Below are 56076 nucleotides of genomic sequence, written 5' to 3' on the forward strand. Positions count from 1 at the left end.
CTGTCCGACTGCATAGCAAAAAATCCGCACAAGGCGGGTTTTTTGGATGATGCTGGACATCTTAAAACGATTCATTGGTGGAGGCGGCGGGAATCGAACCCGCGTCCGCAAATCCTCTACAGACAGTTCTACATACTTAGTGTTGTCATTTGATTTAACCCAGCCGCCGCGGACACACACGCTACGTTCAGGCGAGTCACCTAAATTTAACTTTTAGCCAGGTAACCCGACTCAAAGCGATTCCCTGTAAATGACTCTACTGCTGTTTTACCAGCCCACCCCAGGGACGAGATGGTGTAGAGCAAGCCGGTTATTAAGCGGCTTGTGCGTACGAGTTATCGTTTGCAGTTAGATATTTTCTGGTTGTATTTACGAGGTGACCAGCCCTCGGTATGCCCTGCACTGCTTTGTAACCCACGTCGAAACCAGGTCGCCCCCAAGCAAGGAGCCATTCTAGCGCAATTCTGTTGCCTGTGGTAGATGCGAGCCTTTTGCGAGCCTCATCATTTCATGCAACTTTTACCCCGGTAGTGCCTGAAGTGGTGGAATGCATGCTGATGAATGTCAAATGCGTACTTTTGAGATTGAAGCAGAGATTGAAGCAGAGGGTGAAGCCGGGCCGCGTTTGATAAAGAAATACGAAGCACAATGCGCGCTTTTTTTAGTCCAGTACGTTATTCTTTGTCCTGCTTAAGAGACGGTATGCGCTGCATACTGTCTGATGTAGCTCGCATAATCGTTTATACGGCGTTACGCCCGCCTGGCCGTACATTCTGCGTCGTAGCGATCTGGTCTAAACAATGATGCGGATTTGCTTACCTCACGTAACTCCTGACAATAATTGTAAATAATAATGACGCGCTATATTTTCCCTGTACTCATCGCTCTCGCATTAACTGGATGCGGATCATCTACATCTGGGCCATCCGAAAAGGTGGTCAGGGTCCAAAGCGATCCGGTGCCGACAGCTAACATAACCATTCCTAAACCTGTCGAGAAGATGCCTGGCGATAAGCAGGGCAGTGTCGGTTTCGGAACATTAGTCATTTCTCGCGATCCGACGCATCCCGATCCGGGCTGCATGATGGGCGTGTATCTCAACAAGCAATTGGTGTATCAATTTGACGCTGATCAGAGGGCGACATTTATTTTGCCTGCGGGGGATCAGATTGTCGCTGTGGATAACTCTGACGGGCGTAGTTCGTGCAAGTCAGTACCGGGCGAAAAGCGTCAATTAGTGCTCACGATTAATGCTGGCGATGTGAAAAATGTGCGCACGCAATTGTTGCCGGATAAAGGGGCGACAATTGCGGTGACTGAGCGTTGATGCGGGCCTGAATCAATCAGGTGACAGGCCGGTTCTAATCCGGCTCCCTATCGCAGCGCAAAATCAACGCGATTCGGCGCGCCTTTGTCTTTGATGCCATCTGCTGTGAGCTTGGGCGCGATAAGAAAAATCCGTTCCAGCGGAATCTTGCTCTGCGTCTCAAGATAGCTGCGTACTGCTTGTGCGCGCTGATCTGCCAATGCGCGTAAATCATCCGGGGTTACCTTGGTATTGGTCAGAATCAATTGCGCCATTTCCGGCACCGGCAACGATTTGGCGAAGCCGATAGCGTTGCGTGGCTTGTCGAACTTTTCGCTTTTGTAGACTTTGTCCATGAACTGCGCTTTATCGGCGTCGGTGAGTGCGGTTTCTTTTGGCGACGATGCGTCTGTGTCGGCCTCGGTATCCTCGGTTTTTGCTGCGCTACTTTTTTGTTTGAATGCACTTAGCTTGCGGTTCAGTGTTTCTTCACGCAGGCCTGCGCTATCAGCGACTGGATCGACGCGGCCCATGATGTCGAGCTTCAATGCTGGGCGGTCTAGCAGCGCCTTGGTGAGCGTGTCGAGTTTGGCCTTGGTCTGGGTGGTCAAGATGGCTGAGCCGGGCTTGAATTCTGCATAGCCGAGTTCTTCACCGCCGCCGAATGCTGAGCTGAGCAGGGCGAATGGTGAGGTCACCGCTTTGACGATGAGGTTGACGAAGACGCGCACGATGATGCCGCCTACGGAAAATTGTGGGTCCGAGAGTGAGCCGGAAATTGGCAGATTGATATCGATCTGGCCATTGCGGTCTTTGAGCAGTGCAACGGCTAAACGTACCGGTAGCTTGGTGGCGTCAGGGCTATCGATTTTGTCGCCGAACGTTAGTTGGTCTATGCGCAGATGATTTTGCGCGGTCAGCAATTGCTCTTCAACCTTATAGTTCACATCCATCGATAGCTTGCCTTTGACGATTGCATAGCCTGCATATTTGGCGGCGTAGGGCGTCAAGCTGGGCAGTTCAACACCGTTGGCGCTGGCTTTGATGTCCACAAACATGGGCTTAAATAATGGATTAAGGGATCCGGAAATGGTCACTGGCGCGTCATTATCGATTTTGCCATTGAGGTCGATGGGTGCGGGTGCAGGTTTGTCTGACGCAATCGCACCGATGCTGCCATTCATGCTCGTCATGTTGGCGGTGTAGTTGGGTTTGACGAAGTTGTCGGTGAAATTGATGTTGCCGTTTTTTAATACAACTTGCGCTATCCGAATAATTGGCGCGTTGGTTTTGGGTGGGGGTGGCGGTAGCGGTATTGCCGTTGTATCGCCTTTGATCATTTTGCCTTCGCCAGCTTGCGCTCCCGCTGCACTGTCGTCACTCTTTTTAGGACCGGATGTGGTTGCGGGCTCTGTGACGACGGCTGTTTTTCCAGCTGTGGATACGATGATGTTTTGTAAATTCAGCTTGCCTTCCGGCGACAGAATAGCGCGTGCGTAAAGGTCGTCAAGGCTGATTTTGCCGAGGTTGATGTTCTGCCGAGGGCCGTCGATGCTGGCGTTGATGCTGCTGACATCGAGCGTTCTCCATTTCAAGAAGTCCGCGCCATTTTCTTTATCGATCACGTGGAAGTTAGTCAGGCGTAGCGTGCCGTTGTAACGGGCAATCAAGTCTTTTTTGCCCGCTGGCGGCGTGAGCTGGAGTTTGCCTTTGGCGTTGGCCTGACCTGTGCTGAGCGTGACATTTAACAGTTCGGTGAAGTAGGGTTGCAGCGCTGCAATCGGTAGTCTCTGAGCATCAATGGCAAGATCAAGCGTCTTGAACTGAGGTGCGGCGCTGCCATTGAGCGTTAATTTTCCGCTTTTGTTGAGCGTGGTCAGTAGCGCAATGTTGACGGTTTTGTCGGACTTGCTGGAAACGTGCTCGATTTTCAGGTTAAGCGCATCGGCACGCAGATTCACTGCTGGCGTCACTGCTTTGTCGTTAAAGGCGATGGCGCTATCGGTGACTGTCACACTATCCAGGGTGGCGATCCATTCTGGCGCTGGCGCAGTTTTTAAAGGTGTTTTTTCCTGTTTGCCAGCAGGAGCTGCACTGTTGATGAATTGCTGAAGATTGATATTCCCTTTGGCATCGCGGCGCACGTCGGCCTGCATGCCTGCGAGGTGCAGGGTGGCGGCGTTGAAGGTGCGGGCCTGGGTATCGACGTTAGCGTTGTCTAGCGTGATTTGTTTAATGTGTACGCTACCGTTGGCGCCTGTTTTTGCTGCAAGTCTGGCGTTGTTGATCTCTACTGCGATTTGATTTAACGCTACTTTACCGTCACTAATGGCGATCAATGTTTTGAGGGAAAGCTTGCCAGAAAGGTCGGCTGCCAGTGCTTTATTCAGATAGGGCTGATACTGCGCGAGCGAGACTTCGGCCAGGCTTGCTTCGCCATTGACAGTGAGCGGTGCTGGTGTGATCTTGCCGGCAAATTTGATTTCCTGTGTGCCATTGGTGCCTGTACTCAACGAAACGATGGCCGGTTGAGCGGTGGCTGCGAGTGAAAATTGCTTCACGTCTAGCGTCAGATTTTTGAGTTGGGTGTTGAAAGCAGGTGCGGCGTTGGCGGCGTCAGACCAGTTGATTGTGCCATCTTGAATCGTGAATTGGTCGAGAGTCAATTGTGGTGCCGGGTTATCGGTTTTTATGACGGGTGTACTTGATTCGTGTTGATTAGGGGATGCATCCGATGCGGTCGTCGATGCACCAAGGGCACTCCAATTGAGGTTGCCGTTTGCATCCAATGCAGCCCACACTTCTGGTGCCTCAATAGCGATTTTCCCGATGGCGGCATTGACGGTAAGGAGGTTAAATTTGTTGATGTGTGCGTCTATTTTTTGCGCTTTAAATAATGGTGCAGCATCCTTGTCGGCAAGTGCGATATCGCTGAGTTTGACATCGCCGGAGAGATTGATTTCCGGCTGGTTTTTTTCCGCAATATTGCGCATGAAAGTCAGGTCCAGATCGGTCGATAGCTTAGCGCTCTGGATGGCGATGGGCAACGGCACGGGTGAAAAGCCGACATAGCTGGCAACGTCGAGTTGGTCGATGTTGATCGCCAGCGCGGTTTCTTGACTGTTGGAGAACGGTTTGGAACGTCCTTTGAGTGCAAATGGCGCGCCGTTGACGGTCATTGACAGGTGTGGCTGCACAAATACATTGACTGCATTGGCGAAGTTAGAGATGTACGGCACACCGATGTTCAGGGCGGCAATATTGACATGCTTGTCGGTGACTTTGTCGTCAAAGATGATGGTCCCATTTTCCAGTTGAATATTGGAGACTGAAAAATGCGTTTCTTCTTTGCTCTTGGGCTTAGCCAGAATGCGGTCGATGACGTCGGAAAAATTATAGCGACCAATCCCTTCGGCGCTGGTGCGAATAATGTGTACGTTGGGTCCGGATAAGGTCACTTGCTGTAGTACCGGGGCGAGGTGAAAGATGGACGTGACGGAGGCGTCGACCAGTAGCTTTTTAGCAGAAAAAGCCGGCGTGATCTGGTCGGGCTCATAGAGTGTGAAATCGGTGGCGATGAGCGTGAGTGTCAGCGGATTAAAGCTGATTTTGCCTATCGTGGCCTTGCGCCCGAGTTGCTGCGCTATCTGCTGCTCTGCCAGATGTTTTGTCAGTGGGGGAATACCAAGCCAGCTGATGCCAGCCAATATAGCTAACCCTATCGTAGTAAAGCGCATCCAACGCAAAGTACGGGCTAGCCAGAGTGGGCGAGGGGAGTTTTTCATGTTGTTATTCCTTGCTGGGCGACAACATCAATATACTGCGAGCGAATGTTAATAGCCATTGGAATAGCCACGGTACGCCAGAATATGCGGACGTTATCCAGCGACCTCGTGCATATGCTGCAACTGATATTGTGTACTGCTAAACGTGATGTTGCGTGGATTTATTGCGTCATGGCGCGCTGTATCAGGCCGATGAGTTCAGCAGGTGTATTTGCCAAGGCATCCGCTTCCCATGTAGTGGGTTCGGCGTGGCCGCAATAGCCCCATGCGGCAGCGACTGTCGGCATTCCTGCGGCGCGACCAGCCTGAATGTCGCGCAGATCGTCCCCGACGTACCAGCACTCGTGCGCTTGTAAGTGCAGACGCCGGGCGGCCTCTAATAACGGTGCCGGATGTGGCTTTGGGTGGGCTGTGGTGTCGCCGGAAATAACGCATCCGGCATGTTGCAGCCCGATTTGCGGGACGAGCAGATCGGTGAACCGTGCGGCTTTGTTGGTGACAATGCCCCATGCCAGACCGCGCTGATGCAAGTCTTGAAGCAGGGCAGGTACGTCATCGAAAAGACGACTTTTTACCGCTAATGCTGCTGCGTAATTATCCAAAAACGCGATGCGCAATTCTTCATAACCATCCTCACCAGGTTTGATGCCGAAAGCAGCGCCGATCAGACCGCGTGCGCCAGCAGAGGCGAAGGGGCGCAACGCAGCATAGGCAGTGGCGGGCAGTCCGCGTTCATGTTGAATGCGGTTCATTGCTGCCGCCAAATCCGGTGCGGTATCGGCAAGTGTCCCGTCAAGGTCAAAGAGAATCGCGCGCGGTATTGGCAGAGGCATAATCAAAAATAGGTTGTTAAATGGATGAGGAGGAAGAGGACGTTAAGCCCTCTTTGTATCGTTACACTGGTCGGGTGCAGGCAATCATATAGTTGACGCTGACATCCTGATTGAGCGAATAAACCCGGGTAACGGGGTTATAGCTCATCCCTTTGATGCCATCAGTGATCAGCCCGGCGTTGCGGGAAAATTGTGACAGCTCGGCCGGTGTAATGAATTTTGCATAGTCGTGCGTACCTTTTGGCAACATACGCAGCAGATATTCAGCGCCGAGTATCGCAAACAAATACGCTTTCGGATTGCGGTTGAGGGTGGAGAAAAATACTTTTCCGCCCGGCTTTACCAGCGTGGCGCAAGCCCGGACGATGGAGGCAGGATCGGGGACGTGCTCAAGCATTTCCATGCAGGTAACGACGTCAAACTGACCGGCTTCCCGAGTGGCAAGGTCTTCCGCAGCAATTTTTTCGTAGCGCACCTGGACGCCTGATTCAAGACCGTGCAAATCAGCGACTTTCAGCGCTTTTTCTGATAAATCGACGCCTGTGACGTTAGCCCCTTTTTTTGCCATCGATTCGGCCAGGATGCCGCCACCACAGCCAATATCGACCACATTTTTACCAGCTAAGGCGGCGCGCGCACTAATCCATTCGAGGCGTAGGGGATTGATTTCATGCAAGGGGCGGAATTCAGCATCCGGATCCCACCATCGGTGTGCGAGATCACTGAATTTTTGGAGTTCTGAGGGGTCAACGTTCATGTGCGTAATGATAGCTGTAAACTACGGCTTTGCGGATATCCTTAAGCCAGAAAGAAACGTAAACTGAGACGAAAAAAAACCCCGCCGAAGCAGGGTTCTTTGATCGAGACTGAATCGATTACTTGGTTGTACCAACCACTTCGATTTCAACGCGACGGTTTTTAGCGCGGCCAGCAGCGGTCTTGTTATCAGCGACCGGTTGTGACTTGCCTTTACCTTCAGTGTAGACGCGGTTTTGTTCAATACCTTTGTGAACCAAATAAGCTTTGACAGCTTCTGCACGACGGATCGACAGTTTTTGGTTGTAGGCAACAGTACCGACCGAGTCAGTATGACCAACAGCGATGATGACTTCCAGGTTCAAATCACCCAGTTTAGAAGTCAGGTCATCCAGCTTTGCTTTGCCTTCTGGCTTCAGGACAGCTTTGTCGAAGTCGAAGAATGCATCAGCAGCAAAAGTAACTTTTTGCGAAGTTGGTGCAGCAATGACAACTGGAGCAGCTGGAGCAGGAGGGGCTACAGCAGGAGGTGCAGCTTGCGCTATTTCACCATCACAACCTGGAACTGAGTCAGCAGGTGTCCAGTATCCAGTGTGCCAGCACAGACCGTACGGATCACGGGCAATAGTGCCACGCGCATCTTGCAAGTAAGCGCTAGTTGGGGTTTTGGCTTGGATATCTTTTATTTCCTGCGCAGAGGCAGTCAGTGCGACGACTGCGGACGCAGCGAAGACGAGTTTTGCTAATTTATTCATGTTTCTCCTCTCGGTTGAGATATCCGCAGATTAACTGCGCAACTAATACACGACATCAAAAATTGGATAATACCACGTGATTCACGCCCTTTACATGTGAAATTATCTACACGCAATGAACTTGGCATCATTCTGCCACAGCCTTCTATTGCTAGCGAAGGATGGACAAATAGCTATGGTACGTTTCTCATTTTTTGTTGTTTTCATGCAACATCATATTGTGAGAAGATTATTTCTTTTAAGGACATCATATAGCGGATTTTTAAATTAAATGAATTATTTATAACATTTTTATAATATTTTCTAATTTATTAATTTAATCACCGTAGAAGTTTTCGTGGACACATTTATATGTCCGACATTAGTGGCCCCTAGTGATTCTTGGTATGCATAATTGTTGGGATAGTTTTGGCTATCCTTGACGTGCGCAGAAAAGCCGAATAGAGGGCGCCTCGTGCTAAAATCACGCGTCCTAATGTCTACCTTTGGCCGCATTTTCGATCAGGATCGATGATCCAAGGTACAACTATCCTTGTCATCCCTCGTTGTTGAAGCAGAATGTCCGGCCTTGGGTCAGCTTTATCCGTGATCTATCAACCTAAGTAAAGACGCACCGACTCGCTAATGGATCAATTCGCTAAAGAAACAATACCGATTTCCCTCGAAGAAGAAATGCGCAAGAGTTACCTCGATTACGCCATGAGCGTCATCGTCGGTCGTGCGCTGCCGGATGTGCGCGATGGTCTCAAGCCTGTGCATCGCCGGGTCTTGTTCGCCATGCACGAAATGAATAATGTCTGGAATCGCCCTTACGTCAAATGTGCGCGTGTAGTTGGGGAAGTCATGGGTAAGTACCACCCTCACGGCGATCAATCGATTTACGATACTTTGGTGCGGATGGCGCAGAACTTTTCGTTGCGCTACATGCTCGTCGATGGTCAGGGTAACTTTGGTTCGATTGATGGCGACGGCGCAGCTGCTATGCGTTACACCGAGTGCCGCCTGGATAAAATCGCCAGTGAAATCCTCGCCGATATCGATAAAGATACCGTGGATTTCGTGCCTAACTATGATGGCAAGGAAAAAGAGCCGTCGGTTTTGCCTACGCGTATCCCCAACCTGCTCATCAATGGCTCGTCTGGTATTGCGGTCGGTATGGCAACCAATATTCCCCCGCACAACATCACGGAAGTCATTAACGGCGCGCTGCACGTATTGCGCAATCCGGGTGTAACGATCGATGAGCTGATCGAAATTATTCCAGCGCCGGATTTCCCGACTGCCGGGATTATTTATGGCGTCTCCGGCGTACGGGACGGTTATCGCACCGGCCGTGGCCGGGTCGTGATGCGCGCTAAGACACATTTCGAAGAATATGGCCGTGAAGGTCGCACCGCGATCATCATTGATGAGTTGCCTTATCAAGTGAATAAGAAGGCGCTGCTGGAACGGATCGCCGAATTGGTGCGCGACAAAAAGCTCGAAGGTATTTCCGATCTGCGCGATGAGTCTGACAAATCGGGCATGCGCGTCGTGATCGAACTCAAGCGCGGCGAAGTGGCTGAAGTTGTACTTAATAACCTGTACAAGCAAACGCAATTGCAAGACACCTTCGGCATGAACATGGTGGCGTTGGTGGATGGTCAGCCTAAATTGCTGAATCTGAAGCAAATGCTTGAATGCTTTCTGTCGCATCGGCGCGAAGTTGTTACACGCCGTACCGTCTTTGAGTTGCGCAAGGCGCGTGAACGCGGTCATGTACTTGAAGGTTTGGCGGTTGCGTTAGCTAATATTGACGATTTCATTGCCATCATCAAAGCAGCGCCGACGCCGCCTGTGGCGAAAGCGGGCTTGATGGAGCGGTCATGGGATTCGTCCGTTGTGCGCGATATGCTGCAACGTACCGGTGCTGAAAATACCGGCGGCATCAATGCTTTCCGTCCGGAAAATCTGCCGCTACATTACGGTATCCAAACCGATGGTTTGTATAAATTGTCGGACGATCAGGCGCAAGAAATTCTGCAAATGCGTTTGCAACGCCTGACCGGTCTGGAGCAGGACAAGATTGTCAACGAGTACAAAGACGTGATGGTGACCATCGCTGACTTACTTGATATTTTGGCGAACCCAGAGCGCGTTACCGTCATCATCACCGACGAAATGAACGCCGCTAAAAACGAATACGGCATCGGTAATAAAGATGAGCGTCGTTCGCAGATTGAATTGAATCCAACTGATCTCGGCACGGAAGATTTGATCACGCCGCAAGACATGGTGGTGACCTTGTCGCACACCGGCTATATGAAATCGCAGCCAGTGTCTGAGTACCGCGCGCAAAAGCGTGGCGGGCGCGGCAAGCAGGCGATGGCAACCAAAGAAGACGATTGGATTGATCAGTTGTTCGTCGGCAATACGCACGACTACATCTTGTGTTTCAGTAATCGCGGTCGTCTGTACTGGCTGAAAATCTGGGAAGTCCCACAAGGTTCGCGCAATTCACGCGGTAAACCGATTGTGAATATGTTCCCGTTGCAAGACGGCGAAAAAATCACGGTCGTCTTGCCATTGTCAGGCGACAACCGTAGCTTCCCGGAAGACCGTTACATCTTTATGTCGACCAGTCTTGGTACGGTCAAAAAGACCCCTTTATCGGACTTTAGTAATCCGCGTAAAGCCGGGATTATTGCCGTTGATCTCGATGAGGGCGATTTCCTGATTGGTGCTGCGCTGACCGACGGACAGCATGATGTCATGCTGTTCTCCGACTCTGGCAAGGCTGTGCGCTTTGACGAAAACGATGTCCGTCCAATGGGCCGTACTGCACGCGGTGTGCGCGGTATGAACCTGGAAGACGGTCAGCAAGTCATCGCTTTGCTGGTTGCCGAAAACGAACAGCAATCGGTTTTGACCGCGACTGAAAACGGTTACGGGAAACGTACTCCGATCACTGAGTACACCCGTCATGGCCGCGGTACAAAAGGAATGATCGCGATTCAAACCAGTGAGCGTAACGGCAAGGTTGTTGCCGCCACGCTGGTTGATCCTAGCGATGAAATTATCCTTATCACTACCGGCGGCGTATTGATACGCACGCGTGTTGCTGAGATTCGCGAGATGGGGCGGGCCACACAAGGCGTGACGCTGATCGCGGTGGAAGATGGCACTAAGCTGAGCGGTCTGCAGCGCGTGATGGAAAGTGACGTTGAAGAAGTGGTCGAAGATAGTGCAGAAGTCCCGGCGGCCGATGCTAATACAGATGGTGTTGGTGAAGATGACAGCGCCGCCGGTAAAGAAGGCGGTCCTGCTGACGCCGAGTAATCGTATGTCAGCGCGTGTACATAAAACTGCGCTCGTAAAAACCGGTTGAGCAGGATTCTCCTGCTTGACCGGTTTATCGTTTGGTTCGCAACGTGACATGAATACATCTTCTGTTTTAAGTAGTTTTCCAAAAAATCTCGCTGTCCCCAGCTTTCATTGCCGAGTGCCAATATGACGATTTTTAATTTTTCCGCTGGTCCTGCCGTATTGCCCAAAGAAGTGCTGCAACAAGCTGCTGCTGAAATGCTGGATTGGCATGGTAGCGGGATGTCGGTGATGGAAATGAGTCATCGCGGCAATGAATTTATGTCAATACTAGAAAACGCCCAGCGCGATTTTCGTGAGTTATTGGACATTCCAGCTAACTATAAAGTGTTATTTTTGCAAGGCGGAGCGATTGCCGAGAATGCCATTATTCCGATGAATCTGGCGTCCCGTCTGAGTGCCGACAAGTCGCTCCCCGGTATCGCCGATTATGTGAACACAGGCACTTGGTCAAGCAAGTCGATTAAAGAAGCCCAGCGCTATTGCAAGGTCAATATCGCCGCCTCGTCAGAGCCGCAACAATTTGCGCAGATTCCACCGCGCGCGCGCTGGCAGTTGTCGATGGATGCCGCTTACGTCCATATTTGTACCAACGAAACCATCGACGGCGTCGAATATCAATTTACGCCCGAAGTCGCTATCGACACCAATGGCGCGCCCATCGTGGCTGATATGTCCTCACACATTTTGTCGCGCCCGGTGGACGTCTCTCAATACGGCGTCATCTATGGCGGCGCACAAAAAAATATTGGCCCGGCTGGCCTGACTATCGTTGTGGTGCGAGAAGATTTACTGGGCCACGCCATGCCAGCTTGCCCGTCGGCCTTCGACTGGAAAAACGTGGCCGATAACGACTCCATGTACAACACGCCGCCGACTTACGCGATCTATATCGCTGGACTAGTCTTTCAGTGGCTCAAGCGGCAAGGCGGTGTGGCGGTGATGGAACAAAAGAATATCGCCAAGGCCGCGTTGCTGTACGACTATCTGGATTCCACGGCCTTTTATCAAACCAAAGTGGCGGCAGACTGCCGCTCGCGCATGAACGTCCCGTTCTTTTTGCGCGACGAGTCACAGAATCAGGATTTCTTGAGCGGTGCCAAAGAACACGGTTTGTTGCAGCTAAAAGGGCATAAGTCGGTCGGTGGTATGCGCGCATCCATTTACAACGCGATGCCCATGGCCGGTGTCGAGGCGCTGGTGGCCTATTTGAAAGAGTTTGAAAAGCGGCATGGCTAACCTTGGCTAACGGTGAACAGGGCTGTTATTAAGCCCTTCACCACAGTCATCTTGGGCTGCATGCATTAACGCAATAGCGTAATAAAAAAGCGACGCAACCACACTCATCATGATCCAGGAAAAACTTCTTCCGTTACGCCAGAAAATCGACGACATTGACGCGCAAATTCTGGTCTTGCTTAATCGTCGCGCTCAGTTAGCGCAAGAAGTGGGGCATGTAAAAGCCCAGACAAATGCCCCGGTGTTCCGACCGGAGCGCGAGGCGCAAGTCCTGCGTAGCGTCGCAGATCGCAATCCGGGGCCGTTGCAATCGGGCGATGTGCAAACGATTTTCCGAGAAGTGATGTCTGCTTGCCGGGCGCTGGAGAAGCGCGTTACCGTCGCCTATCTCGGCCCTACGGGCACCTTTAGCGAACAGGCCGTGTATCAGCAATTCGGTCATGCGGTAGACGGTCTGGCATGTGTATCGATTGACGAAGTGTTTCGTGCCGCAGAAGCCGGAACCGCCGATTTCGGCGTAGTGCCGATTGAGAATTCATCTGAAGGCGTCATCAATCGCACGCTGGATTTGCTGCTGCAAACGACATTGCGCATTAGCGGCGAAGTGGCGATTCCGGTGCATCACAGCCTGATGACCAAAGACGGAACGACGGATCGCGTGACGCGCATTTGCGCGCATTCACAAGCATTGGCGCAATGTAATGCCTGGCTCAATCAGCATTATCCCAATATCGAACGACTGGCGGTGGCCTCCAACGCCGAAGCTGCGCGCATGGCGAGCGAAGATCCGACCGTTGCCGGTATCGCAGGCGAGCTTGCCGCGCAAACTTATGGCTTGCAAATTGTCAGTGCACATATTCAGGATGACCCGCACAACCGCACCCGTTTTGCGGTGGTGGGTCGCTTGCAGACTACGCCTAGCGGTAAGGATCAGACCTCATTGGTGCTGTCGGTGCCGAACAAAGCGGGCGCGGTCTACAGTTTGTTGTCGCCACTGGCCACGCACGGTGTGTCGATGAGCCGTTTTGAATCGCGGCCAGCGCGCATGGGCGCTTGGGAATATTATTTTTACGTCGATGTCGAAGGCCACGAGCAGGATGAAAAGGTTGCCAAGGCGTTGGCTGAACTGAAGCAAAATGCGGCGTTTTTCAAGTTGCTGGGGTCATACCCGCTGAGTCTTTAATATGCATAATTCACCTACACTTTTCTTATCATTTCTATAGAAAGCCCACGATGTCGATTCAACTTGGTCCAGAGTATGTTCGTGCCATCGCCCCGTATCAAGGCGGCAAACCGATCGCTGAAGTAGCGCGTGAATTCGGTCTCGATGAAGCGAAGATTATTAAACTTGCCTCGAATGAAAATCCGCTAGGCATGCCGGAGTCCGCCAGATTAGCGATGCAAGCCGCGGTCGCCGATATCGGCCGCTATCCAGACGCCAACGGGTTCGATCTGAAGGCCGCGATCATGGCCAAATACGATGTTCCTGCGGATTGGATTACGCTGGGCAACGGCAGCAATGACATTCTGGAACTGGCCACGCACGCCTTTGTGCAGCAGGGGCAAGCCACGATGTATGCCGAGTATTCATTTCTGGTCTATGCGTTAGCGACACAGGCGGTTGGCGCACGCGCAATCGTGGTGCCGGCCAAAGACTTCGGTCATGATTTGCAGGCGATGGCGGCGGCGATTACGGATGACACACGGCTCATTTTTATCGCTAATCCGAATAATCCGACCGGCACTTTTATTCCTGCTGCTGAAATTGATGCTTTCTTGCAGCGTGTGCCGTCGAACGTTGTCGTGGTGCTTGATGAGGCCTATAACGAATATCTGCCGCCTGAGCTGCAATTTGATGCCATTGCCTGGGTGCGTCGCTATCCGAATTTGCTGGTGTCGCGCACGATGTCGAAAGCCTATGGATTGGCTGGTTTGCGGATCGGCTTCTGTATCGCGCAGCCTGCGATCACGGATTTGCTTAACCGTATTCGTCAGCCATTCAATGTTAATTCGTTAGCGCAAGCAGCTGCAGTTGCCGCGCTCAATGATCAGCCATTCTTGCAACATAGCGCCCAAGTTAATACCGACGGTTATGCGCAGTTGACGGCGGCGTTCGATGCGTTGAAGCTGACTTACGTGCCGTCGTTCGGTAACTTCGTCATGGTCAAGGTTGGTGAAGATGAGGGCGCGGGCGCGCGGGTCAATCTGGCGTTGTTGAAGCAGGGAATTATTGTGCGCCCGGTCGGAAATTACGGCTTGCCGCAATGGCTGCGCATCACGATAGGGCTGCCGCATGAAAATGCTGCCTTTATCGCCGCGTTGCAAGCCTTGATGGCTTGATGGTGTTGCGTCGTCATCACTAAAATCTAACCTTTCACTCACCCTCTGCTCAATCCTTCATCGTGTTTAAGAAAATTGCTATTTTTGGCGTTGGCCTCATAGGAGGATCGTTTGCGTTGGCGCTCAAACAGGCCGGTGCGGTTGCGCAAGTTGTGGGTGCGGGACGCAGTCTGGCATCGTTACAACGTGCGCTGGAACTCGGTATGATTGACGCCATCGCGACCTCGCCTGCGGACGCTGTAGCGGACGCCGATCTGGTGTTGATTGCTGCGCCAGTGGCCCAAACCGGCGCAATACTCGCCAGTATTGCGCCGTATTTGCAAGCCCGAACCATCGTCACCGATGCCGGAAGTACCAAAGGCGATGTTGAAGCGTCTGCCCGCTTGGCGCTAAGCGAAAAAATTAGTCAGTTTGTACCCGGTCACCCGATTGCCGGGCGCGAAAGTAATGGTCCTGATGCAGCGATCGTGAGTTTATATATCGGCAAAAAAGTCGTGCTCACGCCATTGCCTGAAAACAGCGCCGAAAACATACAGCGCGTTGCCGATGCATGGCAACTGTGCGGCGCGCACATACACTGTCTTTCAGCCGCGCAGCACGATCTGGTGTTTGCCTCGGTGAGTCATTTGCCGCATCTTTTGGCCTACGCGCTGGTCGACGATATTGCCAATAAACCGCATGCCGATGTGCTGTTTCAGTATGCCGCCAGCGGATTTCGCGACTTCACCCGTATCGCTGGATCATCGCCGGAAATGTGGCGCGATATTTCACTGGCGAATCAGGATGCGCTGCTGCAAGAGCTGGACGCTTATCAGGTCAAGCTGACGCAGTTGCGCGGCTTGCTGGCAGCGCGGGATGGTGCAGGTCTGGAGGCGATTTATCGGAACGCGCAACAAGCGCGCCAACATTGGATTAGCGCCATAGAAGCGGCGGAAAAACAGAATAAGGAAGGTGGAGATTAATGGATAAGAAAATGAAACAAGCCAAGCACTACCCGGAATATATCGATGTACATCCGGTTGCAAAATGCCAGGGCACGGTGAAATTACCCGGCTCAAAAAGTATTTCTAATCGTACTTTGTTGTTGGCAGCCCTCGCCAACGGCACGACAGAGATTCTCGACTTGCTGGCGTCCGACGACACGCTGGTGATGCTGATGGCGTTGAAGCAATTGGGCGTCAACTGGGAGCAGGACGAGGATACGCAACGCTATACCGTGCAAGGTTGCGCCGGACGTTTTCCTACGCATCAGGCCGACTTGTTTATGGGCAATGCCGGGACTGCGATTCGTCCTTTAACTGCGGCATTGGCGGCGATGGGCGGCGACTATACGTTGCACGGCGTGGCGCGTATGCACGAGCGGCCTATCGGTGATCTGGTCGATGCCTTGAATGCCATCGGTACGCGGATTGCCTATACCGGTGTTCCCGGCTATCCGCCATTGCACATCCAACGTGGTCAGTTGCATGCGCACCGGATGTCGGTACGCGGCAATGTATCGAGCCAATTTTTAACCGCATTATTGATGGCCGCACCGCTGATCGCGAAAGATCAGGCGGTCACGATCGATGTCATTGGCGAGTTGATTTCTAAGCCGTATATTGAAATTACCCTCAATCTGATGCAGCGTTTTGGTGTCACTGTTGCACGCGACGACTGGCAATCATTCACTGTGGCTGCCGGACAGCAATATCAAAGTCCGGCCACGATTCATGTCGAGGGGGACGCTTCATCGGCTTCTTACTTTCTGGCAGCTGGCGCGATCACTGGTGGCCCGGTCAGGGTTGAGGGCGTTGGTAAAAATAGTATTCAGGGCGATGTGCGTTTTGTTGAAGCGCTGCAACAGATGGGCGCAGACATCACGATGGGCGATAACTGGATCGAAGTCTCTTCAACGGGCGTATTGAAAGCGATTGACGCTGACTTTAATCACATTCCTGATGCGGCAATGACCATCGCAGTGGCGGCGTTATATGCCGATGGTCCTAGTACTTTACGTAACATAGCCAGCTGGCGCGTGAAGGAAACCGACCGCTTGAGCGCGATGGCGACTGAACTACGCAAGCTCGGCGCGATAGTCGAAGAGGGCGAGGATTATTTGCGCGTGACGCCGCCGACTGTGATGCAACCGGCCACGATAGCAACCTACGACGATCATCGTATGGCGATGTGCTTCTCTTTGGCGGCGCTCGATGGCGCTGCGCTGCGCGGTACGACAGTACGTATTGATGATCCGAAATGTGTAGCAAAAACGTTCCCTGATTATTTTGATGTTTTTGCCAAGCTCGCTGAGCAAACTTTACTGTAAGGCGACATGCTCAATACTCCTTTTTCGATCGAAGATGTCTTTGAATTAGCCACGCTTGCAACCATTGAACGCGCTCAGGAATATGTCAGGCAGCAGCGGGTAATCAGCATTGTTGTGCAGGAAGAGACACTGCTCGGACGTGTTCTGGGAAGTGGCAAAAGCATGTACCACCAGTGCATTGAGTTGGCCGATGATGATGGGAATGTCTATTTAGAAGGCGGCTGCAGTTGTCCCGTTGGCTATAACTGCAAGCATGTCGTTGCAGTCCTCATTCAATATTTAGAAGATGAGGGTATTCCAACTGAGGTTTCATTCACTCGGGCAGAAAATCAAGCGCATCCATCCGTCGCGCTATTGCCGCGCCTCATCGGTAACTGGTTGCAGCGCGTAGAGGATGAATTGGTCGTCAAGCCGATGGCAATGGCGATGCAATCCGTTCCTGCTCCTGTTGCTTCGGCGCATCGGCTTGTTTTTGCATTGGTTCCGGTTCAAAACGGCAAGCAGGTTTTACTTTCTTTGTGTAAAGCGCGGCTGCGTAAAGATGGTCGTTTTAGTTCGGTCAAACCGCTGAGTGATAGTTATAATTTTTTTACCGCCATGCGCGAGTTTGAAAAAGAGATCGATCAGGATGCGGTGAGTTTGTTCCTTGCCTTGCTCAATCGTAAGCAGCAAAGTGCGCCGTATTATCAATCCCAAAGTCAGCAAAATAACTGTGAGTTAAGCGGCAAGCTGGGCGCGCAATTATTGCGTCTGTTACTCGAGAAAAATAACCTGCTATGGGCGAACTCCCCTGTTGATCTCAGCAAAGGGCAAGCACATTTTCTGTCGTTGTCGCCCCCGCGCACTGCGACCTTGGAGTGGGATGAACAGCGACAAGAAGAATCCTTAGACGAGCCGCGCGATGCGCCGCATATGAAATGGGCCCGACCTGCCGGCAAAGCGGCGAAATCGCCGGAGATGCCGCGTGAGGTCTCGAAACTGGTCTGGAAATTTGCGTCCGATTCTACGTCTGCCACCGATATCGGTACCGACTTGCCGTCGGAGCGCGGGGAGACGATTGATTATGTTTTGCCGACTGTACCGCCTTGGTATATCAATAATTTGTCTTGCGGCGAACTGACGTTGCCGTCGATTTTTCAAAAAATTGCGCAAGATGCGTTGATCAATTTGGTGGCGCAAGCGCCCTTGCTTGATGCCGGTAATAAGCTGCAAGTCGCGCAGTTATTGCTTGCGCAGGGCGTGAGCGATGTGATCCCGTTGCCTGTTGAGGTGCCATTTTCTATTCTGGAATCGATTACGCCGCAACCGAGATTGGTTTTGGGTAACCTGCCGTTCGATAAAGGTGTGCGGGGGGACTTTGCGCAACTATCTTTTGTCTACGACAGAATGATTGTTTCTGCCCAATTTAGTCCTTCATTTCAGCGCAATGGCGCGTCAGGGATTGAGCGAATTATCCGCAATCAGGCCCTGGAAAATGCGGCTCACCAACTATTGCTGGATCACCATTTTCACGCAGTACAAGATAGCGAGCATTTTTCCGGACCGCGACAAGATGCCTTCCTGATGACTGAAGAGGCCGCATGGTTACGCTTTGCGAAACACGGTATCCCCGCTTTGAGCGCGGCGGGGTGGCGGATCGATAAAACAGCCGATTATCGTTTTGATTTGACCGATATCGACGATTGGTATGCCGACATTCAGGAGGCCAGCGCCGATCAGCAGGGTAATCCCTGGTTCGATCTGGCGTTAGGGATCGTCATTAATAACGAGCGCGTTTCTTTGCTGCCGTTATTGATTGATCTGATTCGTCAGGCTCCGGATGACTTTAATCAGCGGGCCTTGGCACAGCGTGATGACAGTGACGAGTTTCTGGTGGAGCTGGAAAGCGGACAGCGCGTGGCGTTGCCGTGGGGGCGAATTAAGCCGATTTTGACGACGCTGGGGGAGCTATATTTCACCGATAAACTCGGCGATTCAGTGCGGCTTTCCGTGCTGGATGCGGCGCGGCTTGCTGAGTTGGAGGGGAGTGCTGAACTGCGCTGGATGGGTGGTGAGCGCTTGCGCCAATTGGGACAGAAGCTCAATAGCTTCGGAGGCGTTCAACAAGTTGCTGTGCCCGACGGATTGCAGGCAAGCTTGCGCGACTATCAGCGCGAGGGTTTGTCCTGGATGCAGTTTCTGCGTGAATATGATTTTGCCGGGATTTTGGCTGACGATATGGGGCTGGGAAAAACCATTCAGGCGTTGGCGCATATTTTGATCGAAAAGAATGCGGGACGTTTGACCTCCCCGGCGTTGATCGTCGCGCCGACGAGTTTGATGGCGAACTGGCGGGAAGAGGCGGAGCGCTTTGCTCCGTCACTGAAAGTATTGGTGCTGCAGGGCAAAGAGCGGCTCGCTTATTTTGATCACATCGGCGACTACGACGTGGTGTTGACGACCTATGCGCTCTTGCCGCGCGACGAAGAGCGGTTGCGTGCGCACGATTATCATTTGTTGATTCTGGATGAAGCGCATTACATTAAAAATGCGCGCTCAAAGGCGGCCCAAAGCGCAGCCTTAATTAAAGCCCGACATCGCTTGTGTCTGACGGGAACCCCGCTCGAAAATCACTTAGGTGAATTATGGTCGCAGTTTCATTTCTTGCTGCCGGGGTTATTGGGCTCAGAAAAAGACTTCAATCGGGACTTCCGCACGCCGATAGAAAAGTACGCCGACGATGACCGCAGAGCCTTGCTGGTGCGCCGCATTAAGCCTTTTTTATTGCGTAGAACCAAGGATGCCGTGGCTAGTGAATTACCGCCCAAAACGGAAATGGTGCGCCATGTAGAGCTTTCTGGTGCGCAGCGGGATTTATATGAAACAGTGCGTCTGGCGATGGATAAAAAAGTCCGTGCTGCGATTGAGAGTAAAGGCGTGGCGCGTAGTCAGATCATTATTTTGGAAGCATTGCTGAAATTGCGGCAGGCATGTTGCGATCCACGATTGGTGAAAACGACGAAGGTGGAGGATGGTCGTACATCGACTGTGCCTTCGGCCAAGTTGTTGGAATTAATGGAAATGGTGGTGGAGTTGCGTGAGGAAGACCGACGTATTTTGATCTTCTCGCAGTTCACCAGCATGCTCGCCTTGATTGCCGAAGCACTTACCGCCGTCGATATTAGTTACGCATTACTGACGGGCGAAACGAAAGATCGCGCAGCAGTAGTGCGTTCATTTCAGAGCGGGGAAGTACCGGTATTTTTGATTAGTCTTAAAGCTGGTGGCGTCGGCTTGAATCTGACCGCTGCCGACACCGTGATTCATTACGATCCCTGGTGGAATCCTGCTGCGGAATTGCAAGCTACCGACCGCGCCTGGCGAATTGGTCAGGATAAGCCGGTGTTTGTGTACAAGCTCATCGCTAAAGGCACGGTCGAAGAAAAAATTCAGGCTTTGCAAGGTAAGAAGGCGGCGCTGGCTAACGCTATATTGGGCACTAGCGGGGAGGCGTTGAGTTTGAAGCTGACTGCGGAAGATTTGCAGGCTATTTTTGCACCGTTGGATTAAGAACATTGGGTTGAAAGACCGCTTTTTCATGCAATATTTTTGCATTAAGTGTGAAAAAGCCGGTGTATGCGAGACAATCGGTCTGCGGTCTCTGATCTCGAAAAATCAGGCTGATTTTATAATTTGTTAATAATTGAGTATTCATGTCTACTATTTACACCCCCGTCATTGCCATCGACGGACCAACCGCTTCGGGTAAGGGCACCGTCGCTCAAAAAGTCGCCCAGCGCCTGGGTTTTCACTACCTTGATTCGGGGGCGTTGTATCGACTCACAGCGTTATCTGCACTGCGGCGCAATACGGCACTCGACGATGAACATGCGCTTGCTAAAGTGGCTGAGCATTTGCATTGCCAATTCGATGGCGCTCACATATTTCTGTCGAAAGAAGACGTTAGTGAGGCGATTCGCGCTGAGAATGTTGGTAATGTTGCATCTAAAATTGCGACATTGATGCCGGTCAGACAGGCGCTTTACGGGCTGCAACTGGGTTTTCATCGTGCACCGGGCTTAGTCGCAGATGGCCGTGATATGGGAACGGTGATTTTTCCTCACGCCGTACTGAAGGTATTTCTGACAGCAAGTGTTGCCGCCAGGGCGCAAAGGCGTTACAAGCAATTGATTGACAAAGGGATTTCTGCTACAATTCAAGACCTCACAAAGGATTTGAGTGAGCGCGATGATCGCGATACGCATCGCAGTTCTGCTCCACTGAAAGCTGCCGAAGGGGCATTTCTTCTGGATACTTCGGAACTCACCGCAGAGCAAGCGGTTGAACAAGTACTCAATTGGTATGCCGTAGCAAAGCAGTAATATCCGATATTTGTTGTTTATTTTGTTGTCCCTAGCTGTTCGGTCTGGCGCAAAGCTGGATCGAACGTTTAAAAACCTAACCCTTTATTGATCGTATTCTGGTTGTTGTGCTTATTTAAGAATCTTTATATAGCACGTTTGAATGCGTCGCAATACTGGCAAACTAGTCCAATCCTATGTCCATCACTGTTCTCTCCTCTACCTCTGGCGAATCTGATCTATTTGCCGCAATGTTTGAAGAATCGCTGTCACGTCAAGACATGCGTTCTGGTGAAGTGATTTCTGCTGAAGTCGTTCGTCTTGACCATAACTTCGTTATCGTCAACGCCGGCCTGAAGTCAGAAGCCTTCATTCCAATTGAAGAATTTAAAAATGACCTCGGCGAACTTGAAGTAGCGGTTGGAGATTTCATCTCCGTTGCTATTGAATCGCTGGAAAACGGTTTTGGCGACACGATCCTGTCGCGTGACAAAGCTAAACGTCTGGCATCGTGGCTCTCGCTTGAAAAAGCGATGGAGTCTGGCGAGATCGTCACTGGTACTGTCAATGGTAAGGTTAAGGGCGGTCTGACTGTTCTGACCAACGGCATTCGTGCTTTCTTGCCAGGTTCACTAGTCGATACGCGTCCTGTTAAAGACACTACGCCGTTCGAAGGCAAGACGATGGAGTTCAAGGTCATCAAGCTTGATCGCAAGCGTAATAACGTTGTGTTGTCACGTCGCGCTGTGATCGAAGCATCGATGGGCGAAGAGCGTCAGAAATTGATGGAAACGCTGAAAGAAGGCACCATCGTTAATGGCGTGGTCAAGAACATCACTGACTATGGCGCATTTGTGGATCTGGGCGGTATCGATGGTCTGTTGCACATCACCGATCTGGCATGGCGTCGTGTGCGTCACCCATCGGAAGTGTTGACAGTCGGTCAAGAGATCACTGCCAAGGTCCTGAAGTACGATCAAGAGAAAAACCGTGTTTCACTGGGCGTCAAGCAATTGGGCGACGATCCTTGGACAGGTTTGTCACGTCGTTATCCACAACATACCCGTCTGTTCGGTAAAGTTACCAATCTGACTGACTATGGCGCATTCGTTGAAGTCGAGCAAGGTATCGAAGGTCTGGTTCACGTCTCAGAAATGGACTGGACTAACAAGAACGTGGCACCAAACAAAGTCGTTCAATTGGGCGATGAAGTTGAAGTCATGGTTCTGGAAATCGACGAAGACCGTCGTCGTATCAGCCTGGGTATGAAGCAATGTAAAGCTAACCCTTGGGATGATTTTGCGATTACCCACAAAAAGGGCGATAAAGTCCGTGGCGCAATCAAGTCGATTACTGACTTTGGCGTGTTTATCGGCCTGGCCGGTAACATCGATGGTCTGGTCCATCTGTCGGATCTGTCATGGACAGAAACTGGCGAAGAAGCAGTCCGTCGCTTCAAAAAGGGTGATGAACTGGAAGCCATCGTATTGGCTATCGATGTTGAGCGCGAGCGTGTTTCTCTGGGCGTTAAGCAACTTGAAGGCGATCCATTCAATAACTTCGCAGCAATGAACGACAAAGGTTCATTAGTTACTGGAACTGTTAAGTCGGTTGAGCCTAAGGGTGCTGTAGTGCAATTGTCTGAAGAAGTTGAAGGCTACCTGCGCGCTTCCGAAATCTCACGCGATCGCGTTGAAGATGCCGGTACTCACCTGAAAGTCGGAGATGTTCTGGAATTGATGGTCATCAACGTTGATCGTAAAGCACGCGGTATTCAGCTTTCGATCAAGGCTAAAGACAATGTTGAGACACAAGAAGCAATGCAAAAGATGTCTTCGGACTCTAACGCTGCTTCCGGTACAACTAGTCTGGGCGCGTTGTTGAAAGCTAAATTCGACAACAAGTAAGCAAGAGTTAAGCGAGCACGTTAATGACAAAGTCGGAGTTGATTGCCCGCTTGGCCGAGCGTTATCCGCAGTTGGTTGCTAAGGATGCGGATTACGCGGTCAAAACTATACTTGATGCGATGGCCGATGCTTTATCGACCGGTCAGCGCATAGAGATTCGTGGTTTCGGCAGTTTTGCGCTAAACCGCAGACCGCCGAGAATTGGTCGTAACCCGAAATCTGGGGACAAAGTGATGGTGTCGGAAAAGCGTGTGCCACACTTCAAGCCAGGTAAGGAGTTACGTGAGCGGGTCGATGCGATGGTAGGGCAACCGATCAACGAAGACTGAGTTGTGCGTACAAAATAAAAACGGCATCTTCGGATGCCGTTTTTTTTCACGTACAATTTCATCTTTTAAGGTCGTATAAATAAGGCCGTATAAATGATTATCCGGACTTAGTTATATTGCTTCATGTAAGTTTTTGGAGATGTGGACTGCTCTGATGTTTTTTGAGCGTTGTGCAGTGGTCCGATAAGTTTGTCTGATACCGTAGAAATTGCAAGTTGACCTAGCGCAAACTGCGCTGCTTTATATTCCAATCAGGAACCGATTATGAAACTCATTTCCCGAGCTATTGCGATTTTACTATTTCTGGTGTTCTTTGGTTTTGCATTAAAGAATACGCAGGAAGTCACGCTCGATTTTTTCCTTAATCACCAAATTCGCGGGCCGTTAGTCTTAGTTTTGCTTGGTTTTTTTGCTTCAGGCGCTATTCTGGGCGTCTTGGCGATGACGCCTGCGGTATTTCGTTATCGTCGTAATGCATCTAAAGCCCAAAAAGCGTTGATATCAATACAACGTGAGCAAGAAGCACAGCGACTAGCAAGCACTGAACCGCCACAACCGGATAGCGTCCGAAATACATGATGCCTGCAGTAGCAGCGTCCGCCTCATAATGTGGGGGGGCGTAGTAGTTTTTTGGCTACACCTGAATCCAAACATGTCACAAACACGCTAGCTATCGGAATATCGAAGAGAATAATAAGCGGTCTCTCGTACGTTAGTCTGGCACCAGGCATCCATCCATCAATTGTCACACTTTATGCGAATAACAAGTCTGTATGGAATTTGAAACCTGGTGGTTATTAGGTATCCCGATCTTTTTTGGTCTGGGTTGGATCGCCGCACGCGTGGATATCAATCAATTGATTTCTGAGTCGCGTAGTTTGCCCCGTGGTTATTTTAAAGGGCTTAATTTTTTACTCAACGAACAGCCCGATAAAGCGATTGATGCTTTCATCGAAATTGTAAAACTTGATCCAGAAACAGCTGAACTTCATTTCGCCCTGGGAAATTTGTTTCGTCGCCGTGGTGAGACTGAGCGCGCGATTCGGGTTCATCAGAATTTGTTGGCGCGGCCCGATCTGGAGCAGGAACATCGACTGCACGCACAGTTTGAATTAGGACAGGATTATCTGAAGGCGGGATTGTTGGATCGCGCAGAAGAAAGTTTTAATCTGCTCATCGGCACTTCATACGGTGCGCAAGCGGGGCGTGCATTGCTAGAAATTTATCAGCGTGAAAAAGAATGGCAGCGCGCCATTGAGGCGGCCCAGGCATTACAGGATGCCGGTGCTGGTGGTCGCCAGAAAGAGATTGCCCAGTTTTACTGCGAATTGGCTCAGGATGCATTGGTTGATGGTCATCCTGACGCTGCCATGATGTTGCTGGAAAAAGCGCTGGTGAACGACCGTAACAGCGTCCGGGCGACGATGCTATCGGGCGATGTGTATCTGGCGAAAGATGATGCCGAGGCAGCATTAGTTGCATGGCGTAGGGTTGAGCAGCAAAGCGTACCGCATGTCGCGTTGGTTGCGCAGCGGTTGATGGCTGGTTATCGTGCAGTCGGCCGGCCGCATGAGGGCGTGAATTTATTGCGCTCATATTTGGCCGAAGCATCCTCTATCGATTTGCTGGAAGTCGTATTCAAGGCAGTATTGGAACTCGACGGGGTTGATGCGACCAATCATTTGGTGAGTGATGAACTGCGCCGTACACCGACCTTACTTGGGCTCGATAAGTTGTTGGAAGCCCGGTTAATGATTGCTGCGCCAGAAATGCATTCGGAACTTTCGGTGGTAAAAAATCTGGTGCATGGTTATACCCAAAAACTAGCGCGCTACCAATGTAGCCATTGCGGTTTTAAGGCGCGCCAATTTTATTGGCAATGTCCAGGGTGTAGTCGCTGGGAAACCTATCCGCCGCGTCGGACAGAAGAGTTGAATGTGATGAATTAATGAGTTCACTCATTAAAGTAGGACTTACGCAAAATTGTTCCAGCAGAGCAGACCTTTGAAGCCAGTATTTCAGTACGACTAGGCGGGCGTAACGGCGCTGGGGCGATTTTGCGTAAGTCCTATAAAGTAGAGATTCAGTGTGACAAAACACTAAACGGAAGAACATGAAAATAACAATTATAGGTACTGGCTATGTCGGCTTAGTCACAGGCGCTTGTCTGGCTGAGTTGGGCAACGATGTCTTTTGTCTGGATGTCGATGAGAACAAAATAGCCATTCTTAATGGCGGCGGCATTCCGATACACGAACCCGGCTTGGCTGAGATCGTTGGCCGCAATCGCGCCAATGGCCGCTTGCGGTTTTCGACCGATATTGCAGCGAGCGTTGCACACGGCCAAATTCAGTTTATTGCAGTGGGTACGCCACCGGATGAGGATGGATCGGCTGATCTGCAGTACGTTCTCGCAGCAGCGCGCAATATCGGTAAATATATGACTGATTTTAAGGTCATTGTCGATAAATCGACGGTTCCGGTAGGTACAGCAGACAGAGTTAGTGCCGCAGTTCGGGCTGAGTTAGCGAGCCGCACACCGTGCGATGAAATGACAAAGTTCTCAGTCGTATCGAATCCAGAGTTTCTCAAAGAAGGCGCCGCCGTTGAAGATTTCATGCGTCCCGACCGTATCGTGATCGGCTGCGACGATGGACACGAAGGTCTGCATGCACGCGCCTTGATGACGCAACTGTACGCCCCGTTTAATCGTAATCACGAGCGCACCTATTGGATGGATGTGCGTTCTGCCGAATTCACTAAATATGCCGCTAACGCGATGCTGGCAACGCGGATTTCATTCATGAATGAATTGGCCAATCTGGCCGATAAGGTCGGGGCTGATATCGAAGCGGTCCGTCACGGTATTGGCTCGGACCCCCGCATCGGCTATAGTTTTTTGTACGCTGGTTGCGGTTACGGCGGTTCGTGTTTTCCTAAAGACGTTCAGGCGCTGGAGCGTACTGCGCGTGGTTATGATCAGGAGTTGTTGATTCTGCGTGCGGTCGAGCAGGTTAATAATAATCAGAAATATGTGCTGGGTAATAAAATTGTGGAACGCTTTGGTAGCGATTTAAGCGGTAAGCATTTTGCGCTATGGGGCTTGGCGTTCAAACCCAATACTGACGATATGCGGGAAGCCTCGTCGCGGGTGTTATTACGCGAATTGCTCGACCGTGGTGCCTCGGTAGCAGTGCATGATCCGGTCGCAATGGTCGAGGCTAAACGTGTGCTGGATTTGGATTTTGCGACGACGCCAGAATTATTGGCGCGCCTGCATTTCTGTGAGAGTCAAATGGCAGCCTTGCAGGACGCCGATGCACTCGTCATCGTGACCGAATGGAAAACTTACCGTAGTCCGGATTTTGAGCAGGTTCGCACTCATCTGAAGCAGCCGGTTATTTTTGATGGTCGTAATTTATATGATCCTGCGGTGATGAGCGAAATCGGTTTCGAGTACTACGGCATTGGCCGTTCAGTATTGACGCGTAAGTGAGGTTGAGAAAAAATGAAAGCCGATAATGCAGTGAAAGTAGCCCGGCAACATCCCGCTTCGTTTGAAAACGTTCAGATTCTGGTGGTTGGCGATGTGATGCTAGACCGTTACTGGTTCGGCGAAGTCAATCGTATTTCACCAGAGGCACCGGTCCCGGTAGTACGTATCGAAAAACGTGAAGAGCGTCTGGGCGGTGCGGCCAACGTTGCGCGCAATATTGCAACGCTGGGCGGTGGTGCCGGTTTGTTGGGCGTGGTGGGCGAGGATGAAGCTGGGGACGCAGTAGATAGCTTACTAACGGAATTGGGGATCAACAGTTTTTTGACCCGCGACCCGGCAATCTCCACCATCATCAAGTTGCGCATCATTGGCCGTCAACAACAATTATTGCGGATAGATTTTGAAGAGCCGCCAACGGATATCGTGTTGCGCGATAAGTTGACCCGCTACAACACCTTGTTGCCGCAATATAACGTGATCGTTTTGTCGGATTATGCCAAAGGCAGTCTGGTTAATGTTGCCGATATGATTGCTACTGCTAAACAGGCCGGGAAATGTATCTTAGTCGACCCGAAAGGCGATGATTTTTCACGTTATACAGGGGCCACGATACTGACGCCCAACAAATCGGAATTGATACGCATCGTTGGTAGCTGGAAGAGTGAGGAAGAATTAGAGATTAAAGCGCAGAATTTACGAAAGTCACTCGCTCTGGAGGCGCTGTTGGTGACCCGCTCAGAAGAGGGAATGAGCTTGTTCACCGCGCAGGAAGTGATGCATTTTCCGGCGATGGCGCGTGAGGTGTTTGATGTTTCTGGTGCCGGAGACACGGTCATTGCGACTATGGCGGTCATGCTGGGAGCGGGTTTTCCGATTGCTGAAGCGGTGGCAATGGCAAATCGAGCTGGTGGCATCGTCGTTGGTAAGTTGGGTACGGCAACTGTCACCCACAAAGAACTGTTTCCATAAGCCAAGTCCTATAGTGTCAGGGTTATGGCGATTCTTATTGAATCTCTCTATTTATAATGATCAAGGCGCATTCGCGTCTTGGTCATTTTTTGTATTTTCTCTACATCGCTATTCAATTAACGTCATTCGCATGGTGTTGTCCATAAATTAGGGCAAGAGCATATGGCTTGCTGAAAGCGTTTTGAGGAAATCCGGATTTTGATGACTCTCACACTCAACATAAAAGGACAGTATGCTTAAAAAGTTACTACAAATAATGACAATGTTTATTGCAACTATGGGCCTGGTATTTGCACAAGTTGATGTCAACAAGGCCGATAGGGCCGCCTTGGATGGTGTAAAGGGCATTGGGCCAGTTACTTCAAAACGTATTCTTGATGAACGGGCTAAAGGCGGTAATTTTAAGGATTGGCATGATTTTGAAGAGCGCGTTAAGGGCATCGGTGAAAAAAATGCTTTGAAGTTATCAACGGCGGGTTTACAGGTGAACGGACAGGCTAAATCAGTCGTAGCAATCAATCCTAAAGCGCAGCCTAAAAAAGAAGTCTCCGTTAAAAAATAAAAAAGATAGTTTGCCTGCTCTCTATAAAAGCTCCTTCGCAAAAAGGGGCTTTTTGATGTTCAGATAAACATAAAGCAATATGCCAGCCATGTTTTAAGACTGCTTCACGCGTATTTTTTCCAAGATCGACTATCCCGCATACGCATAATAAAGTCTCATATTAGAATGACTTATTTACCTCCTATGTAAGCGTAAACCATGCCATATTTGACTATTGAAGACACGATTGGAAATACCCCGTTAGTACAGCTAAAACGGATTTCGGCAGAAGCTGGGCTACGAAACAATATTATTCTGGGTAAATTAGAAGGCAATAACCCTGCCGGTTCAGTCAAGGACAGGCCGGCACTGTCGATGATTAAACGTGCTGAAGCACGCGGGGATATCAAGCCTGGCGATACCTTGATTGAAGCAACCAGCGGCAATACCGGTATCGCGTTAGCAATGGTTGCCGCCATGCGCGGTTATAAGATGGTGTTGCTGATGCCAGAAAATCTAAGTGAAGAACGACGTCAAAGTATGGCCGCTTACGGCGCCAAAATTATTCTCACGCCAAAGACGGGCGGGATGGAGTACGCACGCGATCTCGCGCAAAAAATGGAAAAAGATGGCGAGGGTTTGATTCTTGACCAATTTGCCAATCCGGATAATTCGTTGTCGCATTACGAAACAACAGGGCCTGAAATCTGGCGCGACACAGACGGACGCGTTACGCACTTCGTCAGTGCGATGGGAACCACCGGCACTATCATGGGCGTGTCGCGATTTCTCAAAGAAAAAAATCAGGCAATACACATCATCGGTGCACAGCCTGAGGAAGGCTCACAAATTCCTGGCATTAGAAAATGGCCAGAAGCGTATATGCCGAAAATTTATGATGGTTCGCGAGTTGATCAGATTGAGTCAGTCAGTCAGGCGGCGTCCGAGCATATGGCGCGCAGACTGGCAAGTGAGGAGGGGATTTTTTGCGGGATATCTGCTGCAGGTGCTTGCGAGATAGCGCTTCGAATTTCTCAGCAGGTAGAGAATGCAACGATAGTTTTTATCGTCTGCGATCGCGGCGATCGTTACTTATCTACGGGTGTTTTCCCTGCATAACCGTTGATAACAATCTGTTTAATCCGCCTGCAGCTTTTGCAAGCGGATTAAATAAAACCAGATAACGGCAGCAGGGAGATCATCGACATACGATGTTTACTTCTGTAGTTCTGCCTCGATTTTGTCTTTCGGCTTAAATTGTTTATCGCTGATACGAAACTTCTCACGACGATCGCCCATTAATTCACGCAGTTCACCGATAGTGAGTTTGCTCACTTCATGCATACGGATGAGTAATGAAGCGCCAACCGGCAAGCGATGATGTCTAATTTTGCTAATCACTGGCGGCGCTACTTCTAAGGCGCGTGATAATGCTGCGTCATTTTTTAAATGCAGCTTATCGATGAGTGAATCAAGCAGGTGATTTGGGTCGTAGGACACTTGTTCGTCCAGTTTGTTGCCCTTTGGTGTTTCAATTGAGGTATTCATATTCGTGAAATTCCATTCATTCTGATGTTGAATAGGGAAGGTCTGCGCGGCATTTTTGTAACATTTGCGCTGTAGTAACCTTCGGCTTATTGGCGAAGTTGCAAGTGATGTCATTTTATACCGATAAAGCGTGTTTTTTTATCATAAAGAAACATTTTGAAACAATTCTATATGGAAAGTATTAAAAAAACAACAACATTATATTTTTATCAACTTAACTTTCGACTCTAACAACTTCTGTCACTTGGATGATTAATTCTAGTAAAAAGTTGCAAAAGCTCAATTTAAATTTTATTGCCTACTCCGCCAGTAGTTTTCAGACAGTTAGTAGTCACTTTATTCTTGTTGATTGCAATTTACAACTGGCGCTCAGATGGCTTCATTGCGCTTGATTATCCTCTGTGATTGTGGCTAATAAAGCAAGTTTTTTCCAACCATCATTCCCTAAATTTTTTAAAGTTTGGATATTTTTTTCAAAGATATCCTCGGCCTCCGGAAAAGCTTCTACGGCCCGGTCCATGCTGTCTTCACGCAATAAATGCAACGTCGGATAGGGCGAGCGATTGGTGTAGTTGGTGATGTCATCAATATCGGTGCCAGCAAATTGATAGTCGGGATGAAAACTTGCTATCTGAATATCGCCCTCCAGATCGAACTCTTCGAGCAGAGCGTCAGCGTCATCGAGGAAGTCGTTGTAATCCAGAAAGTCCCGCAAGACCCAAGGGTGTATTAGCAAAGTAGTATCAATTAAAGCCGGATCAGCATCCTGTAATAAATCCAGTTCTGAGCGCAGTTCTGCGACCAGGTCTACCCTGGTTCGGGCATTGCTGACAACAAAGCGAATCTGGTTTTTGATATACACCGCCTTGGCGAAAGGGCATAAGTTGAGCCCGATCACGGCGCTTTCCAGCCAGCGTTTGGTGTCGATGATGACTTGTTCGGAAGAGTTAGGCATTGTGTGCATTGCATTCGTTAGGAAAGTGTAGAAATTGTAGGCGCTGGAGGTCGGGCCTGCTACATATGTTGTCCGCATAAAAACAAAAGCGGGTTATTCTTCCGGTCGCGTGCGCACCCCTCGTGCGTTCGGATTAAACCATTCACACCTAATAAAGCTCAGCATCATGGCCCTAAAAGCAACTATTTTTAAAGTCGATCTGCAAATTGCAGATATGGACCGTCAATATTATCAAGAGCATGCACTCACTATCGCCCGGCATCCCTCAGAAACGGATGAGCGCATGATGGTGCGGGTGTTGGCCTTTGCCCGTCATGCATCCGAAGCACTAGTGTTTAGCAAGGGATTGTGGGACGTTGATGAGCCTGACTTGTGGGAGAAGGATCTGACCGGTGCAATCAATCTATGGGTAGAGGTCGGGCAGCCGGACGAAAAACGCATACTCAAAGCATGCGGTCGCGCCGCGCAAGTCGTGGTGTATTGCTACAGCAGCACCAGCCATATCTGGTGGGCACAAGTCAGTAACAAAATCGCCCGTGCCCGCAACCTGACAGTGATCAATCTTCCCTCCATCACCAGTCTGGCCTTAAGCAAGCAAGCGCAGCGCAATATGCAATTGCAATGCACGATACAGGATGGTCAAATCTGGATGACCGCCAATGATGAAACCGTTCAGGTCGATTTGACCACCCTCCAGGAGTAATCCCGGAGGGCCGAGGTCAGTAATCTTAGTTCTTCTCGCGTGCTGCACGCACTTCGCGTCCCAAATCAACCACCGACATTGCATAAAAAAAGCTGCGGTTATATTTGGTAATGGCGAAGAAGTTATCGGTGCCTAGCCAATGCTCAGTCGGCGCTGTGCCATTTTGCAAATCGACCAGACCAAACATCTTGTTACCGTCAGCCGAACCAAGGCCTGCTGTCGGTACCACGCCAGCGGCAACTAACTCATTAAGCGAAAATTTCGCCTCCAAACCTTGACCGATAAATGCTTGCCAGCGATTTTCGCTGCTGGTGTCGGTGGCCACGGTTGCCGGAAAAACGATAGGTTCGCCAGCTTTCCAACCGTGTACTTTTAAATAGTGCGCGACACTGCCAATGGCGTCGATCGGCGAGTTGCGCAAGTCGACTTTGCCATCGCCGTCAAAATCTACGGCGTATTGACGAATACTGCCGGGCATAAATTGCGGCCAGCCTATCGCTCCAGCATAAGAGCCACGCAGCGAAAATGGATCGATATGCGACTCGCGGGCAAATAGTAATGTGTTTTCCAGCTCGCCACGGAAGAACGTCATGCGCGCTTCTCGAGTTGGCGTATTCGGATAATCGAAGGCCAGCGTGGTAATCACATCCATCACGCGGAAATTGCCGGTATTGCGGCCATAGACCGTTTCAACCCCGATGATGCCAACAATGATTTCAGCTGGCACGCCATAGGTGGCCTCGGCACGGGCCAGTGCATCAGCATAGGTATTCCAGAATTGAACTCCTGCCTTGATGCGGACCGGATCGATGAAACGCGCACGATAGGCGACCCAGTTCTTCGGTTTGCCCGGCGGCGCGGGCTTCATTAACTGGATCGTCTTATCGACGTAGCGGGTCTTGTTGAATACCGCTTCCAGTTCGGCGCGGGTGAAGCCGTTCTTTTCCACCATCTGATCGATGAAAGCAGAAACGGTTTTCCATTGCCCAAAATTAGCGAACTCACTCTCGTCGCCGCTAGCGGGGGCAATACCTGAATCCACCAAGCGTGGTGGCGGCACAACTGCATTCACCGGGGCTACCGCCGTTACTGCGCTGGCCTTAGGAGGCGGCGCAGACGGCGCAACTGCCGGAGTAACGGCGCAAGCAGCGCTCAACATGGCAATCGCCAATGCTGCGCACAGCCGCGTGCGTGGCAATGAAAGAGTCGGCAGTGTGGTGCGAGGATTAAGTTTTATCGACATGGGGATAACAAAGGTTTGAGTTTGTTGAATTGGCTTTTTAATGCAGCCAGCGACACCGTTTTATGGTCAGCGCCATTAATCGGGCCGTAGCGTAACGTTTCATAAGTCTGTAAAAAATCTGCAATCGCACTTTTAGCCTCTGGCGTAAGTGTCGAATCGGTCGCGCACAATCGTTGCCGATAAGCGCTCGCGCCTTCATGTATCTGCCTGGTCATATGCAGTCTCGCCATGCGTTTGCAGAAGGCGGAGTATACCTTATCGAGGGGCGCGATTTTGTTGCGTACAACCAGCAATGGCAGGGAAACAAGTGCCAGTCCGAGCGATCCCAATGCGATCATGAGCGCTGTCAACATGCGCCAATCCAGTTGTCCAATCCCGAGAGATTCCAGCAAACTTTTCTGCCGCTCTGGCGTGTAATTGAGCACCCATTGATTCCAGCTGTTATTGATCGCATCCCAATTGACCCGCACGATTTGCAACGTGCCCAGCCAGCCATCGGGCGACGCAGGCAGATTAATCAAGCCCCCCAACGCCGGCCGCGGCAAGATGCGGCTTAACGATTTGTTGATACGTTCAGGTGCCACCGCAGCGGTAGGGTCCACGCGCACCCAACCGTACTGCGACAGCCACACTTCAGCCCACGCGTGCGCATCCGATTGTCGTACCGTCATAAAATGATCCACAGGATTCATCTCGCCGCCCAGATAGCCGGTCACCACTCTGGCCGGAATATGCGCCGAGCGCATCAACACCACAAACGCGCCTGCATAGTGTTCGCAAAAGCCAGCCTGCGTGGAAAATAAAAATTCATCCACGCTATTCCTGCTCAGTACATCTAGCAACGGCGGCTCCAACGTATAGCTAAAATTTTCAGTGCGAAAAAAATGCAATACCTTATCCACGACCTCGGCATCGGACGACGCTTGTGAGCGCAATGTCATTGCCAATGCCGCTGCACGGGGATTAGACCCGGCCGGTAAGGTGAGCGCCTGCTGCAAGACCGGTACAGTTTCGCTGGCTTGCGCATATAGCCCATGGGTATCGATCACAGAAATCACGTCATAACGGATACGCTCCCCGACAGGCCGATCTGAGAGCAGCTCACGGTCACTATTAATATGACTTTGGCTGGGCGGATTAGTGGTTAATGTGGGCGCTAGTTGCGGTGTTTCTAACGCAAACAACCAGCGTTGTCCGCTCGCTTCCATCGTGATTTGCTGGCGAATCAGCGTGCCTGATTTCAGGCTAGCCAAGTGCGTATTACTAGCCAGGGTGGACTGCATGGACGCTGGTTTGCGCGTCCATGTGCGGCCATCGAAATTGGTCAGCACCGCGCCGCGCCAGTAGCGTTGCAAGGACGCTGGCACCGGATCAATAAACTTGATCCGAAACGCAATATCATCGGATTGCGCAAGCTGTGAAATCGTCCCCGGTGCCATGCTGTCAGACATCCCGGTTTGTGCGCCCAGGGTCTGGTCCGGCACCCCCCACAGCGGCCCCTGAATCCGTGGAAACAACAAAAACAGCACCAACGTCAGTGGTGCAGCAAGCGCCAGAATCAGCGCCCCCATACGCAAGCGTCTCCGTAATGGCGGGATAGCACCGGTGAACTGAAACGACAGTTGCGCAGTCAGCAGCGCAATCACGGTGGCGATAATGAAGAGCGCCGTCGGAATCGTTTGCGAATAAAAGAACGTCGTGAGGACTAAAAAGAAGCTCAGAAACAGCACCACAAACACATCGCGACGCGCATGCATTTCCAATAATTTCAATGTCAGCAATAACGCCAACATAGTCACGCCCGCTTCCCGTCCCAATAAAGTGTGAGCCGTGGCATACACCCCAAAGAACGTCAGCAGCGCCAACGATAGCAATATCCCCAGCGGAGGCAGCCGATCCCCGCGCCACGTAATCACGCCGCGCCATGCTAATAGCAATCCACAAGTTATCGAAGTCCAGACCGGCAAGTGCGCAACATGCGGCAGCAAGACCATCACGCAGGCAATCAGCAGTAGTAAGGTATCGCTTTTATCGCGCGGTAACACCGGTAGCCTCGGTAACCAAGCGCGGGAGGTCATACGCCGCCCTCATACAAGGCCAGCGCCTCTAAACATGCTTGCTGATGCGCGGGGCCGATTGCCGTCGGATAGTCGATACCACCGATCTGAAACGCATACGGCAAGCCCAACATTTCGGCGGTCATGATCCAGCGTGTCATGCGGGATAATTTTGCCTCCACATCCATTGCATGCGGCAATGTTGCATAGTCAATCACCAAATCGCTGGCGACGCCGCCGTCAAAATGTTTCGTCATCAGCGTGGTATCGCCATCGCTATTACGCTTAGCCATTTGTCGCCACGCCAGATGCTTGAGCGCGTCTCCGGTCCGATACGCGCGCACGCCAGCAAAATCTTCGTGACCCGCATCGGCATGACCGGAACTGTTTGCCAGACCGCTCATGGGCAAGGGTGGGCTCGCTGCCATGGACTCCGGTTGCGGGTACACCAACACCACGCCATCGGGCTGCCAATAACACCATGCGCGCAAAAATCCCAGCGGGAAACGGGTGTGCAAACGCACCCGTGGAGCGCTCAGCCAGCCACGTTCTTGCGTGGCCGTACTGAGCACCGCATTGCAAACATCCATAGCCGCCAGGTCCACCGCTTGCGCCCTGTCAGCCAAATCCACGCCGATGAAATCGAGCCAGATGGCATAGCGCTGATGTTTGCGACGATTCATTACGCGCACCGCGAACGACGCCTCCTGACCGGCAAATACGGCAGCGTTATGGCCGGAGGATAAATATAAAAATGCCAGATTACGAAAAGTCAGATGCATGTCGATCAGCGCGCAGGCAGCCAGTACAAACGTGAGCGCAAAGCCCAGACTGAGGTTGTAATTGATCGCGCCGATAAACAGCATCACCAGCATCACCACAAACGCACAACCGGCACCGGTCGGCATGATGTAGACGCGGCGCTGGCCAATAAAAACTTCCCCGATTTCCGGCTCTCCTTTGCGCGGTCGGAACGGAAACTCCAGGCGCAATGGCAGCCTGAATGTATTTTTGAATTTCATGCCGACGTTCATTGTTCAGACCGGCACAGATTTCAACAACTGCAACACCAAATCGCGACTCCCCAAGACCGTCCCGCTGCCATTGCGCGATTTCAAAGGGCGTAATCGATGTGCGACAACCGGGGTCAGCACCGCCTGTATATCTTCCGGAATAACGTGATTGCGTCCCTCCAGCGCCGCCCATGCTCTGGCCGCTTGCAGTAGCGCGATTGCCGCACGCGGGCTCATCCCCTCGGCAAACAAGCCATCCTGGCGCGACGCTTGCGCCAATGCCTGCACATAGTCAATCAAGGCCGGAGAAGTATGTATCTGGCGCAAACTCAGCCGCGCATCAATCAGTTCAGCCGGGTCCATCACCTTTCGCAATGACTTCAGCAAGACGCGCCGGTCTTCTCCCATCAACAACGCCCGTTCCGCCGCTGCATCGGGATAGCCGAGCGAGAGGCACATCAAAAATCGATCAAGCTGGGATTCTGGGAGTGGAAAGGTGCCCACCTGATGTGAGGGATTTTGTGTCGCAATCACAAAAAACGGCTCAGGCAAGTCCCGCGTGCGACCTTCCGCCGTCACCTGGCGTTCTTCCATCGCCTCCAATAACGCCGATTGAGTTTTCGGCGTTGCCCGATTGATTTCGTCAGCCAATAAAACCTGCGTGAAAACCGGGCCAGGGTGAAACACAAAACTGTTTTTTTCCCGATCAAACACTGAAATGCCGACGATATCGGCCGGCAGTAAATCACTGGTGAACTGCAGCCGGTTAAAGCGCAGCCCGAGCGAGATTGCCAGCGCGTGCGCCAACGTTGTTTTCCCTACGCCGGGAACGTCTTCGATCAGTAAATGGCCGCCAGCCAACAAACAGACCAGGGCCTGGCGAATCTGGATTTCCTTACCGACGACGATGTGATTGACTTGTTGTGCGACTGCATGAATTTTTGCGAACATTGAGGCCTTCGGAGAGTGCTGAAAGGAGTGGGAGTCGTGCAAGGACGGAGCATCGAGAGTAGCGCGAATCAAGCCTGTATTGGGGGCAATGCAGGGATTACGAATAAACTTAGTAAAAGTGTGGTTAATGCGTTTATTCTGGTGGGATTATCCCGATTGCGAATAATGTAAGTATTTTGGGGATTCAGTATGCAATCTGATTGCTTTCAATCGGATTGCATTCAATACAGCTAGCCCCACATTCTAAGCGCGCAATTCTGCCATCCAATATCTGGAAAAATACAATGACAACCGCCTTTTACACGCATCCCGACTGCAAATTGCATGAAATGGGTGCATGGCATCCAGAGTCGCCAAAGCGGCTGCAAGCGATTGAAGACCAATTGATTGCAAGCCGCATCAGTCAATTGCTCGACTATCGGCAAGCCCCGGCTGCCGACGAAGCCAGTCTGGTGGCCGCGATTGCGCGTGTACACAGCCCTGAAGCGATTGCCTTGGTGCGCGACAACGCATTGGCCTTGATGGACAGCGATGTTGCCTACTATCCGATCGACGCTGACACTTTTCTCAATAAATATAGTTGGCGAGCGGCATTGCAGGCTGTCAATGCCGCGCTTGCGGCCACGGATGCCGTCATTAAAGGAGAATTGGAGAACGCCTTTTGCTCTATACGCCCCCCTGGCCATCACGCCACCCATGACGCCCCCATGGGATTTTGCATGTTTAACAACATCGCCATTGCCGCCCGCTACGCGCTTGAGGTGCATGGTCTGGAGCGGGTGGCGATTGTGGATTTTGACGTTCACCACGGCAATGGGACAGAGCAAGCCTTCCTGCAAGATCCACGGGTGCTGATGGTCAGTTTTTTCCAGCATCCGTTTTATCCGTTTAGTGGGGCCGAAGAAGTCCCGGCACACATCATCAACGTCCCCGTACCCGCGTATTCCGGCGGCGACGTAGTACGTCAGTTGGTGACCGAAAAATGGCTGCCCGCATTGCACGCGCATCGCCCTCAAATGGTATTCATTTCAGCCGGATTTGACGCCCATCGTGAAGATGACATGGCCCAGATGTCCTTGGTCGAGGCTGACTATGCATGGATCACGCAGCAAGTCATGCAAGTCGCGCATCAATATGCGCAAGGACGCATCGTCAGTTGTCTGGAAGGCGGCTACGATTTATCAGCGCTGGGACGCAGCGTGGTTGCGCATGTGAAAGTATTGGCGGAATTGGAATAAAGAAGACGCCAACATTTGCAATGTTTGTATCCCTATAATCATAAAAAACAATGAAATACGGCCTGTTTCGGCGCTTTTAGGGTTGATTTCGCCTAAGTCCGACAGCCCACCCGCCTAAGTCCGTACAATAGCGGTTTATTTTCGTCAGACAAGAAAACGCATGTCCATACAATGGTTCCCCGGCCACATGAACGCCGCCCGCAAAAAGGCGGCCGAAGCCATGGAAAAGGTCGATATGATCATCGAAGTGCTGGATGCCCGCATTCCGCAAGCCAGCTGCAATCCGATGATCGAGCAACTACGGCTGTTTCGCCAGCGTCCTTGCCTCAAAATTCTCAACAAAAGCGATCTGGCCGATCCGGTTGCTACGCAAGCGTGGATCGCCTATTACAACGCCCAAAAAGGTGTGAACGCCGTCGCGCTAAGTTGCAAAAAGCCTTCCGACGTTCTCAAAGTACCCGGTCTGGCGCTGGCACTGGCCCCGCATCGCGGCACGCCGCTTAAACCCTTACGCATGATGATCATGGGTATTCCCAACGTCGGTAAATCGACTTTGATGAACGCCTTGCTGAAAAAGCGCGTCGCCGCCGTCGGTGATGAGCCTGCCGTCACTAAAGTGCAGCAGCGTTTGTACATGAACAAAAACATGGTCCTGATCGACACGCCCGGTATGTTGTGGCCGAAGATCGCCTTGCCGAGCGACGGCATGATGCTCGCCGCCAGCCATGCAGTCGGCGTCAATGCGTTGATTGAAGAAGAAGTCGCGACCTATCTGGCTGACGTGTTGTTGCAGCGCTATCCGCAATTGGTCTCGGCCCGCTTCGGGATGGAAGTCACTGACAGCACCGATGGCGTTGATGTGGTTGAAGGCGTGGCTATTCGTCGCGGTTATCGTCTTAAAGGCGGCGGCTTTGATATTGAAAAAGCTGCCAACACGCTGCTGCAAGATTTCCGTACTGGCGCAATCGGCCGAATCTCACTGGAAACCCCGCAAAGCCGTGCAATCAGTCTGGCCGAATATCAGCAAGAATTACTAGAGAAGCAGCAAGCCAAGGATGAGATTATTGCCGCCGCCGAAGCCGAAGAGCGTTTTTATAATCCGCCAAGGGATGAGGCTGATAGCTGATGTTTTGAGGGTTGCAACTGTGCAGGTGCAATAGAAATAAAAAAGCCAATCTTTTCAGATTGGCTTTTTACATATTATTTTGATTTAACTCCCACAACTTACCAAGATGTAATCACCGAGTTTTTGTAGTGGTCGGTAACAAACTGCTTCACTTCTGCGCTGTGGTAAGCCTTGAGCAGTTTGGCGACCCACGGCTTGTCTTTATCTTCAGTACGCACGGCAATAATATTGGCGTAAGGACCGCGTGCAGCTTCGATGGCGATGGCGTCTTTGGTCGGGCTCAGGCCAGCTTTTTCTGCGTAATTGCCGTTGATGGCGGCGGCATCCAGGTCGTCAAGTGAGCGCGGCAATTGCGCTGCATCGATTTCGACGATTTTCAATTTTTTCGGATTCTCAGCAATATCCAAAGGTGTCGCTTGTAGCCCGACACCGGGTTTGAGCTTCAACAGTCCTTGCGCTTGCAGCAGCAGCAAGCCCCGACCGCCATTGGTCGGGTCGTTAGGGACCCCGATACGCGCACCGGCTTTCAGGTCATTAGGCGACTTTACTTTTTTCGAATACAGGCCCATCGGGAAGGTGATGGTAGAGCCAACATTGGTCAGCTTATAGCCGCGATCGTTGATCTGCGCTTCCAGATACGGCAGATGCTGATAGCTGTTGGCGTCCAAATCGCGCGCGGCTAATGCGGCGTTCGGCTGCACGTAGTCGCTGAACTCAACGATTTGAATATTCAAGCCGTCTTTGGCCGCGATTTTTTTGACTACTTCCATAATTTCTGCGTGCGGACCACCAGTGACACCGATCTTGATCGGTTTTTCCTGCGCTAAAACGGGGGCGGAAATCACGCTGGCGACGAGACTGATACCAGCAAAAAATTGGACTAATTGACGACGATTCATTTTCTTCCTTTTTAAAAGTGGGCCATAGCGGCCCACATGGTCCTACATTATTTGTGACTTTATTTATGACTTAAGCGGCGCACCAGAATATCGCCCAAGGTTTGTACTAACTGTACAAAGACAATCAAAATCAATACGACAGCGAGCATGACTTCGGGCAAAAAGCGCTGATAGCCATAGCGAATACCCAAGTCACCCAAACCGCCGCCGCCAATCGCGCCGGCCATCGCTGAGTAGCCGACCAGACTGACAAAAGTGATAGTCAATCCGGCGATAATCCCGGCGAAGGCTTCGGGCACCAGCACTTTATAGACGATTTGCCAGGTCGATGCGCCCATCGCCTGCGCCGCTTCGATCAGCCCGCGATCAACCTCGCGCAATGCGGTTTCGACTAATCGTGCAACGAACGGTGCCGACGCAATCGTCAGCGGCACAATCGCCGCCGCCGTACCGATTGAGGTGCCGACAAAAAAGCGCGTAAAGGGAATCACGGCCACCAGCAAAATGATGAAGGGTGTTGAGCGTACCGCGTTAACAACCAATCCGGCAATCCGGTTAAATGCAAGACCAGGCAGCACGCCATCGCGTCCCGTCAGATGCAATGCAATCCCCAGCGGGATGCCGAGCAGCGCGCCCAGAATGCCGGAAATACCGACCATCATCAGGGTCTCGCCGAAAGAGGAGAGGAACAGATCGAGCATTTCAGATGACATGATTTAATTCCTCCACGGTCACGCCTTGGGCGCTTAAATAAGTCATGGCCGCGGCGATATCGGCGCTCTCGCCATTGGCTAAAATGGCCAGCGAACCAAACGCCTGACCTTGGATTTCATCGATTTGACCGTGCAAAATGCTGAAGTCGAGATTGAATTTGCGCACGACTTCGGACAGCAGCGGCTGATTCACGCTATCGCCGGTAAATGCCAGACGAAACAAATGGTCGCTTCCTGCGCCAGCGTCGCTGAGCGCCAGTCGGGACCGCAAGCGTTGCAGCACACCGGCTGGCAGATCTTGCGCAATCACGTCGCCGATCATGGCGCGGGTGACGGGATGTTTCGGGGCGCGGAAGATATCGATGACTTGGCCATACTCAATGACCTCGCCAGCCTCCATCACCGCCATCCGGTCGCAAATCATTTTGATGACTTCCATTTGATGCGTGATAAGAACGATCGTCACGCCAAGTTCTTGATTGATTTTGCGCAATAGCTCCAGAATCGAACGCGTTGTTTCAGGATCAAGCGCTGAAGTGGCCTCATCCGATAGCAAGACTTTAGGCGCGTTAGCCAAGGCGCGTGCAATCCCTACGCGTTGCTTCTGGCCCCCGCTGATCTGCGCCGGATAGCGATCTTTCAATTCCGTCAGACCAACTAGCTCAAGCAAGGGCGTGACTTTTTTGTTGATCTCGTCTTTGGTTAATCCGGCAAGTTCCAGCGGCAGCGCGATGTTGCCATAGACAGTGCGCGACGACAGCAAATTAAAGTGCTGAAAAATCATCCCGATTTCACGCCGTGCTGCACGTAGCTGATCAGCATTAAGCGCCGTCAAATCGTTGCCATCGACAATGATCTTGCCGGAGGTTGGCCGATTAAGCAGATTAAGCGTACGCACCAAGGTACTTTTTCCAGCCCCGCTGCGCCCGATAATGCCGAAAATCTCGCCCTTATTAATCGTCAAATCAACATTGCGCACCGCATCCACCGGCCCGTTAGCGCCCGCAAATCGCTGTGTAACTGCTTGAATTTTTATCATTTCAGAATAAAAAAAGGCAGCCGATTGTCTCTGCAACCGACAATCCGCCGCCAATATAATGTTTGGTAAGGGCTGATTTTATAAGGATTTGGGAGTGCAGCAAAGTAACTTTTCAGCATAGGTTTATAACCCTGATCTATATAAGAATATTCTCATAACCCCAAACGCAAGGAAGCCCGCATAAAGCGGGCTTCCTAAGAACTAACCAAGTCATCTAAAAAATGAAAGAAGATGCCTAAGCGAACTTTGTGTGATCGCGGCGAACCGTAGCATCAGCTAACGCTGACTTGCGCAAGATTGCGCCGCGCCCTCGTCATTGAACGACTATTACGATCCAAAATGCAAAAAAGCCCGCATAAAGCGGGCTTCCTAATAAGTAAACTGAGGACCCTCAAAAAATGAAAGAAGATGCCCGAGCGAACTCTGTGTGATCGTTGAGAACCGTAGCGAGCGACGTAAGATTGTGGCCGAGAAGCGCAGCCGTACGCATGTACGGTGAGCATCGCAGGCCGCAAGATTGCGCCGCGCAGTAGGTTATCAACGATCAATCTCACTTACATCATGCCGTCCATGCCTCCCATGCCGCCCATACCACCCATGCCGCCGCCCATACCGCCACCAGCTTTGCCATCTTCTGGCAACTCAGCAATCATGGCGTCAGTAGTCAGGATCAAGCCAGCAACCGAAGCAGCATTTTGCAAAGCCGAACGGGTAACTTTAGCCGGATCAAGAACACCAAGCTCGACCAAGTCACCGTAAGTACCGTCAGCAGCGTTGTAACCGTAGTTACCCGTACCAGCCAATACTGTATTGATCACAACCGAAGGCTCGTCGCCTGCGTTGAATACGATTTGACGTAGTGGCTCTTCAATCGCGCGCAGCACGATCTTGATACCGGCTTCTTGATCGGCGTTGTCGCCTTTGAGGTTTTTGACGTTAGCACGTGCGCGCAGGAAAGCTACGCCGCCGCCTGGAACCACGCCTTCTTCGACTGCAGCGCGGGTAGCGTGCAATGCATCTTCAACGCGTGCTTTTTTCTCTTTCATTTCAACTTCGGTAGCTGCACCGACTTTGATCAAGGCAACGCCGCCGGCTAACTTGGCAACGCGCTCTTGCAGCTTCTCACGGTCGTAGTCAGAGCTTGCTTCTTCGATTTGGGCGCGGATTTGTTTAACGCGACCTTCGATAGCGATTGCTTCGCCTGCGCCATCGATGATGATGGTGTTTTCTTTGCTGATTTCGATACGTTGTGCTTGACCGAGTTCTGCCAATGTCACTTTTTCCAGTGTCAGGCCGACTTCTTCCGCGATCACTTGACCACCGGTCAGGATAGCGATGTCTTCCAACATGGCTTTACGACGATCGCCAAAGCCTGGTGCTTTAACAGCAGCAGTTTTCAGGATGCCGCGGATGTTGTTGACAACCAAGGTTGCCAGTGCTTCGCCTTCGACGTCTTCTGCAATGATCAGCAGTGGACGGCCCGACTTAGCGACTTGTTCCAATACCGGAAGAAGGTCACGGATGTTGGAGATTTTTTTGTCGAACAACAGAACATAAGGCTGTTCCAACGCAACAACTTGTTTTTCCTGGTTGTTGATGAAGTATGGTGACAAATAGCCACGGTCGAATTGCATACCTTCGACGATGTCCAGTTCGTTTTCCAGTGACTTACCATCTTCAACTGTGATCACGCCTTCTTTGCCGACTTTGTCCATTGCCTTGGCAATGATTTCACCGATATCGGTGTCGGAGTTAGCAGAGATCGAACCAACTTGCGCGATTTCTTTGCTAGTGGTGGTTGGTTTGGACAGGTTTTTGATTTCGGCAACGATGGCGACAACAGCTTTGTCGATACCGCGCTTCAGGTCAGTCGGATTGAAACCGGCTGCAACATATTTAAAGCCTTCGCGCACAATTGCTTGTGCCAGTACTGTTGCGGTAGTTGTACCGTCACCAGCATTGTCGGAAGTCTTGGAAGCAACTTCTTTAACCAGTTGCGCGCCCATGTTTTCCAGCTTGTCTTTCAGTTCGATTTCTTTCGCAACTGAAACACCATCTTTAGTAACGGTAGGGGCACCGAAGCTACGCTCCAGAACCACGTTACGGCCTTTAGGGCCCAGAGTGACTTTAACTGCATTAGCCAGAATGTTGACGCCATTAACGATCTTAGCGCGTGCGTCATCACCAAAAATTACTTGCTTTGCTGCCATGTTTATTCTCCTGAATACGGTTGAATATGATGTGTAGAAGAGAATGAAGCGGTATCAAAACGCGCTTCGATCTGCCTCAACAATGGAATTACTTGCTTTCGACGACTGCGAAGATGTCTTCTTCGCGCAAAATCAACAGCTCTTCGCCATCGACCTTGACAGTTTGACCGGCATATTTGCCGAACAAAACGCGCTCGCCGACTTTGACACCCATAGGGCGTACTTTGCCGTCTTCCAGAATCTTGCCGTTACCAATTGCCAACACTTCGCCTTGATCAGGCTTTTCAGCAGATGCTTCCGGAAGGACGATACCGGAAGCAGTTTTAGTTTCTACATCGAGACGCTTAACAACGAGGCGATCTTGCAAAGGACGAAGATTTGAGGCCATGTGTAACTCCTATTCAAGTGATGATTTTTGCAGCAACATCGCAGCAAACTGGACTGCACAAATTAGCTTGGCTTGACGACGTGCCGCACAGAAAAAGTGACTATGCCGGGGAGACTGTTAGCACTCTCACCCGGCGAGTGCTAAGTATAGGGGCGGAGGGGTGATATTTCAAGAGAGGATATTTTACTTTGCGTGATGTTACTGCCACGCGCATAATGCATTACATATGCAATGCAAACGGAGGCCCCATGAAAACTGCATCAATGCCGCCACTGCGAGTCGATCCGGCCCTACGCAGTGCTGCCGAAGCCGTCTTGTATCAAGGCGAAACCCTGTCGAGTTTTATGGAGCAGTCCCTGCGGGCGAACATCGAACATCGTCAGGTACAGCAAGCTTTTCATACGCGAGGTATCGCAGCGCGTGATGAAGCGGCACTCAACGGCGAATATTTTGCCGCTGAGGATGTTTTGCAGGAGCTCGACGACATGCTCAGCAATGCCCAGGCCAAGGTGCATCGTTGAGCTATCGGATTCGCTACACCAAGGCGGCACGAGAGGATCTGCATCAACTCTATGCATTTTTGTTAGAGCGTGACATCGCCTTAGCCAGCCGCGCGCGCGACGCCATCGCCAAGAGCATCGGACTTCTGCAAGACTTTCCCTTTACCTGCCGAAAAGCAGCCGCCGATACGCCATTCCTGCGTGAGCTGTTAATCTCGTTTGGCGTGACCGGTTACGTTGCCTTGTTTGAGATCGAGAACTCTGAAACGGTCACAATCCTCGCAATTCGTCATCAACGTGAAGATGACTATTACTGATTTAAGGAATCCCCGCATGCACATCCGCAGTCTCAGAAATCTGCTTTTCCACACCCATCCCCGTCTGGTCATCGCATGCCTGTTCGCCCTCGTGATTTGGGCCGTGCAGCCCAATACCTCGGCCATTACGCGAGGATTAATCAGCTGGAACGCAGGCGTGTGGGGTTATCTGATGGCTATCTGGTCGATGATGGTCAGAGCCGGGTCGGCGCAAGTCAAGCAACGCGCCGCGATGGAGGATGAGAACGACGTCATGATTCTGGTCTTGATTTGCGTGGCGGCCACTTCCAGCATAGGTGCGGTTGTATTCGGCTTGTCGCAGGCCAAAGATTTTTTGCCGGGGCCGAAAGAAGTGCGTTATTTGTTCACCGGCTTAACCGTGCTGGGGTCCTGGTTTTTAGTCGGCACCATGTTTACGTTGCATTACGCACGCCTGTTTTATAGCGCGGGCGAGGGCAAGTTGCCTTTGCGTTTTCCTGACGAGGAAAAAAATCCCGATTACTGGGATTTTCTCTATTTTTCGTTCACGATGGCTGTTGCCGTCCAAACCTCAGATGTCAGTGTGATGACCCGTTCGATGCGCAAGACGGTGTTAGTGCAATCGGTGCTGACGTTTATCTTTAATTCGGCGATTTTGGGGTTGTCGATTAATATTGCTGCGGGTTTGATTTCTTGATACACACGATAAAAAAACGGACAGCGCAAGCTGTCCGTTTTCGGTTGTCATCTCAATGAACGTTCAAGCTTTACTGCCAGCCATACCGCTTAGCGTACCAACCCTTCATCATCTGCGTCAGCACTGCATACGAGATCAAAATCAGTATCAGCCAAGGGAAATAAATCAGCGGCAGCGCTTGCAGCTTGAAGTAGTGCGCCAGCGGTGACATCGGCAGCAGGATACCAATGGCCATGATGATGATGGTCATGCCGATCAACGGCCATGATGCGCGACTTTGGAAAAATGGAATCTTGCGGGTCCGAATCATATGCACGATCAGGGTTTGCGAGAGCAGGCCTTCGATAAACCAGCCCGACTGAAACAAGGTTTGATGCTCAAGGGTATTGGCGCTAAAAACGTACCATAGCAATGCAAATGTCGCGATATCAAAGATGGAGCTGATCGGCCCGAAAAAGATCATGAAGCGGCCGATTTCTTTCGGATCCCAGCGCTGCGGCTTTTCCAGAAATTCCTTGTCCACGTTGTCGAAAGGGATCGTAATTTGTGAAATGTCGTACAGCAAATTTTGCACCAAAAGATGCAACGGCAGCATCGGCAAAAACGGCAAAAACGCGCTGGCAACCAACACCGAAAAGACATTCCCAAAGTTCGAGCTGGCGGTCATTTTGATGTACTTCAGCATGTTGGCAAAGGTCTTGCGACCTTCAATGACGCCTTCTTCGAGCACCATCAAACTCTTTTCCAGCAGAATGATATCGGCGGCTTCCTTGGCGATATCAACCGCCGTATCGACCGAAATTCCAATATCGGCGGCGCGGATGGCTGGCGCGTCGTTGATGCCATCGCCCATAAAGCCGACGACGTGACCGTTGTCGTGTAGCCTGCGCACAATGCGCTCTTTATGGTCGGGGCTGAGTTTGGCAAATACGGTGGTTTTTTCGACCGCCACGGCTAGCTCCGCATCGCTCATGCTTTCAACATCTGAGCCGAGCAGCATGCCATCGACGGCCAAGCCAACCTGACGGCAAACTTTAGCCGTCACCAGTTGATTGTCGCCTGTCAGAATTTTGACGGTGACGCCGTGTTTCTTTAGCGCATCCAGCGCTGGCTTGGTCGATTCTTTCGGTGGATCGAGGAAGGCGATGTAACCAATCAGCACCAGATCGGACTCATCGGCCACGCCATAAACTTCTTTAGTCGGTGGCAAATCCTTGGCCGCAACGGCAACCACGCGCAGACCTTCTGCATTCAGGCTAGCGGTAGTGTCGTGAATTTCTTTGAGCAGTTCCGCCGTAAAAGGAACGACCACGCCGTTGTGGCGTGCATGCGTGCAGACCGAGACGATTTCTTCCACCGCGCCTTTGCAAATCAACTCATGGTGATCTTCACGCTCGCTGACAACCACCGACATACGGCGACGCTGGAAGTCAAACGGGATTTCATCGACCTTGCGATAGGCCGACGCCAGCGCCATTTCACGTTGCAGTTCTGCGTGATCCAGAACCGCCACGTCCAAGAGGTTTTTGAGGCCGGTTTGATAGTGACTATTGAGATAGGCATATTCGAGAACCAAATCGCTTTGCTTGCCGAGTATGTCGGTATGGCGTTCCAGAAAAATTTTGTCTTGCGTGAGCGTGCCGGTTTTATCCGTACACAACACATCCATCGCGCCAAAATTTTGAATCGCATCGAGCCGTTTGACGATCACCTTTTTGCGTGACAGCGCAACGGCTCCTTTAGCCAAGGTAGAGGTCACAATCATCGGCAGCATTTCCGGCGTCAGCCCGACCGCAACCGACAGCCCGAACAGAAATGCCTCAACCCAATCGCCCTTAGTAAAGCCGTTGAGAAAAAACACGATAGGCGTCATCACCATCATGAAACGAATCAACAACCAGCTCACTTTGTTGACACCAAGCTGAAATGCAGTCGGGCTGCGGTCTGTTGCGGTGACGCGTTCTGCCAGCGCACCGAAATAGGTTTGATTACCGGTGGTGACGACCACGGCGGTGGCAGACCCGCTGATGACGTTGGTCCCCATGAAACACAGATTATCTAACTCCAGCGGGTTGCCAGCATCGACGCCGCGATGGACGATAAATTTTTCCACCGGAAGCGATTCGCCGGTCATCGCGGCCTGGCTGATAAACAAATCTTTGGCCGTCAACAACCGCAGATCGGCTGGAATCATGTCGCCAGCAGAAAGTTGGACGACGTCGCCGGGGACGAGTTTTTTGATCGCCAATTCGATCTGTCGAGCGCCTTTTGAATGCGGCGTAACGTCAGCGTAGTGCAGTGTATGATCGGCATTCTCAGCGGAGAAATCAGCAGTCAGATTCCTGGAAATATCGGTACTTGATGCAGCTAACTCATACCGCAATACGGTAGCCGTATTGCTCACCATTTCCTTGAGCTTATCGGCGGCGCTATTGGAGCGCGACTCTTGTATAAAACGCATCAGCGTCGATAGCACCACCATCGTGCCGATGACGACGGTCGCCTTCATATCTTCCGTCGCAAACGAGACCGCAGCCAGCACGGTGAGCAGCAAGTTGAACGGATTTTTATAGCATTGCCAGAGATGCGCTTGCCACGGCAGCGGTTTTTCGTGATCAACTTCGTTCGGGCCGACTTGCAGTCGAATGGCGTCGGCTTCTTCTTCGCTCAAGCCATCGGGGCGGCTATGTAACTGCGTAAGCAATTCAGGGAGATCGGCACGCGCAGCTTTGAGCAAATGTTGCGCCAGTGACGCAGGCGCTACATTCTGGGTCGGGGTGCTGCTAAACATGTCGCTGCCAAAACGGCGGAAATGCCGATCCATGCCATGCGCATGGACAAACCTGACGAAGGTATCTTTTAAGAGATTCAGATTCATGATGTTGGTCTTTTTTCTATGTATTCCTGGCCGTCGCTGGCCTGATCTGCTGGTGCAGTCGGGGGCTTAAGGTGGCTTAAGGCCAGATGCAAGGTCGCAATCTGTCACGAAGTTGCATGATCATCCGTAATGATCATGCGTGCTCATGCAGCTTTAGGGCAACAATTTTCAGCGTTCTTTAAGCTATGCAACCAAACAGCTATGTTTGAGGGGCGAGGGCGTAAAAAAAGCGCTTTAAAAGCTACCGCGTATATATCTGATATCAGGGAATGGAAATCTATGTTCTCACCACACCGGTCGGGTGTGGTGAACATCGGGATACCATCATTCGCCAGCGGCGAGATGACGGCAGGGGAAACCTGCGTTATCTTGCCGAGACGCGGCCAGACTGGGTCTGGCAACAACTGTCACTCGAACAAGTGCCCATGAAAGGGGCTCCATAAAATGAAAACAAGCGGATGGTAATACTGACGCAAACGACGGTCAAGAAAAAACTGTATGTGACACTAAGAGAAATCTGCGCATAGCCTGATGTGAAGGCGAACAACTTATTTTTAGTTCTTTTATGGCAAGTCTGGTCATCGTATTTATATAAAAAAATAGCATTTCTAATTGATTCCATTATGCGTTAGATGGAATTTGATCTTGTAACTTGCCAATTGGAAACTATACTTAATGTATAAATAAAAGACGGAGATTAATATGCGACATCTAATCGTTACGAACCTGCTTTTTTTTATCCCGATGGCGCTGTGCGGATTGGTACTCTTTGCCGAAGTGCCCGTGCACTCCAAAGTTGCTCACGGCGGTTTATGTACGGTTGGTTTAGTTGTCGGTGCAATGCTGGCAATGCTACTGCTTGAAGTGATTGCTGTAATGATTTGAGGATAAAACTGGACTTACGTCTTAATATTTCTATTTTTGAGCGCATCACCGTCAAACAAGCCTGATTTACATCTGAATTTAACAGCCCGTCTTGCGGGCTGCTGGTTTCACAATAAATCCTGATCGTTCAATCTGGACATTTGGTGCCTAAGCTCTTTTAAATGTGAGTGATTCATGCAGTGACCGATGCCGGTCTTCCTCAAGCTCATTAGTGAGCAATCCGAAACTATCCGTGAACCCGTCAATTATTTAATCGATTGATGTACTTCGTCGTGTTGAGCGCAGTGGACAATATGCCATCCACAATGGATAAAACGTCTTGTTTCCAACAGGATGGTAGTTGTGATAATTAGGAAAATGGCACTAATCACCATGTCAAAGGCGCGATATTCATATCCTGAAATTGCCTGAAAAAGATATATTAATGTTATATTTTTTGCATCCTTAGATAGCTTCAGCGACGATTATTTTATGAAACAGATGAATGCTGATGCGACGTACCTCCTTTCCGCCGACCATTTGCCCGAACGCAAGAGATTTCAATTCTGGGAAGATGTATTTAATAAATCCAAAAACCCCATCGCTATTGATACTTCTGAACGTGAAAACTTTCATGCCAAAGTCAATATGTTTGGGCTGGGAGACGCGACCTATGTTCTGTCAGAGGGAACCAGCCCCTTCACCGGACTCAGAACCAGTGAACTTGCTGCGCAGGGAAACAACCATCCATTTCAATTAGCGATAACGCTAGAAGGATCAGGCAACATAAAACAAGGGAAGTTTGAAGCAGATGTGAGCGCTGGCGATGTTGTTCTGTTTGATACCAAACAAGATGCTTCGATCAAGATGGAGAACTCAAAATTTATTCTCTTATCAATCCCGGAATCTTTTGTCCGTACCTGGATACCCAATCCGGAAGACTATGTTGCCCACCCCTTACCAACTAATAAGGGGTGGGCCGGTGTGCTGTCTTCTTACTTACGCAATTTGAACCCAAAAACCATAGGCCGCGTACCACACAACGATCATATATTGGTGGTTGAGCATGTTCTTTCGATTTATTTGCTGGCATTGGAAGAAGTTAACTTTCTGCAAAAAAAAGAAGACAAATCTGCAACTACAAAAAAACAAATTTATACCAGCGTATGTACAACTGGTTGCAAGAAAATTATATGGATCCGGAGATTTCCGTAGCGCATATAGGAAAAGAGTTCAGTATTTCAACCCGTGAAGTACACAGACAGTTTGCGCATAAAGAAGATATGTCAACATTTCTGGATACCTTACGTTCGATTCGTTTAGCCGCAGCGGTGCGCATGCTGAAAGATCCCGGGTTTGCGCATATAAGCGTTTCTGAAATTGGTTACAGAGCGGGCTTTATAGACTCAGCCTATTTTGGCCGGGTGTTTAGAAAAAAAATGAACTGTTCGCCGGGAATATTTTCAAAATTACATCAAAAATTATGAGTACTTCCAGAAGTGCATACAGCGAAGCGTCCTAAAGCGTACCGTTCTTGCTGCAATATCGCACTTTATAGTGTTTCCATGTAACAATATATCAATTATCCATTTGATAATTTTAGGCTTGCGTCCTGAAGTGTCATGTCTTCTGTTTACTACACCCTTAAAGTCTAATTTCAATAATGATTTTATTAAGATCGTCAATAAGGGAATTGCGCAAATTAACAAATTTGGCGCTAATAACATAGTCATCTGTCTCATATTCCATAGCTATAGTGACTAAAATAAGTAATCTAGATGAGGTTTGTTATTTGGCAATAAAATATTTCATCGAGCATCACTTGGTTTTTTTTTGCAAATTGTGTAATTAACTAAAACTCGTAACTGATTTTTACGTGATTAAAAAACAGCATTTAAGGCATGTTCATATCAATATCCACATACTAAATGAAGCAAATGGAACATCTTTTAGCAGCAAACACGGATAGCCAGACAATGCAGCAATTCGACCATTGGGCGAGAGATGTATGTCAATCGCTCAATCCTGTAACGATCGATTGTAAAGACCGTGAACATTTTTCTGCGCACTCCAGAGTTTTTAATTTGGGGAAAGCCAAATGTTTGATTTCAGAAGGGAGCGACTCACTCCTTCTATGGCGAACAAATCGCATGATTTCACATTCTAAAACGCAGGCATTTAATTTCCTGATGATGAGATCAGGAAGCGGCACGATTCGTCAGGGTGCGAAAAAGTCCTCTTTTAAGGTCAATGACATTGTCCTCATCGATACCAGGCAAGACCTCACCTGCGCGATGGATAATATGAATTTTGTCATTATCAGTATTCCTGAAGCGATGCTGCGCACACGGATACCTTTGCCTGAGGACTATGTTGCGCGGACCTTGTCCGGAGATGACGGATGGTGCCAGGTCCTGACAAATTACATCCACAATTTGACTCCAACTTTGATCGATAAAGGAAATCTCGGTCAACAAGCGCTTATGCTCGAGCACATCATGTCGATGTATGTTTTTGCGTTGGAGGAGCAGCATCTCAATCCAAGACAGGATCACAAAAAAACCCCTCAACAAGATCTGTTTTCTCGTATGTCTAATTGGTTACAGCAGCATTACATGCGGCCAGACATGTGCGCCACGCGCGTTTCGCAGCACTTCAATATCTCACTGCGGGAAGTCCATCGACAATTTTCCCAGGCCTCAAACAGATGCACTTTTTTGGAAAGTTTGCGCGCAATACGCATGACTGCGGCCATCCGCATGCTCAAAGATCCGCATTTTTCAAAGCTCAATATTGCGGAAATCGGACGTAGATGCGGATTCGATGATCCCGCTTATTTCTCTAAAATTTTTCGTAAAATAATTGGTGCGACGCCGAGTGTATTTGCGAAAAATTATCAAACACCGGACGCAAAGAAGGAGTGTGCCTTGCCCTTGTATCAGGACAGTCGTCGCTTGAGCTAATGACTAACCGGGCACATTCTGGCTAATTTCTTGCAGTTGATTATGCGTAAGCCCAGCAGACTGCCAGATACGCCATAACGCAAAATGCCTTGATCGACAAGGCGTTTTGCGTTTCCCAGGCAGCTTCAGCGTGAGGCCTTTTGGAGCGGTGAGGCATTCATGTTTTAGGTGGATTAGTGATACAAAAATATTTTCTATGATCCCCCATAAATCCGCGTAACTGGCGAATCGGTAAACCGGTAGCTTCATGCATGCGCATGAGTATGGACACGCCTACAGGCATTTTTCCATTTCTGATTTTGCTAATGATAGGCGGTGCTACTTCGAGCACTTTAGATAAGGCTAAATCATTTTTAACGTGCACAATTTGAATGAGCATATCGATTAAACGGCCAGGCTCATATGGTGGCGCTTCAAGCGCATCACCAGCCAAAACTTTGTCTGCCGTACTGACGATCATATTGAATTCCATTTCTTTAATTGCTTATCATTCTCTTGAAATGTTCAGGGACGTTGAGTCGATACAAAACATGCCTAAAATATATCTCTGATCAAGTAAAGACAACATGAAATTCAAGACAGGCAGATAGAAAATTAGCGCAAGTAACAGTGAAAATTTTTTGCTAAATTACACAATTTTTTGCGGAAATCTATATCGTCCTCGCCAGCATCGATTCTTTGCGTGGGATAATTTGGCTCGATCTTTTCTCCGTCAACAGGCCCCAGCCAATATGCCCATGCCGAATGTATTTCGCAATATTGTTCCCGCCGTCGCCGTTTACGCGCTGTTTTTGTTTCCCTATTCTGTTACTTCCGCACAAGAATTAAGCTTGCCCCTATCGGTGAGCGCAGCCCTACAAGAAGCCGGTATTGCCTCGCAAAACGTCGGGGTCTACGTGCAAGAGGCCGCCGTCGGTGGCAAGATGCTCGCTGCCAACAATATCGATATGCCCTTCAATCCTGCCTCGACCATGAAGTTGGTGACGACAGACGCTGCTCTGGCGTTGCTGGGGCCGACCTATAGCTGGAAGACCGGCGCGTATGCCGACGGGCGGCAAGTGGGCGCGACCTTGCAGGGTGATCTGATTTTTAAGGGTGGGGGCGATCCGAAATTGGTGTTGGAGAATTTCTGGCTGTTTTTGCGGCAGATCCGGGCTAAAGGGATACGCAATATTCGCGGGAATGTCTTGCTAGATCGGCGTATGTTCGATGACAGCGCCCACGATCCTGCGCTGTTTGATGGCGATCCGTTGCGTCCTTATAACGTCGGCCCTGATGCTTTGTTGCTCAATTACAAAACGCTGACGTTCCAATTTATGCCTGATCCGGCAACCGGCTTGATCGGCGTGGCAGTCGATCCGCCGATGGCGGGTTATACGGTGATACCGCCACGCGTGGGCAAAGGCGCTTGCGGCGATTGGCAGGGAAAAATGCTGGCAACTTTCGATGCCAGTGGTGCGCGTTTTAGTGGCGCGCTGCCTGCCTCTTGCGGCGATAAAACCTGGTACGTGCATCCTTATCAGATGAGCTCCTCGCAATATTTTGAGGCAGTGTTTCGGCAAATGTGGACCGATCTCGGTGGAACCTTGAGCGGGACCGTCAAGCCCGGTAGTGCACCGCTGGATGCGCGTTTAATTGCAGAGTGGACTTCTGCGACCTTGCCCGAGGTGATTCGCGATATCAATAAATACAGCAACAATGTGATGGCGCGTCAGGTGTTGCTGACGTTGGGAGCGGATAACCTGAACGTGCCAGCAACGCCAGAACGCGGTGCGCGTGCAATCCACAACTGGCTCGCTGACAAGGGCATAGAGGCCAGCGGTCTGGTGATTGAAAATGGGGCTGGTTTGTCGCGCAATGAGCGTATCTCGGCAGGCACGATGGGACGGATACTGACGTCGGCCTATCAGTCGCCGACGATGCCGGAATTTATGTCATCGATGCCCTTGGTCGGCTTTGACGGGACCATGCGTAATCGGTTGAAGGGGCAGGCCATTGCCGGGCAGGCGCATATTAAAACCGGCACCCTTAACGACGTGCGGGCGATTGCCGGTTATGTGTTGGCGGCTTCGGGTAAATATTACGTAGTTGTATGTTTGATGAATGATGCAAATGCGGCGCGGGGGCAGGGTACGCAGGATGCGTTGTTGCAGTGGGTGTATGAGAATGGCTGAACTTGCGAAGGCGGAACAAGTTAAAATGCCGAGTTCGTTTTCCTGTTTTTTTGTTTGTTTTATTAGGGCAATACCGTGACTTTCATCGATAAATTATCCGCCGCCTGGACTGCCAACAACTCGCTTCTGTGCGTTGGACTCGATCCTGATATTGCTAAATTCCCCCTGCATTTGCGCAATCAGCCGGATGCGATTTTTGCATTCTGTAAGGCAATTATTGATGCAACCGCCGACACCGCTTGCGCCTTCAAGCCGCAAATTGCCTATTTCTCGGCATTGCGCGCTGAAGATCAGCTAGAAGCCATCTGTGACTACATCCGTAGCACCCACCCCACCATTCCTGTCGTGCTAGACGCCAAGCGCGGTGATATCGGCGCGACCGCTGAGCAATACGCCCGCGAAGCCTACGAACGTTACGGGGCCGACGCCGTCACCATGAGCCCGTATATGGGATGGGATTCTGTAGCGCCGTATCTGGAATGGAAAGATCGCGGTGCCATCATTCTGTGCCGCACCTCCAACCCGGGCGGCTCGGACCTGCAATTCATGACCGTTGACGGCAAGCCGCTGTATCAGCACGTTGCGCGCCTGGTGGCCGATAAATGGAATACCAACGGCCAATGCGCTCTGGTGGTGGGGGCAACCTTCCCTGAAGAACTGGCGCAAGTGCGCAGCATCGTCGGCGATATGCCGTTGTTGGTGCCGGGCATCGGTGCGCAAGGCGGGGATATTCAAGCGACTGTGCATGCCGGTAAAACGGCCAACGGCAGCGGCATGATGATCAATTCGTCACGGGCGATTTTGTATGCGAAGCCGGATGAAGCAGCCGGTGAGGATTTTGCGGCAGCAGCCCGCCGCGTGGCTCTGGAGACGCGTGAGGCAATTAATCGTTTTCGCGCCTGAACAAATACCTCAGCGCAATGCAATGAACGCCTCCCACGGGAGGCGTTCATGTTGTAGAACTTATGCCATCATCGTCATTGGCTCATTGGCCAGCCTCCCGATGCAATTCGATTCGGTGCAGTCGTCCAAGCAGTAGCGAATAAGACAGCGCCCCCATCACAGCAATCCCGCCGACGAAGTTAAACGCCCAGTAGAACGAGCCGGAGGTGTGCAGGATGTAGCCGATCACGGTTGGTGTCACGATCCCGGCGAGATTGGCTGAGAAGCTGGTGATGGCGCTGGTGACGCCGATCAACTCTTTGGGGGCGACTTCGCCGACTGCGGCCCAAGAGGCCGAACAAATGCCTTGCGCAAAAAATGCCAAGGTCAAAATCGCAATCGCGACCGCATTAGAACTGGCATCGATTCGTGCTTGTCCGTGGTACTCGGCATAGAACTACTGAGTCGGAGA

At 50.8% G+C, this 56076-nt stretch carries 47 protein-coding genes and 1 other RNA gene; 29 read left to right on the forward strand and 19 right to left on the reverse strand.

The features are described 5' to 3' along the window. Positions 1–75: 75 nt before the first annotated feature. Positions 76–438, reverse strand: a transfer-messenger RNA (tmRNA) gene (gene ssrA / locus ACVBEF_RS06900). 520 nt (positions 439–958) lie between these two features. Between ssrA and ACVBEF_RS06905 the strand changes: the two genes are divergently transcribed. Further along, positions 959–1327 carry a hypothetical protein gene (locus tag ACVBEF_RS06905; protein ID WP_447123200.1) on the forward strand — a complete coding sequence of 123 codons (369 nt, stop codon included), beginning with the start codon at positions 959–961 and terminating at the stop codon, positions 1325–1327. A gap of 47 nt (positions 1328–1374) precedes the next feature. Here ACVBEF_RS06905 and ACVBEF_RS06910 read toward each other — a convergent pair whose 3' ends face one another. From ACVBEF_RS06910 to ompA, 4 genes are all read right to left on the reverse strand, one after another. Further along, positions 1375–5091 (reverse strand): DUF748 domain-containing protein, encoded by a 3717-nt coding sequence (locus tag ACVBEF_RS06910; RefSeq protein ID WP_447123201.1) that lies wholly within the window; start codon positions 5089–5091, stop codon positions 1375–1377. 161 nt (positions 5092–5252) lie between these two features. Further along, positions 5253–5924 carry an HAD family hydrolase gene (locus ACVBEF_RS06915; protein ID WP_447123202.1) on the reverse strand — a complete coding sequence of 224 codons (672 nt, stop codon included), beginning with the start codon at positions 5922–5924 and terminating at the stop codon, positions 5253–5255. A gap of 61 nt (positions 5925–5985) precedes the next feature. Continuing rightward, positions 5986–6681 (reverse strand): bifunctional 2-polyprenyl-6-hydroxyphenol methylase/3-demethylubiquinol 3-O-methyltransferase UbiG, encoded by a 696-nt coding sequence (gene ubiG / locus ACVBEF_RS06920; RefSeq protein WP_447123203.1) that lies wholly within the window; start codon positions 6679–6681, stop codon positions 5986–5988. Positions 6682–6799: 118 nt separating this feature from the next. Continuing rightward, positions 6800–7435 carry an outer membrane protein OmpA gene (gene ompA / locus ACVBEF_RS06925; RefSeq protein ID WP_447123204.1) on the reverse strand — a complete coding sequence of 212 codons (636 nt, stop codon included), beginning with the start codon at positions 7433–7435 and terminating at the stop codon, positions 6800–6802. A 624-nt stretch (positions 7436–8059) separates the two neighbouring features. On the opposite strand from ompA, the gene gyrA reads away from it, so the two are divergent. The 16 genes from gyrA to cysM all read left to right on the forward strand — a co-directional run bounded on the left by gyrA (position 8060) and on the right by cysM (position 29386). Continuing rightward, the gene (gene gyrA / locus ACVBEF_RS06930; protein ID WP_447123205.1) at positions 8060–10753 is read left to right on the forward strand and encodes a DNA gyrase subunit A; all 2694 of its coding nucleotides are present in this window, start codon (positions 8060–8062) and stop codon (positions 10751–10753) included. A gap of 171 nt (positions 10754–10924) precedes the next feature. Beyond that, positions 10925–12037, forward strand: coding sequence for a 3-phosphoserine/phosphohydroxythreonine transaminase (serC, locus tag ACVBEF_RS06935; RefSeq protein ID WP_447123206.1), 1113 nt, complete (start codon positions 10925–10927; stop codon positions 12035–12037). 109 nt (positions 12038–12146) lie between these two features. Beyond that, positions 12147–13220: a prephenate dehydratase gene (gene pheA, locus ACVBEF_RS06940; protein WP_447123207.1), complete on the forward strand. Its 1074-nt coding sequence runs from the start codon at positions 12147–12149 to the stop codon at positions 13218–13220. A 50-nt stretch (positions 13221–13270) separates the two neighbouring features. Further along, the gene (gene hisC / locus ACVBEF_RS06945; protein ID WP_447123208.1) at positions 13271–14377 is read left to right on the forward strand and encodes a histidinol-phosphate transaminase; all 1107 of its coding nucleotides are present in this window, start codon (positions 13271–13273) and stop codon (positions 14375–14377) included. 62 nt (positions 14378–14439) lie between these two features. Beyond that, positions 14440–15339: a prephenate dehydrogenase gene (locus ACVBEF_RS06950; protein WP_447123209.1), complete on the forward strand. Its 900-nt coding sequence runs from the start codon at positions 14440–14442 to the stop codon at positions 15337–15339. An 11-nt stretch (positions 15340–15350) separates the two neighbouring features. Continuing rightward, entirely contained in the window at positions 15351–16685 is a 1335-nt protein-coding gene (aroA, locus tag ACVBEF_RS06955) for a 3-phosphoshikimate 1-carboxyvinyltransferase (RefSeq protein ID WP_447123246.1), read from the forward strand. A gap of 6 nt (positions 16686–16691) precedes the next feature. Then, the gene (locus tag ACVBEF_RS06960) at positions 16692–20234 is read left to right on the forward strand and encodes a DEAD/DEAH box helicase (RefSeq protein WP_447123210.1); all 3543 of its coding nucleotides are present in this window, start codon (positions 16692–16694) and stop codon (positions 20232–20234) included. 143 nt (positions 20235–20377) lie between these two features. After that, a complete protein-coding gene (gene cmk, locus ACVBEF_RS06965) occupies positions 20378–21046 on the forward strand; it encodes a (d)CMP kinase (protein ID WP_447123211.1) in 669 nt (222 codons plus the stop codon). 176 nt (positions 21047–21222) lie between these two features. After that, a complete protein-coding gene (gene rpsA, locus ACVBEF_RS06970; protein ID WP_447123212.1) occupies positions 21223–22932 on the forward strand; it encodes a 30S ribosomal protein S1 in 1710 nt (569 codons plus the stop codon). Between the two features lie 23 nt (positions 22933–22955). Continuing rightward, the gene (locus ACVBEF_RS06975; RefSeq protein WP_447123213.1) at positions 22956–23261 is read left to right on the forward strand and encodes an integration host factor subunit beta; all 306 of its coding nucleotides are present in this window, start codon (positions 22956–22958) and stop codon (positions 23259–23261) included. A 264-nt stretch (positions 23262–23525) separates the two neighbouring features. Beyond that, the gene (locus ACVBEF_RS06980; RefSeq protein WP_447123214.1) at positions 23526–23840 is read left to right on the forward strand and encodes a LapA family protein; all 315 of its coding nucleotides are present in this window, start codon (positions 23526–23528) and stop codon (positions 23838–23840) included. Between the two features lie 194 nt (positions 23841–24034). Beyond that, the gene (gene lapB / locus ACVBEF_RS06985) at positions 24035–25210 is read left to right on the forward strand and encodes a lipopolysaccharide assembly protein LapB (protein WP_447123215.1); all 1176 of its coding nucleotides are present in this window, start codon (positions 24035–24037) and stop codon (positions 25208–25210) included. 164 nt (positions 25211–25374) lie between these two features. After that, complete coding sequence (locus ACVBEF_RS06990; protein WP_447123216.1) at positions 25375–26757, forward strand: UDP-glucose dehydrogenase family protein; 1383 nt, start codon at positions 25375–25377, stop codon at positions 26755–26757. A 12-nt stretch (positions 26758–26769) separates the two neighbouring features. After that, the gene (rfaE1, locus tag ACVBEF_RS06995) at positions 26770–27726 is read left to right on the forward strand and encodes a D-glycero-beta-D-manno-heptose-7-phosphate kinase (protein WP_447123217.1); all 957 of its coding nucleotides are present in this window, start codon (positions 26770–26772) and stop codon (positions 27724–27726) included. 232 nt (positions 27727–27958) lie between these two features. Beyond that, the gene (locus tag ACVBEF_RS07000; RefSeq protein WP_447123218.1) at positions 27959–28288 is read left to right on the forward strand and encodes a ComEA family DNA-binding protein; all 330 of its coding nucleotides are present in this window, start codon (positions 27959–27961) and stop codon (positions 28286–28288) included. Between the two features lie 198 nt (positions 28289–28486). After that, a complete protein-coding gene (cysM, locus tag ACVBEF_RS07005) occupies positions 28487–29386 on the forward strand; it encodes a cysteine synthase CysM (protein ID WP_447123219.1) in 900 nt (299 codons plus the stop codon). A 96-nt stretch (positions 29387–29482) separates the two neighbouring features. Here cysM and ACVBEF_RS07010 read toward each other — a convergent pair whose 3' ends face one another. After that, positions 29483–29815, reverse strand: a complete 333-nt coding sequence (locus ACVBEF_RS07010) for a hypothetical protein (RefSeq protein ID WP_447123220.1) — start codon at positions 29813–29815, stop codon at positions 29483–29485. Positions 29816–30194: 379 nt separating this feature from the next. After that, entirely contained in the window at positions 30195–30779 is a 585-nt protein-coding gene (locus ACVBEF_RS07015) for a DUF1415 domain-containing protein (protein WP_447123221.1), read from the reverse strand. 157 nt (positions 30780–30936) lie between these two features. Here ACVBEF_RS07015 and ACVBEF_RS07020 point away from each other — a divergent pair, with 157 nt between their 5' ends. After that, positions 30937–31473, forward strand: coding sequence for a YaeQ family protein (locus ACVBEF_RS07020; RefSeq protein WP_447123222.1), 537 nt, complete (start codon positions 30937–30939; stop codon positions 31471–31473). 25 nt (positions 31474–31498) lie between these two features. On the opposite strand, the gene mltB is transcribed toward ACVBEF_RS07020, so the two are convergent. The 4 genes from mltB to ACVBEF_RS07040 are packed head-to-tail and all read right to left on the reverse strand — an operon-like array spanning position 31499 to position 36737. Then, positions 31499–32716, reverse strand: a complete 1218-nt coding sequence (gene mltB / locus ACVBEF_RS07025; protein ID WP_447123223.1) for a lytic murein transglycosylase B — start codon at positions 32714–32716, stop codon at positions 31499–31501. Next, positions 32707–34794, reverse strand: a complete 2088-nt coding sequence (locus ACVBEF_RS07030; RefSeq protein ID WP_447123224.1) for a transglutaminase TgpA family protein — start codon at positions 34792–34794, stop codon at positions 32707–32709. Before ACVBEF_RS07030 ends, mltB begins: the two co-directional genes overlap by 10 nt. Then, on the reverse strand, positions 34791–35795 hold the full coding sequence (locus ACVBEF_RS07035; RefSeq protein ID WP_447123225.1) for a DUF58 domain-containing protein: 1005 nt from the start codon (positions 35793–35795) through the stop codon (positions 34791–34793). Before ACVBEF_RS07035 ends, ACVBEF_RS07030 begins: the two co-directional genes overlap by 4 nt. A gap of 15 nt (positions 35796–35810) precedes the next feature. Next, positions 35811–36737 (reverse strand): AAA family ATPase, encoded by a 927-nt coding sequence (locus tag ACVBEF_RS07040; protein ID WP_447123226.1) that lies wholly within the window; start codon positions 36735–36737, stop codon positions 35811–35813. Between the two features lie 284 nt (positions 36738–37021). Here ACVBEF_RS07040 and ACVBEF_RS07045 point away from each other — a divergent pair, with 284 nt between their 5' ends. Next, entirely contained in the window at positions 37022–37975 is a 954-nt protein-coding gene (locus tag ACVBEF_RS07045) for a histone deacetylase family protein (protein ID WP_447123227.1), read from the forward strand. A 160-nt stretch (positions 37976–38135) separates the two neighbouring features. Continuing rightward, on the forward strand, positions 38136–39101 hold the full coding sequence (gene ylqF, locus ACVBEF_RS07050) for a ribosome biogenesis GTPase YlqF (RefSeq protein WP_447123228.1): 966 nt from the start codon (positions 38136–38138) through the stop codon (positions 39099–39101). A 98-nt stretch (positions 39102–39199) separates the two neighbouring features. On the opposite strand, the gene ACVBEF_RS07055 is transcribed toward ylqF, so the two are convergent. From ACVBEF_RS07055 to ACVBEF_RS07075, 5 genes are all read right to left on the reverse strand, one after another. Further along, positions 39200–40000 carry a MetQ/NlpA family ABC transporter substrate-binding protein gene (locus ACVBEF_RS07055; protein WP_447123229.1) on the reverse strand — a complete coding sequence of 267 codons (801 nt, stop codon included), beginning with the start codon at positions 39998–40000 and terminating at the stop codon, positions 39200–39202. Positions 40001–40059: 59 nt separating this feature from the next. Further along, a complete protein-coding gene (locus tag ACVBEF_RS07060) occupies positions 40060–40713 on the reverse strand; it encodes a methionine ABC transporter permease (RefSeq protein ID WP_447123230.1) in 654 nt (217 codons plus the stop codon). Next, a complete protein-coding gene (locus tag ACVBEF_RS07065) occupies positions 40703–41752 on the reverse strand; it encodes a methionine ABC transporter ATP-binding protein (RefSeq protein WP_447123231.1) in 1050 nt (349 codons plus the stop codon). Before ACVBEF_RS07065 ends, ACVBEF_RS07060 begins: the two co-directional genes overlap by 11 nt. A gap of 554 nt (positions 41753–42306) precedes the next feature. Next, on the reverse strand, positions 42307–43962 hold the full coding sequence (gene groL / locus ACVBEF_RS07070; protein WP_447123232.1) for a chaperonin GroEL: 1656 nt from the start codon (positions 43960–43962) through the stop codon (positions 42307–42309). Between the two features lie 88 nt (positions 43963–44050). After that, positions 44051–44350 (reverse strand): co-chaperone GroES, encoded by a 300-nt coding sequence (locus ACVBEF_RS07075; protein ID WP_447123233.1) that lies wholly within the window; start codon positions 44348–44350, stop codon positions 44051–44053. A 248-nt stretch (positions 44351–44598) separates the two neighbouring features. Between ACVBEF_RS07075 and ACVBEF_RS07080 the strand changes: the two genes are divergently transcribed. The 3 genes from ACVBEF_RS07080 to ACVBEF_RS07090 are packed head-to-tail and all read left to right on the forward strand — an operon-like array spanning position 44599 to position 45843. Beyond that, entirely contained in the window at positions 44599–44871 is a 273-nt protein-coding gene (locus ACVBEF_RS07080) for a YlcI/YnfO family protein (RefSeq protein ID WP_447123234.1), read from the forward strand. Then, entirely contained in the window at positions 44868–45167 is a 300-nt protein-coding gene (locus tag ACVBEF_RS07085) for a type II toxin-antitoxin system RelE/ParE family toxin (RefSeq protein ID WP_447123235.1), read from the forward strand. Before ACVBEF_RS07080 ends, ACVBEF_RS07085 begins: the two co-directional genes overlap by 4 nt. Before the next feature lie 16 nt (positions 45168–45183). Beyond that, positions 45184–45843, forward strand: coding sequence for a DUF1345 domain-containing protein (locus tag ACVBEF_RS07090; protein WP_447123236.1), 660 nt, complete (start codon positions 45184–45186; stop codon positions 45841–45843). Between the two features lie 70 nt (positions 45844–45913). Here the strand turns inward: ACVBEF_RS07090 and mgtA are convergent, their stop codons facing one another. Continuing rightward, positions 45914–48721 carry a magnesium-translocating P-type ATPase gene (mgtA, locus tag ACVBEF_RS07095; protein WP_447123237.1) on the reverse strand — a complete coding sequence of 936 codons (2808 nt, stop codon included), beginning with the start codon at positions 48719–48721 and terminating at the stop codon, positions 45914–45916. 702 nt (positions 48722–49423) lie between these two features. Here mgtA and ACVBEF_RS07100 point away from each other — a divergent pair. The 4 genes from ACVBEF_RS07100 (at position 49424) to ACVBEF_RS07115 (ending at position 52548) form a co-directional block, all read left to right on the forward strand. Then, positions 49424–49606, forward strand: a complete 183-nt coding sequence (locus tag ACVBEF_RS07100) for a hypothetical protein (protein WP_447123238.1) — start codon at positions 49424–49426, stop codon at positions 49604–49606. 471 nt (positions 49607–50077) lie between these two features. Then, a complete protein-coding gene (locus tag ACVBEF_RS07105) occupies positions 50078–50800 on the forward strand; it encodes an AraC-like ligand-binding domain-containing protein (protein WP_447123239.1) in 723 nt (240 codons plus the stop codon). Next, on the forward strand, positions 50779–51072 hold the full coding sequence (locus ACVBEF_RS07110; RefSeq protein ID WP_447123240.1) for a helix-turn-helix transcriptional regulator: 294 nt from the start codon (positions 50779–50781) through the stop codon (positions 51070–51072). Before ACVBEF_RS07105 ends, ACVBEF_RS07110 begins: the two co-directional genes overlap by 22 nt. 441 nt (positions 51073–51513) lie before the next feature. After that, the gene (locus ACVBEF_RS07115; RefSeq protein ID WP_447123241.1) at positions 51514–52548 is read left to right on the forward strand and encodes an AraC family transcriptional regulator; all 1035 of its coding nucleotides are present in this window, start codon (positions 51514–51516) and stop codon (positions 52546–52548) included. 157 nt (positions 52549–52705) lie between these two features. On the opposite strand, the gene ACVBEF_RS07120 is transcribed toward ACVBEF_RS07115, so the two are convergent. Further along, complete coding sequence (locus ACVBEF_RS07120) at positions 52706–53020, reverse strand: hypothetical protein (RefSeq protein WP_447123242.1); 315 nt, start codon at positions 53018–53020, stop codon at positions 52706–52708. A 259-nt stretch (positions 53021–53279) separates the two neighbouring features. Here ACVBEF_RS07120 and dacB point away from each other — a divergent pair, with 259 nt between their 5' ends. Together dacB and pyrF are read left to right on the forward strand one after the other, a co-directional pair. Then, positions 53280–54722 (forward strand): D-alanyl-D-alanine carboxypeptidase/D-alanyl-D-alanine endopeptidase, encoded by a 1443-nt coding sequence (dacB, locus tag ACVBEF_RS07125; RefSeq protein ID WP_447123243.1) that lies wholly within the window; start codon positions 53280–53282, stop codon positions 54720–54722. Between the two features lie 75 nt (positions 54723–54797). After that, on the forward strand, positions 54798–55625 hold the full coding sequence (gene pyrF, locus ACVBEF_RS07130) for an orotidine-5'-phosphate decarboxylase (protein ID WP_447123244.1): 828 nt from the start codon (positions 54798–54800) through the stop codon (positions 55623–55625). An 82-nt stretch (positions 55626–55707) separates the two neighbouring features. Here pyrF and ACVBEF_RS07135 read toward each other — a convergent pair whose 3' ends face one another. Further along, positions 55708–55989: a hypothetical protein gene (locus ACVBEF_RS07135; protein WP_447123245.1), complete on the reverse strand. Its 282-nt coding sequence runs from the start codon at positions 55987–55989 to the stop codon at positions 55708–55710. Positions 55990–56076 lie beyond the last annotated feature (87 nt).

This window comes from Glaciimonas sp. GG7 (assembly GCF_052976905.1).

What these genes read in the sequence shown, in the direction of transcription:
- ACVBEF_RS06910 (WP_447123201.1), bottom strand. Translation starts at nt 5,091, where the DNA reads ATGAAAAACTCCCCTCGCCCACTCTGGCTAGCCCGTACTTTGCGTTGG.
- ACVBEF_RS06915 (WP_447123202.1), bottom strand. Translation starts at nt 5,924, where the DNA reads ATGCCTCTGCCAATACCGCGCGCGATTCTCTTTGACCTTGACGGGACA.
- ubiG (WP_447123203.1), bottom strand. Translation starts at nt 6,681, where the DNA reads ATGAACGTTGACCCCTCAGAACTCCAAAAATTCAGTGATCTCGCACAC.
- ompA (WP_447123204.1), bottom strand. Translation starts at nt 7,435, where the DNA reads ATGAATAAATTAGCAAAACTCGTCTTCGCTGCGTCCGCAGTCGTCGCA.
- gyrA (WP_447123205.1), top strand. Translation starts at nt 8,060, where the DNA reads ATGGATCAATTCGCTAAAGAAACAATACCGATTTCCCTCGAAGAAGAA.
- serC (WP_447123206.1), top strand. Translation starts at nt 10,925, where the DNA reads ATGACGATTTTTAATTTTTCCGCTGGTCCTGCCGTATTGCCCAAAGAA.
- pheA (WP_447123207.1), top strand. Translation starts at nt 12,147, where the DNA reads ATGATCCAGGAAAAACTTCTTCCGTTACGCCAGAAAATCGACGACATT.
- hisC (WP_447123208.1), top strand. Translation starts at nt 13,271, where the DNA reads ATGTCGATTCAACTTGGTCCAGAGTATGTTCGTGCCATCGCCCCGTAT.
- aroA (WP_447123246.1), top strand. Translation starts at nt 15,351, where the DNA reads ATGAAACAAGCCAAGCACTACCCGGAATATATCGATGTACATCCGGTT.
- ACVBEF_RS06960 (WP_447123210.1), top strand. Translation starts at nt 16,692, where the DNA reads ATGCTCAATACTCCTTTTTCGATCGAAGATGTCTTTGAATTAGCCACG.
- cmk (WP_447123211.1), top strand. Translation starts at nt 20,378, where the DNA reads ATGTCTACTATTTACACCCCCGTCATTGCCATCGACGGACCAACCGCT.
- rpsA (WP_447123212.1), top strand. Translation starts at nt 21,223, where the DNA reads ATGTCCATCACTGTTCTCTCCTCTACCTCTGGCGAATCTGATCTATTT.
- ACVBEF_RS06975 (WP_447123213.1), top strand. Translation starts at nt 22,956, where the DNA reads ATGACAAAGTCGGAGTTGATTGCCCGCTTGGCCGAGCGTTATCCGCAG.
- ACVBEF_RS06980 (WP_447123214.1), top strand. Translation starts at nt 23,526, where the DNA reads ATGAAACTCATTTCCCGAGCTATTGCGATTTTACTATTTCTGGTGTTC.
- lapB (WP_447123215.1), top strand. Translation starts at nt 24,035, where the DNA reads ATGGAATTTGAAACCTGGTGGTTATTAGGTATCCCGATCTTTTTTGGT.
- ACVBEF_RS06990 (WP_447123216.1), top strand. Translation starts at nt 25,375, where the DNA reads ATGAAAATAACAATTATAGGTACTGGCTATGTCGGCTTAGTCACAGGC.
- rfaE1 (WP_447123217.1), top strand. Translation starts at nt 26,770, where the DNA reads ATGAAAGCCGATAATGCAGTGAAAGTAGCCCGGCAACATCCCGCTTCG.
- ACVBEF_RS07000 (WP_447123218.1), top strand. Translation starts at nt 27,959, where the DNA reads ATGCTTAAAAAGTTACTACAAATAATGACAATGTTTATTGCAACTATG.
- cysM (WP_447123219.1), top strand. Translation starts at nt 28,487, where the DNA reads ATGCCATATTTGACTATTGAAGACACGATTGGAAATACCCCGTTAGTA.
- ACVBEF_RS07010 (WP_447123220.1), bottom strand. Translation starts at nt 29,815, where the DNA reads ATGAATACCTCAATTGAAACACCAAAGGGCAACAAACTGGACGAACAA.
- ACVBEF_RS07015 (WP_447123221.1), bottom strand. Translation starts at nt 30,779, where the DNA reads ATGCACACAATGCCTAACTCTTCCGAACAAGTCATCATCGACACCAAA.
- ACVBEF_RS07020 (WP_447123222.1), top strand. Translation starts at nt 30,937, where the DNA reads ATGGCCCTAAAAGCAACTATTTTTAAAGTCGATCTGCAAATTGCAGAT.
- mltB (WP_447123223.1), bottom strand. Translation starts at nt 32,716, where the DNA reads ATGTCGATAAAACTTAATCCTCGCACCACACTGCCGACTCTTTCATTG.
- ACVBEF_RS07030 (WP_447123224.1), bottom strand. Translation starts at nt 34,794, where the DNA reads ATGACCTCCCGCGCTTGGTTACCGAGGCTACCGGTGTTACCGCGCGAT.
- ACVBEF_RS07035 (WP_447123225.1), bottom strand. Translation starts at nt 35,795, where the DNA reads ATGAAATTCAAAAATACATTCAGGCTGCCATTGCGCCTGGAGTTTCCG.
- ACVBEF_RS07040 (WP_447123226.1), bottom strand. Translation starts at nt 36,737, where the DNA reads ATGTTCGCAAAAATTCATGCAGTCGCACAACAAGTCAATCACATCGTC.
- ACVBEF_RS07045 (WP_447123227.1), top strand. Translation starts at nt 37,022, where the DNA reads ATGACAACCGCCTTTTACACGCATCCCGACTGCAAATTGCATGAAATG.
- ylqF (WP_447123228.1), top strand. Translation starts at nt 38,136, where the DNA reads ATGTCCATACAATGGTTCCCCGGCCACATGAACGCCGCCCGCAAAAAG.
- ACVBEF_RS07055 (WP_447123229.1), bottom strand. Translation starts at nt 40,000, where the DNA reads ATGAATCGTCGTCAATTAGTCCAATTTTTTGCTGGTATCAGTCTCGTC.
- ACVBEF_RS07060 (WP_447123230.1), bottom strand. Translation starts at nt 40,713, where the DNA reads ATGTCATCTGAAATGCTCGATCTGTTCCTCTCCTCTTTCGGCGAGACC.
- ACVBEF_RS07065 (WP_447123231.1), bottom strand. Translation starts at nt 41,752, where the DNA reads ATGATAAAAATTCAAGCAGTTACACAGCGATTTGCGGGCGCTAACGGG.
- groL (WP_447123232.1), bottom strand. Translation starts at nt 43,962, where the DNA reads ATGGCAGCAAAGCAAGTAATTTTTGGTGATGACGCACGCGCTAAGATC.
- ACVBEF_RS07075 (WP_447123233.1), bottom strand. Translation starts at nt 44,350, where the DNA reads ATGGCCTCAAATCTTCGTCCTTTGCAAGATCGCCTCGTTGTTAAGCGT.
- ACVBEF_RS07080 (WP_447123234.1), top strand. Translation starts at nt 44,599, where the DNA reads ATGAAAACTGCATCAATGCCGCCACTGCGAGTCGATCCGGCCCTACGC.
- ACVBEF_RS07090 (WP_447123236.1), top strand. Translation starts at nt 45,184, where the DNA reads ATGCACATCCGCAGTCTCAGAAATCTGCTTTTCCACACCCATCCCCGT.
- mgtA (WP_447123237.1), bottom strand. Translation starts at nt 48,721, where the DNA reads ATGAATCTGAATCTCTTAAAAGATACCTTCGTCAGGTTTGTCCATGCG.
- ACVBEF_RS07100 (WP_447123238.1), top strand. Translation starts at nt 49,424, where the DNA reads ATGCGACATCTAATCGTTACGAACCTGCTTTTTTTTATCCCGATGGCG.
- ACVBEF_RS07105 (WP_447123239.1), top strand. Translation starts at nt 50,078, where the DNA reads ATGAAACAGATGAATGCTGATGCGACGTACCTCCTTTCCGCCGACCAT.
- ACVBEF_RS07110 (WP_447123240.1), top strand. Translation starts at nt 50,779, where the DNA reads ATGGATCCGGAGATTTCCGTAGCGCATATAGGAAAAGAGTTCAGTATT.
- ACVBEF_RS07115 (WP_447123241.1), top strand. Translation starts at nt 51,514, where the DNA reads ATGAAGCAAATGGAACATCTTTTAGCAGCAAACACGGATAGCCAGACA.
- ACVBEF_RS07120 (WP_447123242.1), bottom strand. Translation starts at nt 53,020, where the DNA reads ATGGAATTCAATATGATCGTCAGTACGGCAGACAAAGTTTTGGCTGGT.
- dacB (WP_447123243.1), top strand. Translation starts at nt 53,280, where the DNA reads ATGCCCATGCCGAATGTATTTCGCAATATTGTTCCCGCCGTCGCCGTT.